Source organism: Bradyrhizobium cajani (assembly GCF_009759665.1).
Lineage (GTDB): Bacteria > Pseudomonadota > Alphaproteobacteria > Rhizobiales > Xanthobacteraceae > Bradyrhizobium > Bradyrhizobium cajani.
In genome coordinates, this window is record NZ_WQNE01000001.1 from 1 (window position 1) to 57,487 (window position 57,487).

Annotated in this window: 49 protein-coding genes and 1 pseudogene; 14 read left to right on the forward strand and 36 right to left on the reverse strand. The window is 62.3% G+C overall.

Annotated elements, in window-relative coordinates; genetic code table 11:
- Positions 1-73: 73 nt before the first annotated feature.
- The 4 genes from GPL20_RS00005 to GPL20_RS00020 all read right to left on the reverse strand — a co-directional run bounded on the left by GPL20_RS00005 (position 74) and on the right by GPL20_RS00020 (position 4,867).
- Complete coding sequence (locus tag GPL20_RS00005; protein WP_283812223.1) at positions 74-1,261, reverse strand: DegT/DnrJ/EryC1/StrS family aminotransferase; 1,188 nt, start codon at positions 1,259-1,261, stop codon at positions 74-76.
- Between the two features lie 9 nt (positions 1,262-1,270).
- Positions 1,271-2,275 (reverse strand): Gfo/Idh/MocA family protein, encoded by a 1,005-nt coding sequence (locus tag GPL20_RS00010; protein ID WP_157326776.1) that lies wholly within the window; start codon positions 2,273-2,275, stop codon positions 1,271-1,273.
- Positions 2,276-2,457: 182 nt separating this feature from the next.
- Positions 2,458-3,870 carry a mannose-1-phosphate guanylyltransferase/mannose-6-phosphate isomerase gene (locus GPL20_RS00015; protein ID WP_167532825.1) on the reverse strand — a complete coding sequence of 471 codons (1,413 nt, stop codon included), beginning with the start codon at positions 3,868-3,870 and terminating at the stop codon, positions 2,458-2,460.
- A 7-nt stretch (positions 3,871-3,877) separates the two neighbouring features.
- Complete coding sequence (locus tag GPL20_RS00020) at positions 3,878-4,867, reverse strand: NAD-dependent epimerase (protein WP_157326778.1); 990 nt, start codon at positions 4,865-4,867, stop codon at positions 3,878-3,880.
- Between the two features lie 201 nt (positions 4,868-5,068).
- Here GPL20_RS00020 and GPL20_RS00025 point away from each other — a divergent pair, with 201 nt between their 5' ends.
- Positions 5,069-6,028, forward strand: a complete 960-nt coding sequence (locus tag GPL20_RS00025; RefSeq protein ID WP_157326779.1) for a lysylphosphatidylglycerol synthase transmembrane domain-containing protein — start codon at positions 5,069-5,071, stop codon at positions 6,026-6,028.
- A gap of 95 nt (positions 6,029-6,123) precedes the next feature.
- Entirely contained in the window at positions 6,124-6,897 is a 774-nt protein-coding gene (locus GPL20_RS00030) for a glycosyltransferase family 2 protein (protein ID WP_157326780.1), read from the forward strand.
- On the opposite strand, the gene GPL20_RS00035 is transcribed toward GPL20_RS00030, so the two are convergent.
- The 4 genes from GPL20_RS00035 to rfaD form a co-directional block, all read right to left on the reverse strand.
- Positions 6,875-8,797, reverse strand: coding sequence for an SDR family NAD(P)-dependent oxidoreductase (locus GPL20_RS00035; RefSeq protein WP_157326781.1), 1,923 nt, complete (start codon positions 8,795-8,797; stop codon positions 6,875-6,877). The genes GPL20_RS00030 and GPL20_RS00035 overlap by 23 nt on opposite strands.
- A 127-nt stretch (positions 8,798-8,924) precedes the next feature.
- Positions 8,925-10,205, reverse strand: coding sequence for an O-antigen ligase family protein (locus GPL20_RS00040; protein WP_254125618.1), 1,281 nt, complete (start codon positions 10,203-10,205; stop codon positions 8,925-8,927).
- Positions 10,202-11,686 carry a D-glycero-beta-D-manno-heptose-7-phosphate kinase gene (gene rfaE1, locus GPL20_RS00045; protein WP_157326782.1) on the reverse strand — a complete coding sequence of 495 codons (1,485 nt, stop codon included), beginning with the start codon at positions 11,684-11,686 and terminating at the stop codon, positions 10,202-10,204. Before rfaE1 ends, GPL20_RS00040 begins: the two co-directional genes overlap by 4 nt.
- A 12-nt stretch (positions 11,687-11,698) precedes the next feature.
- Entirely contained in the window at positions 11,699-12,679 is a 981-nt protein-coding gene (rfaD, locus tag GPL20_RS00050; protein WP_157326783.1) for an ADP-glyceromanno-heptose 6-epimerase, read from the reverse strand.
- A gap of 160 nt (positions 12,680-12,839) precedes the next feature.
- On the opposite strand from rfaD, the gene waaF reads away from it, so the two are divergent.
- Entirely contained in the window at positions 12,840-13,910 is a 1,071-nt protein-coding gene (waaF, locus tag GPL20_RS00055) for a lipopolysaccharide heptosyltransferase II (RefSeq protein WP_157326784.1), read from the forward strand.
- A 21-nt stretch (positions 13,911-13,931) separates the two neighbouring features.
- Here waaF and GPL20_RS00060 read toward each other — a convergent pair whose 3' ends face one another.
- The 3 genes and pseudogenes from GPL20_RS00060 to GPL20_RS00070 all read right to left on the reverse strand — a co-directional run bounded on the left by GPL20_RS00060 (position 13,932) and on the right by GPL20_RS00070 (position 15,927).
- Positions 13,932-14,315 (reverse strand): helix-turn-helix domain-containing protein, encoded by a 384-nt coding sequence (locus GPL20_RS00060; protein WP_157326785.1) that lies wholly within the window; start codon positions 14,313-14,315, stop codon positions 13,932-13,934.
- A pseudogene (locus GPL20_RS00065) lies at positions 14,315-14,612 on the reverse strand (type II toxin-antitoxin system HigB family toxin). The gene GPL20_RS00060 and the pseudogene GPL20_RS00065 overlap by 1 nt, the downstream one beginning before the upstream one ends.
- A 277-nt stretch (positions 14,613-14,889) precedes the next feature.
- Positions 14,890-15,927 (reverse strand): glycosyltransferase family 4 protein, encoded by a 1,038-nt coding sequence (locus tag GPL20_RS00070; RefSeq protein WP_254125620.1) that lies wholly within the window; start codon positions 15,925-15,927, stop codon positions 14,890-14,892.
- A 126-nt stretch (positions 15,928-16,053) separates the two neighbouring features.
- On the opposite strand from GPL20_RS00070, the gene galE reads away from it, so the two are divergent.
- The 3 genes from galE to GPL20_RS00085 all read left to right on the forward strand — a co-directional run bounded on the left by galE (position 16,054) and on the right by GPL20_RS00085 (position 19,723).
- Positions 16,054-17,067, forward strand: coding sequence for a UDP-glucose 4-epimerase GalE (gene galE, locus GPL20_RS00075; protein WP_157326786.1), 1,014 nt, complete (start codon positions 16,054-16,056; stop codon positions 17,065-17,067).
- A gap of 118 nt (positions 17,068-17,185) precedes the next feature.
- On the forward strand, positions 17,186-18,988 hold the full coding sequence (locus tag GPL20_RS00080; RefSeq protein WP_157326787.1) for an ABC transporter ATP-binding protein: 1,803 nt from the start codon (positions 17,186-17,188) through the stop codon (positions 18,986-18,988).
- Positions 18,989-19,021: 33 nt separating this feature from the next.
- On the forward strand, positions 19,022-19,723 hold the full coding sequence (locus tag GPL20_RS00085; protein ID WP_028137558.1) for a fumarylacetoacetate hydrolase family protein: 702 nt from the start codon (positions 19,022-19,024) through the stop codon (positions 19,721-19,723).
- Positions 19,724-19,778: 55 nt separating this feature from the next.
- On the opposite strand, the gene GPL20_RS00090 is transcribed toward GPL20_RS00085, so the two are convergent.
- Positions 19,779-20,237, reverse strand: coding sequence for a YybH family protein (locus tag GPL20_RS00090; protein WP_157326788.1), 459 nt, complete (start codon positions 20,235-20,237; stop codon positions 19,779-19,781).
- A 127-nt stretch (positions 20,238-20,364) separates the two neighbouring features.
- Here GPL20_RS00090 and GPL20_RS00095 point away from each other — a divergent pair, with 127 nt between their 5' ends.
- Positions 20,365-20,907, forward strand: a complete 543-nt coding sequence (locus tag GPL20_RS00095; protein ID WP_157326789.1) for a Spy/CpxP family protein refolding chaperone — start codon at positions 20,365-20,367, stop codon at positions 20,905-20,907.
- A gap of 103 nt (positions 20,908-21,010) precedes the next feature.
- Here the strand turns inward: GPL20_RS00095 and GPL20_RS00100 are convergent, their stop codons facing one another.
- From GPL20_RS00100 to GPL20_RS00140, 9 genes are all read right to left on the reverse strand, one after another.
- A complete protein-coding gene (locus GPL20_RS00100; RefSeq protein WP_157326790.1) occupies positions 21,011-21,940 on the reverse strand; it encodes an aspartyl/asparaginyl beta-hydroxylase domain-containing protein in 930 nt (309 codons plus the stop codon).
- A gap of 142 nt (positions 21,941-22,082) precedes the next feature.
- Entirely contained in the window at positions 22,083-22,238 is a 156-nt protein-coding gene (locus GPL20_RS38605; RefSeq protein WP_007612486.1) for a hypothetical protein, read from the reverse strand.
- 250 nt (positions 22,239-22,488) lie between these two features.
- The gene (locus tag GPL20_RS00110; protein WP_246249971.1) at positions 22,489-23,118 is read right to left on the reverse strand and encodes a phasin family protein; all 630 of its coding nucleotides are present in this window, start codon (positions 23,116-23,118) and stop codon (positions 22,489-22,491) included.
- Positions 23,087-23,749, reverse strand: a complete 663-nt coding sequence (locus GPL20_RS00115) for a ParA family protein (protein WP_157326792.1) — start codon at positions 23,747-23,749, stop codon at positions 23,087-23,089. The genes GPL20_RS00110 and GPL20_RS00115 overlap by 32 nt, the downstream gene beginning before the upstream one ends.
- 142 nt (positions 23,750-23,891) lie before the next feature.
- On the reverse strand, positions 23,892-25,358 hold the full coding sequence (locus GPL20_RS00120; RefSeq protein ID WP_157326793.1) for a flavin-containing monooxygenase: 1,467 nt from the start codon (positions 25,356-25,358) through the stop codon (positions 23,892-23,894).
- A 50-nt stretch (positions 25,359-25,408) separates the two neighbouring features.
- On the reverse strand, positions 25,409-25,828 hold the full coding sequence (locus tag GPL20_RS00125) for a nuclear transport factor 2 family protein (RefSeq protein ID WP_157326794.1): 420 nt from the start codon (positions 25,826-25,828) through the stop codon (positions 25,409-25,411).
- A gap of 174 nt (positions 25,829-26,002) precedes the next feature.
- Entirely contained in the window at positions 26,003-27,424 is a 1,422-nt protein-coding gene (gene ahcY, locus GPL20_RS00130; RefSeq protein ID WP_157326795.1) for an adenosylhomocysteinase, read from the reverse strand.
- A 125-nt stretch (positions 27,425-27,549) separates the two neighbouring features.
- Positions 27,550-28,746: a methionine adenosyltransferase gene (gene metK / locus GPL20_RS00135; RefSeq protein WP_157326796.1), complete on the reverse strand. Its 1,197-nt coding sequence runs from the start codon at positions 28,744-28,746 to the stop codon at positions 27,550-27,552.
- A gap of 61 nt (positions 28,747-28,807) precedes the next feature.
- Positions 28,808-30,163 carry a hypothetical protein gene (locus GPL20_RS00140; protein ID WP_157326797.1) on the reverse strand — a complete coding sequence of 452 codons (1,356 nt, stop codon included), beginning with the start codon at positions 30,161-30,163 and terminating at the stop codon, positions 28,808-28,810.
- Between the two features lie 168 nt (positions 30,164-30,331).
- Between GPL20_RS00140 and GPL20_RS00145 the strand changes: the two genes are divergently transcribed.
- A complete protein-coding gene (locus tag GPL20_RS00145) occupies positions 30,332-32,050 on the forward strand; it encodes a caspase family protein (protein WP_157326798.1) in 1,719 nt (572 codons plus the stop codon).
- Positions 32,051-32,164: 114 nt separating this feature from the next.
- On the opposite strand, the gene GPL20_RS00150 is transcribed toward GPL20_RS00145, so the two are convergent.
- The 6 genes from GPL20_RS00150 to GPL20_RS00175 all read right to left on the reverse strand — a co-directional run bounded on the left by GPL20_RS00150 (position 32,165) and on the right by GPL20_RS00175 (position 38,057).
- Entirely contained in the window at positions 32,165-33,283 is a 1,119-nt protein-coding gene (locus tag GPL20_RS00150; protein ID WP_157326799.1) for a cobalamin-independent methionine synthase II family protein, read from the reverse strand.
- Between the two features lie 72 nt (positions 33,284-33,355).
- On the reverse strand, positions 33,356-34,072 hold the full coding sequence (locus tag GPL20_RS00155; RefSeq protein ID WP_157326800.1) for an ABC transporter ATP-binding protein: 717 nt from the start codon (positions 34,070-34,072) through the stop codon (positions 33,356-33,358).
- Positions 34,065-34,820 (reverse strand): ABC transporter ATP-binding protein, encoded by a 756-nt coding sequence (locus tag GPL20_RS00160; RefSeq protein WP_157326801.1) that lies wholly within the window; start codon positions 34,818-34,820, stop codon positions 34,065-34,067. Before GPL20_RS00160 ends, GPL20_RS00155 begins: the two co-directional genes overlap by 8 nt.
- Positions 34,817-35,845 carry a branched-chain amino acid ABC transporter permease gene (locus GPL20_RS00165; protein WP_157326802.1) on the reverse strand — a complete coding sequence of 343 codons (1,029 nt, stop codon included), beginning with the start codon at positions 35,843-35,845 and terminating at the stop codon, positions 34,817-34,819. Before GPL20_RS00165 ends, GPL20_RS00160 begins: the two co-directional genes overlap by 4 nt.
- Positions 35,846-35,853: 8 nt before the next feature.
- Complete coding sequence (locus GPL20_RS00170; RefSeq protein WP_084810118.1) at positions 35,854-36,723, reverse strand: branched-chain amino acid ABC transporter permease; 870 nt, start codon at positions 36,721-36,723, stop codon at positions 35,854-35,856.
- 134 nt (positions 36,724-36,857) lie between these two features.
- Complete coding sequence (locus tag GPL20_RS00175) at positions 36,858-38,057, reverse strand: ABC transporter substrate-binding protein (protein WP_157326803.1); 1,200 nt, start codon at positions 38,055-38,057, stop codon at positions 36,858-36,860.
- Between the two features lie 517 nt (positions 38,058-38,574).
- Here GPL20_RS00175 and GPL20_RS00180 point away from each other — a divergent pair.
- Entirely contained in the window at positions 38,575-38,859 is a 285-nt protein-coding gene (locus GPL20_RS00180; protein WP_157326804.1) for a hypothetical protein, read from the forward strand.
- Positions 38,860-39,334: 475 nt separating this feature from the next.
- Here the strand turns inward: GPL20_RS00180 and GPL20_RS39890 are convergent, their stop codons facing one another.
- Positions 39,335-39,466, reverse strand: a complete 132-nt coding sequence (locus tag GPL20_RS39890) for a hypothetical protein (protein ID WP_256557430.1) — start codon at positions 39,464-39,466, stop codon at positions 39,335-39,337.
- Between the two features lie 224 nt (positions 39,467-39,690).
- Here GPL20_RS39890 and GPL20_RS00185 point away from each other — a divergent pair, with 224 nt between their 5' ends.
- On the forward strand, positions 39,691-40,569 hold the full coding sequence (locus GPL20_RS00185) for an SDR family oxidoreductase (protein WP_157326805.1): 879 nt from the start codon (positions 39,691-39,693) through the stop codon (positions 40,567-40,569).
- 24 nt (positions 40,570-40,593) lie between these two features.
- Here GPL20_RS00185 and GPL20_RS00190 read toward each other — a convergent pair whose 3' ends face one another.
- The 3 genes from GPL20_RS00190 to GPL20_RS00200 all read right to left on the reverse strand — a co-directional run bounded on the left by GPL20_RS00190 (position 40,594) and on the right by GPL20_RS00200 (position 43,716).
- Complete coding sequence (locus tag GPL20_RS00190; RefSeq protein ID WP_157326806.1) at positions 40,594-41,163, reverse strand: sugar transferase; 570 nt, start codon at positions 41,161-41,163, stop codon at positions 40,594-40,596.
- Positions 41,164-41,170: 7 nt separating this feature from the next.
- Entirely contained in the window at positions 41,171-42,100 is a 930-nt protein-coding gene (locus GPL20_RS00195) for an NAD-dependent epimerase/dehydratase family protein (protein WP_157326807.1), read from the reverse strand.
- Positions 42,101-42,549: 449 nt separating this feature from the next.
- Positions 42,550-43,716: a glycosyltransferase gene (locus GPL20_RS00200; protein ID WP_157326808.1), complete on the reverse strand. Its 1,167-nt coding sequence runs from the start codon at positions 43,714-43,716 to the stop codon at positions 42,550-42,552.
- 303 nt (positions 43,717-44,019) lie between these two features.
- Between GPL20_RS00200 and GPL20_RS00205 the strand changes: the two genes are divergently transcribed.
- From GPL20_RS00205 to GPL20_RS00215, 3 genes are all read left to right on the forward strand, one after another.
- Positions 44,020-44,961 carry a glycosyltransferase gene (locus tag GPL20_RS00205; RefSeq protein ID WP_157326809.1) on the forward strand — a complete coding sequence of 314 codons (942 nt, stop codon included), beginning with the start codon at positions 44,020-44,022 and terminating at the stop codon, positions 44,959-44,961.
- 98 nt (positions 44,962-45,059) lie between these two features.
- Positions 45,060-46,352, forward strand: a complete 1,293-nt coding sequence (locus tag GPL20_RS00210) for a hypothetical protein (protein ID WP_157326810.1) — start codon at positions 45,060-45,062, stop codon at positions 46,350-46,352.
- A gap of 141 nt (positions 46,353-46,493) precedes the next feature.
- Entirely contained in the window at positions 46,494-47,813 is a 1,320-nt protein-coding gene (locus GPL20_RS00215; RefSeq protein WP_157326811.1) for a lipopolysaccharide biosynthesis protein, read from the forward strand.
- A 506-nt stretch (positions 47,814-48,319) separates the two neighbouring features.
- On the opposite strand, the gene GPL20_RS00220 is transcribed toward GPL20_RS00215, so the two are convergent.
- The 4 genes from GPL20_RS00220 to GPL20_RS00235 all read right to left on the reverse strand — a co-directional run bounded on the left by GPL20_RS00220 (position 48,320) and on the right by GPL20_RS00235 (position 54,176).
- The gene (locus GPL20_RS00220) at positions 48,320-49,561 is read right to left on the reverse strand and encodes a glycosyltransferase family 4 protein (RefSeq protein ID WP_157326812.1); all 1,242 of its coding nucleotides are present in this window, start codon (positions 49,559-49,561) and stop codon (positions 48,320-48,322) included.
- A 60-nt stretch (positions 49,562-49,621) separates the two neighbouring features.
- Positions 49,622-50,761: a non-hydrolyzing UDP-N-acetylglucosamine 2-epimerase gene (gene wecB, locus GPL20_RS00225; protein ID WP_157326813.1), complete on the reverse strand. Its 1,140-nt coding sequence runs from the start codon at positions 50,759-50,761 to the stop codon at positions 49,622-49,624.
- Between the two features lie 103 nt (positions 50,762-50,864).
- The gene (locus GPL20_RS00230; RefSeq protein WP_157326814.1) at positions 50,865-51,899 is read right to left on the reverse strand and encodes a polysaccharide biosynthesis protein; all 1,035 of its coding nucleotides are present in this window, start codon (positions 51,897-51,899) and stop codon (positions 50,865-50,867) included.
- A 234-nt stretch (positions 51,900-52,133) separates the two neighbouring features.
- Positions 52,134-54,176: a hypothetical protein gene (locus GPL20_RS00235; protein ID WP_157326815.1), complete on the reverse strand. Its 2,043-nt coding sequence runs from the start codon at positions 54,174-54,176 to the stop codon at positions 52,134-52,136.
- A 902-nt stretch (positions 54,177-55,078) separates the two neighbouring features.
- On the opposite strand from GPL20_RS00235, the gene GPL20_RS00240 reads away from it, so the two are divergent.
- The gene (locus tag GPL20_RS00240) at positions 55,079-56,392 is read left to right on the forward strand and encodes a hypothetical protein (protein WP_157326816.1); all 1,314 of its coding nucleotides are present in this window, start codon (positions 55,079-55,081) and stop codon (positions 56,390-56,392) included.
- A gap of 145 nt (positions 56,393-56,537) precedes the next feature.
- On the opposite strand, the gene purU is transcribed toward GPL20_RS00240, so the two are convergent.
- The gene (purU, locus tag GPL20_RS00245; RefSeq protein ID WP_157326817.1) at positions 56,538-57,401 is read right to left on the reverse strand and encodes a formyltetrahydrofolate deformylase; all 864 of its coding nucleotides are present in this window, start codon (positions 57,399-57,401) and stop codon (positions 56,538-56,540) included.
- Between the last annotated feature and the right edge of the window lie 86 nt (positions 57,402-57,487).

Genomic DNA, 57,487 nt, shown 5'->3' on the forward strand with positions numbered 1-57,487 from the left:
GGAGAAAGCCCTCACCCGCGCCTTCGGCGCGACCTCTCCCGCACGCGGGAGAGGTGAAGAAGCGGCAGCAAGCTCAGCCCGCAATCGCGCCGCGCACGGCCGCGATCACCCGCTCCTGGTCGGCTTCGGTCAGGTAAGCGTGCATCGGCAGGCTGATGACGTCCTGCGACAGGCTCTCGCAGCCCGGCAGGCCGCCGTCGGCGACCGGATACTGCTTGTAGGCGGTCTGCTGATGCATCGACTTGCCGTAATAGATCGCGGTCGGCACGCCCTGGGCCTTGAGCGCGGCGGCAAAGCCGTCGCGGTCGGTGCCATCAGGCAGGCGGATGGTGTACTGCGCCCAGACCGAGGTATTGCCGGGGCTAAGCCGCGGCACGGTGACGACATTGGAGAGGCCGCGCGCGTAGCGCTCGGCGACCCTGTTGCGGGCGGCGATCTCGTCGTCAAAAATCTTCAGCTTCTCGATCAGGATCGCGGCCTGCATGGTGTCGAGCCGGCCGGTCAGGCCGAGGCGGACGTTGTCGTATTTGTCGACGCCCTGCCCGTGCACGCGGATGCTGCGCAGCGTGGCCGCGAGCTCGTCGTCGTCGGTGAAGATCGCGCCGCCATCGCCGAAGCAGCCGAGCGGTTTCGCCGGGAAGAAGCTGGTCGCAGTAGCGAGCCCGAAGGTGCCGAGCTTGCGGCCCTTGTAGCTCGCGCCAAATCCCTGCGCTGCGTCATCGAGCACGAACAGGCCTTCGGCCTTGGCAATCTCTGCAATGGAGTCGTGATCGGCGGGCTGGCCGAACAGGTCGACCGGAATCACCGCGACAGGCTTGAGGCCGGCCTTGCGCGCGGTCGCGATGCCGCGCTTCAGCGACTCCGGGCTCATGTTGAAGGTCGCCTCGTCCACATCGACGTAGACCGGCGTCGCGCCGGTCCGCGCCACCGGCGAGGCGGTCGCGATGAAGGTGAAGGACGGACACAGCACGGCATCGCCGGGCCCGACATTCTTCGCCATCATCACCATCAGGATCGCATCGGTGCCGCTGGCGCAGCCGATCACGTGCTTGGCGCCGGAGTAGGCCGCAAGCTGCTTCTCGAGCTCGAAGACCTCGGGACCGTTGACGAACTGGCAATGGTCGAGCACGCGCTTCACCGCCGCATCGAGCGAGGCGCCGAGCCGGCGGCGCTGCGCGCCGACGTCGATGAAGGGAATGGGTTCGGAACGCAGATGCTGGTTCATGGTCTGGTTCTTGGCGCCTTCTTGAGTGGTCGACATCGAGAGGGTTCAGCCGGCGACGCGGCGCGGAGCCTTGCGGGCGGGCGAGGTGGCCGCGGGACGCGAGGGCGCCTCCAGGCACTGCGTCGCGATCTCGAGGCTGGCGACGCCTTCGTCGCCCGTCACCGCCGGTGTCTCGCCGTGACGCACAGCCTTGAAGAATGCGATCAGCTCGGCGCGGAGCGGCTCGTCATGGCCGACCGGCAGATGCCGCATCGAGTAGCTGCCGTCCGGCTTGAAGCCGAAGCACTCGGTGACCTGGCGCGTCAACAGATCGCCCATCACGTATTTGCCGCGGGTCGCGACCGTGACGCTGCGCGCCTTGAACGGCGTCAGCCAGTTGGTGTTGATGTGAGCGAGCACGCCATTGGCGGTGCGGAACTGCAACAGCGCGATGTCCTCGCGCTCGGCCACCGCGCTCGACAATTGCGGCTGCACCTCGACGATGTCGGATTCGGTGAACCAGCGGATCAGGTCGATGTCGTGCACGGCGAGATCGATGACGACGCCGACATTGGACATGCGCGGGGGGAACGGGCCGACGCGCGTGATCGCGATGGAGAGAATGTCCTCGCCTGCGATCGCCTGCTTGACGGCGGCGACCGCCGGATTGAAGCGCTCGACGTGGCCGACCATCAGCGTCACGCCGGCCTTCTGCGCGGCGGCGACGATCTCACGGCCTTCTTCGACCGTGGAGGCGATCGGCTTCTCCACGAGCACGTGGATGTTCCTCGCGATGCAGGCGAGCGCGACCTCGTGATGCAGATGCGTCGGCGCAGCGATGGTGACGGCATCGACGCCAGCGGCGAGGAGCTGGTCGAGGGTCTCGAAGCCCTGGCAGCCCGCAAGTTCGGTGGTGCGCGTCAGATGCGCCGGCGAAGGATCCACGACACCGACGAGGCTCACGCCCGGAAGACCGCTAAGCACGCGCGCGTGGTTGCTGCCCATCACGCCCGCGCCAATGACGCCGACGCGCAAGCCGGCCTTTGCCGGTGCAGAGCTCTTGGAACTCATCTGAGTAAACCCCGATTCAACGCAAATCCCCGGGCCGCTTCTAGCACGGGCGCCATATTTGTGGCGAATGCCGCGTCAGTAGACCGGACACGATTTGATTCAAAAAGTTACACGTTCCCCGGGCCTTAAGCCGAAAAGATACCGCTGTTCCGGCCCGGGTCGCGTGATTCGGAGTTTGCTGGTTACGACCTTTGGTAGTCGTCTTCAATCCGGATGATGTCGTCTTCCCCGAGATAAGAGCCGGTCTGGACCTCGATCAGTTCCAGCATGATTTTGCCGGGGTTCTCCATCCGGTGCACCGCGCCCATCGGGATGTAGATCGACTCGTTCTCATGCACCGTCTTGACGGTCTCGTTGACGGTGACCCGGGCGGCGCCGCGGACCACGATCCAGTGCTCGGCACGATGGTGGTGCTTCTGCAGCGACAGCCGCCCGCCCGGCTTGACCACGATGCGCTTGACCTGGTGGCGCTCGCCATTGTCGACGGACTGGTAGCTGCCCCAGGGCCGATGCACCTTGAGGTGCTCCTCGGTGACCTTCGGTGCGACCGCCTTCAGCTTGGTCACGAGCCGCTTCAGGCCGTTGGCATCCTTCTGGCGCGAGACTAGAACCGCGTCCGCAGTGGCGACCACGACGAGATCGTCGACGCCCTCGAGCGCGACCAGCGCCTGGTCGGTGGTGACGTTGCAATTGCGCGAGTCCTCGAACACGGCGGTGCCGTGCGCCGCGTTGCCTTGTCCATCCTTCTCGGACAGTTCCCACACCGCGTGCCAGGAGCCGACGTCGGACCAGCCGCAGGACACCGGCACCACTGCGGCGCGCGAGGTCTTCTCCATCACGGCATAATCGATCGAGATCGCCTTCGCCGCACCGAACGCCTCGGGCTCCAGCGTCACGAAGCCGAGATCGCGGCCGGCATTGGCGACCGCATTGGAGATCGCCTCCACGCTCGCCGCATCGACCCTGCGGTATTCGTCGAGCAGGACGCTGGCCGGGAACATGAAGTTGCCGCTGTTCCAGAGATAGCCCGAATTGACGTAATCGGCTGCCTTCACCGCATCCGGTTTCTCGACGAAACGCGCGACCGCATGCACCTCGCCGGAGATCACCTCGCCCGGGCTGATATAGCCGTATTCAGTCGCCGGCCGCTCCGGCTTGACGCCGAACGTGACGATGCGTCCGGTGCTCGCAGCCGCAAGCCCTTCGCGGCAGGCGGCGACGAAGGCGGCATTGTCCTGCACCACGTGATCGGCGGCGAGCGCGAGCACGATAGCTTCACTCGCGCGGTTCTGCGCGAACACCGCGCCCGCGGCGATCGCGGGACCGGAGTCGCGCCGCATCGGCTCGAGGATCACGTCGGCCTCGATGCCGATCTCGGCGAGCTGCTCCAGCACCATGAAGCGGTAGGACGCGTTGGTGATGACGATCGGGCGATCGAACAGCGCACCATCGGACACGCGCAGCAGCGTGTCCTGGAAGGTCGAGCGCGTGCCGAACAGGGGGAGGAATTGCTTGGGGCGCACCTCGCGCGAAGCCGGCCACAGCCGCGTTCCGGCACCGCCGCACATGATCAGGGGGATAATGCGTTTGTCCATCGTCATCTCAAACCTTGAAGTAGTCCCGATACCAGGTGACAAAATTACGGACCCCGTGTGCGATCGGCGTTGACGGCGCAAAGCCGGTGTCGCGCATCAGGTCCTCGACATCCGCGAACGTTTCCAAAACGTCTCCCGGCTGCATCGGCAGCAATTCTTTGATCGCCGTCCGACCCAGCTCCTGCTCCAGAAGCCCGACGACATGCATCAGCTCCTCCGGATGGTGATTGCCGACATTGTAGACCTTACACGGCGCATTTGCGGCAGACGGGTCATCGGCGGGCACCCGATCGATCAGCTTGGATACGACGCGGGTGACATCGTCAATATAGGTGAAGTCGCGACGCATCCGGCCATGGTTGAAGAGCCGGATCGGCCTGCCAGCCATGATGGCGTTCACGAACAGAAACATGGCCATGTCGGGCCGTCCCCACGGGCCGTAGATGGTGAAGAAGCGCAGGCCCGTGACCGGCAGCCGGTAGAGATGGCTGTAGGACTGCGCCATCAGCTCGTTCGCCTTCTTGGTCGCGGCATAGAAGCTCACGGGATGATCGGTCCGGTCCTGCACGGCAAATGGCAGTTTAGTGTTGGCGCCATAAACGGAGGATGACGAGGCGTAGACGAGATGACGACAGTCATTGTGCCGGCAGCCCTCCAGCACGTTGAGAAAGCCCTTCAGATTGGAATCGGCATAAGCGTGCGGATGGTCGATCGAGTAGCGTACGCCTGCCTGCGCGGCCAGATGCACGACCTTGGCAAATCGATGGCGCGCGAACAGCGCCGCGATCGCCTCACGATCGGCCAGATCGGTCTCGACGAAGGAGAAGCAGGCATCGTTCCGCAACAGCTGAAGGCGCGCTCTTTTCAGCTCCGGATCGTAATAGCTGTTGATATTGTCGAGCCCGACGACGGGCCGGCCTTCGCCCAGGAGCTGCCGGGCGACGTGAAAGCCGATGAAGCCGGCGGCCCCCGTGACCAAAATCGCCTGATCCGTCATTCTGTTCCCAAAGGACCCTTCGCCCGCGGCGCCTCTTTAGCCGTCGTATCGAGGGGGCCGCAATAGCCCCCTGCTCTTCATGACGGCCCCACGCAGAACGGCTATTGCAAGATCGGCGCCAAAACCATACCAAAGCGGCCGAATTCGGCGCCTCGCGTCGGGTTGCCTCAAATCTTCGCAAACCCTGTTCATGCGGGCGAGATGCGCCGAATCCTGCTGTCGACGGTCAAGATCCTGATTTCCGCCGCGCTGCTCTATCTGGCGCTGCGCAAGGTCGATCTGACCGAACTGTTCTCGCGCTTCACCGCGACCAGCCTGTTCTGGATCGCCATGGCGATCGCGGTCACGTTCCTGCAAATCTTCGTCGGCGTCTTGCGCTGGCGCGAGATCAGCGCCGCATGCGGCGCGCCGCTCGAGCTCGGCCGCGCCATGCGCTACAACGTGATCGGCGCCTTCTTCAACCAGACCCTGCCCTCCGCGATCGGTGGCGATGCGGTGCGGCTGTGGCTGGTCGCGCGCGCCGGCGCCGGATGGCGTGCGGCCACCTATTCCATCTTCGTCGATCGCGCGATCGGCCTCATCGCGCTTGCCATCGTCATCGTCGCGAGCCTGCCCTGGAGCTACGAGCTCATCACCGATCCGCACGGCCGCTCCGCGCTGCTGCTCGTCGACTTCGCCGCGCTCGCAGGCGGCGTCGGGTTCCTCGTCTTCGGCGCGCTGAAATGGTCGTGGCTGAAGACCTGGTGGGCCACCCACCACATCCATGCCTGCGCCGTGATCGCCAACCGCGTCATCTTCAGCGCTACGCGCGGACCGATCGTCGCGATCCTGTCGCTGCTCGTTCACGTGCTCGCCGTCGTCATCGCCTGGTGCGTGGTGCAGTCGATCGCGGCGCCAGTCAGCTTCGGCCAGATACTCCTGCTCGTTCCGCCGGTCATGCTGATCACCATGATGCCGATCTCGATCGCCGGCTGGGGCGTGCGCGAGGCGACGATGGGTCTCGCCTTCGGCTTCGCCGGGCTTGCCGCCAACGAAGGCGTCAACGTCTCGCTGCTGTACGGCGCCGTCTCGTTCATCGTCGGCGCGATCGGCGGCCTCGTCTGGATCCTCAGCGCAGAGAAAGCTACACAGGGCTCGGTGCCGATCGGGGTGCGTGAATAAGCATTGACACGACGGCGCGAAGCACCGCCACACAATGGTCTATTAACCTTCGGGCCTCTCGCCTATAATCTCCGGCGTAGTATAACGGATCCGGAATGAAGATCAGCGTAATCACAGCCAGCTATAACTCTGAGGCGACGATCGGCGCCACCATCGAATCCTTCCTCGGACAGACGCATCCCGACAAAGAGATGCTGGTTGTCGACGGTGCATCGAAGGATACGACGCTGAAGGTCGTGGAGTCGTTCGGCGCCAGCGAGATCCGCGTAATCTCCGAGCCTGACAAGGGTGTCTACGACGCCATGAACAAGGGGCTGCACTTGTTCGAAGGCGACGCGATCGGCTTCCTCAATTCGGACGACACGTTCCACAATGACAGCGCGCTGGCAGCGATCGCGGCGGGTTTGGAAACAGCTGATGTCGTTTATGGCGACCTGGACATGGTCGCCGACCATCAATCCAAGGCCCTCGTGCGCTCGTGGCGTGGCGGACGCTTCAGTCGCTACTCATTTCAGCTTGGCTGGGTCCCGCCGCATCCGACGTTCTACATGCGGCGGGAGGTCGCCGAGAAGGTCGGCGACTACGATCTGAGCTACGTCACGACCGCGGACTACGATTACATGCTTCGCGCACTGGCACTGAACGACTACAAGGTCGCCTACCTTCCGCGCGTCATCGCCGATTTCCAGATGGGCGGTATCAGCACCAGCGGCTGGCGCGTGACATTGCGCGGCAATCTGGAGTGCCTGCGATCGCGCCGGCAGCATCTGAACGCGCCGGTGATCGATGCCGCGTTCTTCCTACGCTTTGCCCGGCGGCTCTTTCAGCTCCGCAGGGCGGCGTCTCTCAGGACGCCGCGCTCGCGTTAACGCCGAATTCCGGAACCGCATCCTTCAGGATGGTCCTGATCGTGGCGCGATCGTCGCGCGCGATCGCCTGTTCCAGCGCGGCGATCCATTTGCGCAGCGTCTGCATCGGCGGCTCGTTCGGCTGCGCCGCCATGATGCCGGCAACACCGATCTCGCGGGTCGGCTCCTCGGAGGCGAACAGGATCTCGTGCAGGCGCTCGCCCGGCCGCATGCCGGTGAACACGATCTCGATGTCGTAGCCGGGCTGCAGGCCCGAGAGCCGGATCATGCGCTCGGCGAGGTCGACGATCTTCACCGGCTGGCCCATGTTGAGCACATAGACCGACACGTCCGGACGCTGCGTTCCGAGCGCATGCGTTGCCGCCGTGATGACGAGGTCGCAGGCCTCACGAATGGTCATGAAATAACGGACCATGTCGGGATGCGTGACGGTCACCGGACCGCCGGCCTCGATCTGGGCCTTGAACTTCGGCACCACCGAGCCGTTCGACGCCAGCACGTTGCCGAACCGGACCGAGATCAGCCGCATCGGCGGCTTGGTACTGCCGGCCTGCACTGCAAGATCGTGATCGAGCGCCTGGCAATACATTTCGGCGAAACGCTTGGTCAGGCCGAGCATCGACACCGGCTCGATCGCCTTGTCGGTGGAGATCATCACCATGGCCTCGGCGCCGGCGGCAAGCGCTGCGTCCGCCACGTTGATCGAGCCGAAGATGTTGGTCTTGACGCCCTCGCTCCAGTCGCGTTCGAGGATCGGCACGTGCTTGAGCGCCGCGGCGTGAAATACGATGTCCGGCTTGAACTCGGCCATCAGGCGCATGATGCGCTCGCGGTCGCGGATGTCGGCGATCCGACCTTCGATCGTAGCTGCCGCGCCCTGCGCAGCGAGCGCTTCGGTGACCGCATAGAGCGCCGGCTCGGAATGTTCCACGATCAGGAGGCGCGCGGCGCCAAAGGCGACGATCCGCTCGCATATCTCGGAACCGATCGAACCGCCGCCGCCGGTGACGATCACCGCCTTGTCCCTGATCAGGGCTTCCAGGCGCACGTAGTCGATCTTCTCGCTCGGCCGCAGCAGGAGGTCCTCGACCGCCACGGCCGTAAGCCGCGGCGCATCGCCGCTATCGAGCGAAGGCATGCGGTTCACGATCACGCCGAGCCTGCGCGCCCGCATCAGGATCGACTCCGGATGGGCCTCCGGCTCGAACGCCGACGGCGTCATCACGATGCGCGCGATCGCCTTGTTGCGCTTGGCGAAGTCCGCGATGACGTCCTCGACGTCGTCGATCGCGCCGAGCACCGGCACGTTGCGGATGAGCTGGCCGCGATCCGAGCTCGACGGCGACAGGACGCCGACCGGCCAGATCCGCTTGATCGCCCCGCTCTCGATACCCCGCAGCAGCACCTCGGCATCCGCGGCGCGGCCAATCAGCAGCGTCGGCGCGGCATCTTCGGTGCGGGCATGACGCCGCACCCGCGTATAGCGGAAGTAGCGATAGGCCATGCGCAGTGCGCTGAGAAACGCGATCTCGAGGAACCAGTAGAGGATGATCGTCACCTTGCCGAGGAAGAAGGCACCACGGACATTCGGGGCGACGAAGATGTAGTCGAGCACGAGCAGGGCGACGGTCAGCACGGTCGCGACGCGGATGATGTTCAGCGCATCCGGCAGCGAGATGAAGCGCCACTTCGTCGTGGTCAGGTTGAAGATGAAGAAGACGACCACGCTGAAAGCGAGGAAATAGGGCAGGATCTGGAGCAGCAGCGGCAAGCGGTCGAAGAAGCCGTCGCCGCCCTCGAATCGCAGATAGAAGGCAGCAAACAGCGCCGCCGTGGTCGCCAGGAGGTCGTGGAGCGCGATCAGGAAATTGCGCAAGGTGAGATGCGAAAGACGCGTCATCCGCCGACCGATGAAAACCCTGTTGGTGCAACCTGACCGCGCTGATAACCCATCTCGGCAAGACTTGCCAGCACAAGACTTGCCAGCACAAGACTTGCCAGCACAAGACTTGCCCGCCGCGGAGCCGTCAGGAACCGGCCTCCCCCGCTTTCGCCTGCGCCCGTTGTGCCCGGATCACCATGCCGCCGGCGACACCGACACCGATGACGTACATCCAGCCCTCATGGAAGTCGAACAGATGGGAGTTGAACAGCGAGGTGAAGATGTTCTGGACCACCACCAGGAGGCCGATCCAGTTGGCAAGCCCCTCGCCGCGAAACAACAGCAGATGCACGATCCAGATCGCGTAGAGGACGCCGATTCCGATGATGCCCCATTGCACGGCGACATTGAGCGTCTGGTTATGCGGGTTGCCGATCACCTCGGCAGAGGCCTGGTAGCCGCTTCCCGTCTTCGCTTGCTCGAACAAGCCGCGCGTCGAGCCCGTACCGTGCCCCTTGATCGGAGCCTCCGCGAAGAAGCCGAGCGATTTCTGCCAGAATTCGAGCCGCAGGCCGAGTGAGGTTGGCTCGCCCTTCTCCTTGTAACGCGTGTAGTCGCTGGCAAAGGTGTCCGCGGTCTTGCGCAGATGGGGCGAGGCCTGCCAGGCAAGAACGGCCCCGGCAAGAAGAGCCGCGGTGATGATCGCAATGCTGCGTGCCTTGAGGTGAAGCAACGCGAACACACCGAGCATTATCGGCACCGTGACCAGCGCCGTGCGCGACACCACCACGAAGGCCATGTTGACGAAGAAATTCAGCGCGACCGCCGTCAACAGCGCGGCAAGCCAATACCGTTTCTCCCGCAACAACATCACGACCGGATAGGCAAGCGCAACCGCGCACAGCGTGAATTCCTGACTCTGGGCGATGTAGTTCTTGACGAAGATGCCGCGTTCGGGCGGATCGGTCTTGAGCGCGAGGTGGGGATAGAAGGCGACCAGCCACGACATCACCGACAGCAGCGCGCAGGACACCAGGAAGGCGACAAGCACCCAATGCCCGCGCTGCGAGCGCTCGAAATGGTAGAGCAGGACGGGCAGCACGAGCAGCTTGACGGTCGGATTGACCGCATACAAGCGTGCGCCCCAGGACGCATCCGACCATAGCGTCCCCGCCAGCGCGAGAACGACCAGTGCGATCGGCGCAATGCAGATCGGACGCTTCAGCGATTGCAGGAACGCTCGGACGTCGAGAAACGGCACCATGCAGAGGAGCATCAAGGCGTTGAAGATCCCCGCGAGCGACGTGGACCATGGCAGCGACGCCGCGGTCAGGACGGCCAAGATGTCGACCGTCTCGCGCCAGGCCGCCGGGCTGCGCAGACGCCGAAGCATCGGGCCGGTCGTCTCGCGAGCGATCACCGTCACTTGCCGCCTCCCCGCGCCCGATGGACCAGCGCCGTCGTGCTGAAGCCCTGGAGGATGTCGACCAGCACGACCGTTCCACCCGCGGCCTCGACGACCTCGTGGCCGACCACCTGCTCGCGGGTATAGTCGCCACCCTTGACCAGCACGCTCGGCGTGATCCGGGTGATCAGGTCGATCGGCGTGTCCTCCTCGAAGATGACGACGAGATCGACGGCTTCGAGAGCCGCCAGCACCTCGGCGCGCGCGCGCTCGTCCTGGACCGGGCGGTCTGCGCCCTTCAGCCGCCGCACCGAGGCGTCGCTGTTGAGGCCCACGATCAGGCGGTCGCAGGCGGCGCGCGCTGCGGTGAGCACCTTGACGTGGCCGGGATGCAGGATGTCGAAGCAGCCATTGGTGAAGCCGACGCGCTGTCCCTGCCTCTTCCATTCGGCGAGTTGCGCGTCGAGCGCGCCCGGCTCGAGCACGATCTTCTCTTCTGCTGCGAGGTAGGCGTGCGGCAGGATCTTTCGCCGCAGCTCGGCCGCGCTCACGCTTGCGGTGCCCTGCTTGCCGACGGCGACGGCGGCGGCGGCATTGGCCATGCGCAGCGCGGTGTCCCAACCCGCGCCCGCCGCGAGAGACACCGCAAGCGCGGCGGCGACGGTGTCGCCGGCGCCGGAGACGTCGCGCACCTTCACGGGGAAAGCCGGAACATGGACGGGCTCGCCATTGCGCGGCACCAGCGTCATGCCGTGCTCGCCCTGCGTGACCAGGATCGCCTCGCAATCTGCGAGCCGCATCACGTCCTCGCTGGCATCGACGATGCTCTGCGGCGTGTCGGCACGGCTTCGCGTGGCTTCCGAAAACTCCTTGCGATTGGGCGTGAGCAGCGTCGCGCCGCGATAGATCGCCCAGTTCAGGCTCTTGGGATCGACGATCACGGGCTTGCCGAGTTTGCGCGCGGCGTCGATGGTGTGGCGGATCACGCGCGCGGTCAGCACGCCCTTGGCGTAGTCCGAGATCAGCACGAGGTCGGCGCGCGCGATCTGCGGCAGGATCGCGTCGATCAGCCTGGTCTCGATGGCGTCGGAAGCGGGCGCAGCCTGCTCCCAGTCCGCGCGCAGCATGTGCGTGGAGAAATGCTCGGAGACGAAGCGGACTTTTCGCGTAGTCGGCCGCGACGGATCGCACACCAGCACGCTTTCGATGTCGTCCTGCTCGCCAAGCGCGGCCTTGAGCCGTGCACCGGCATCGTCCTCGCCGACGAGGCCGATGAAGATGCAGCGCGCACCGAGCGAGGCGACATTGCGCGCGACGTTGCCGGCGCCGCCGACATGGATCTCGCTGCGCTGGGCGGCGATGACGGGCGCCGGCGCTTCCGGCGAGATCCGCGACACCTCGCCATAGACGAACTCGTCCAGCATGATGTCGCCGATGCACAGCACCGTGCGGCCGCTGATGGCTTGCGCGAGAGCATCGAAATCGAGAATGGGCGTCGGCATGGCGATCGGGCCTCAGCGGAAGCGGTCGGGCCGGTCGAGATAATCCCCGACATAGGCCTTCACCGCATCCTCGAGCGTCGTGAAGCCGCCGTTATAGCCGGCGCGGTGGAGACGATCGACCTCGCTCTGGGTGAAGTATTGATAGCTGCCGCGGATCTGCTCCGGCATGTCGACATATTCGATGTTGGGCCTGGCACCGAGCGCGGCATAGGCAGCCAGCATCAGGTCCCTGAAGCTGCGTGCCTTGCCGGTTCCGACGTTGAAGAGACCGGACACCGAAGGCGTCGCGAGCAGCCACATGATCACGCGCACGACGTCGTCGACATAGATGAAATCGCGGCGCTGATCGCCGTCGGCAATGCCCTCGCGGTGCGACTTGAAGAGCTGCACGACACGGCCCGCCTTGACGTCGTCGAAGCGGCGCGCCAGCACGCTCATCATCGCGCCCTTGTGGTACTCGTTGGGGCCGAACACGTTGAAGAATTTCAGGCCCGCCCATTGCGGCGGCAACTTGTCGCCGCGTGCGACGCGCTCGGCAACGGCGAGATCGAACAGATGCTTGCTCCAGCCGTAGAGATTCATCGGCCGCAATTTCTTCAGCGCCGGAAGCGAGGCGTCGTCGCCAAAGCCCGCCTCGCCGTCGCCGTAGGTCGCAGCCGAGGAGGCGTAGATGAACGGCACGGCGCCCGCCGTGCACCAGTCCAGGAGACGCATCGACATGCGGAAATTGGTCTCGAACACCAGGTCGCCGTCGGTCGCGGTGGTCGCGGAAATCGCCCCGAGATGGATCAGCGCATCGAGCTTGCGGCCCTTCAGCCAGTCGAGCAGCTCGGACGGCGGGACGATATCCACAAGCTGACGCTTGGCGAGATTGCGCCATTTGCCGTCGTTGCCGAGCAGGTCGCAGACGACGACGTCGCTGCGGCCGGCCTCGTTCAGCGCGGCGACGACATTCGATCCGATAAAACCGGCCCCGCCGGTCACCAGCAACATTCCGAAATCCCTGCCCAATTTATTGCGGCCCGGTCCTGCCCTAGCGCATGATCCGCCAAAGTGTAAGCGGTTTTGGGATCGGCGCTCTCGCCGCTTTACGTCCCCGCCGGGAGCGGCTAACCGAACCGCCACATCAGATCGCCCTCGGTCCTTTTAATAAATGAACATTGATTCGCAACTTAGTGGAGACGCAGACCGGAGCGACACAAGCCCGATTCTGATCGTTCCCTACATGTGGATCGGCGATTTCGTCCGGAATCACACCGTGGTCCGGGTCCTGAAGGAGCGCTGGCCCAACCGGCCGGTCGATCTCCTGACCACGTCGCTGTGCGCCCCGCTGGTCGATTACATGCCCGGCGTGCGCGCTGGCATCGTCTGGGACCTGCCGCGCAGCCGGCTCGCCGTGAGCCGCCAATTCGGCCTGGCGAAGCTCCTGCGCGAGCGGAACTACGGCACTGCCCTGGTGCTGCCCCGGACCTGGAAGGCGGCCATCGCGCCCGCGCTGGCCGGCATTCCCGAGCGGGTCGGCTTCGTCGGCGAGTTCCGCTTCGGCCTCATCAACCGTTGGCGCCGGGGCGAGAAGAAGCTGCCCCGCTTCATCGACAAGAACGCCGCCCTGGCCCAGCCCGACGGTACCCCGCTGCCGGCCGAATGGCCGGTGCCGCAACTCCGGGTCCCCGCCGAGGAGATCGTCCGCTGGCGGCAGGCCAACGGCCTTAGCGCCGGCGCCGCGGTGGCGCTGGCCCCCGGCTCGGTCGGCGTCTCTAAGCGCTGGACCTATTATCCGGAGGCCGCCCGCCTGCTGGTCGAGCGCGGGCTGGAGGTCTGGGTGGTCGGGGGCCCCGCGGAAAAGGGCCTCGCCCAAGAGATCGTCGCAGCCGGCGGCCCGGGGGTCCGCGATCTCACCGGCACCGATTTGCGCAACGGCGTGCTCGCGATGGCGGCGGCCGGCGTCGCCATCTCCAACGATTCCGGCCTGATGCACATCGCAGCCGCCCTGAGCACGCCCACCATGGGCATCTTCGGCCCGACCAGCCCCTACCTCTGGGCCCCCCTCAACGGCCTCGCCGCGACCGTGGTCCAGGACAAGAGCGTGCTCTCCTGCCAGCCCTGCCAGAGCACGATCTGCAAGATGAACGATCACCGCTGCATGCGGGATATCGCAGCGAGCGAGGTGGTCGCGATTGCGCAGCGGGTGCTGGGTGAGGCTGGGGTAAGAGCGACGACGTGAGGCTGGGCGGCGTCGATAAGATCAAGCATGTGCACGTGCCAGCTCATATTGAGCTGCCAGAGCACCAATTGGGATATTCCATTCCTTGCTGATGGTCCGGATCATTTCCAGCGTCAGCGGACGAACGCGGTTCAAAATTTCGGATGCCCGATTGCGCCCAATCAGAGCCGCCAATTCTGCCTGCGACCGGCCCATGGATTCGATGGCGAAATGGAGAACATCGACTGGATCACCGTGAGTGGTCGCGAAGTGATTGTCTTCGTACTCCTTGATGAGTGAAGACAAGACTTCGAAGCGATCACCGTCAGGCGTGCCAGGAGCAGGCTCAGCCTCGAAATAGCGGGATACTTCGCGGATGGCCCAATCGTAATCCTGTTCATTGTGCAGAGGCCTTACATCCATCATCACACAGTCTCCGCGTCTATTCCGTCATACTCTTGGTGCGTGCCGACAAACTTGATGAGGGCTGTTTTGAACTTGTAGGAGAAATGAACCACTAGGCGATATTTGTTGCCGCCTATGTCGAAGATGGCTCTGTTGTCTCCAACAAAGTCCACGTTGCTCCCAAACGCCCTCTTCAGATCTGCCGGGCCATTCCAGTCCCCCTTGGAAACGATTTCATACCAAGCTCCCAACGGGGTCTTCGCTTGGGGGGTACCGCTCCCAGAAGGCTTTGAGCGCCTTTCTTGCTATTACGTTCATTGCCATAGCATGTTCCCACCATGGGATCAATTCAGGACATCCGGGCGGGAATCGACTTTTCGACCTGTTAAGGGCCACTACTGGAAAGCGAGGGGTGCGGGCTGAGCACCTTTGCGACGATGAATGTCTAGAGGTGTTTTGCCCGACAAGTCAAACTCAATTTCGTAAAATCAGCAATTTATCGCGCTGACCGTCAAGCCATTGATTCAGCTGCCGGCGCCTACTGTGCATGGGGTTGTTTTCGCGATTCTTGTTTATGGCCGGCCAATGCGGCAGCTCAGAGCAGCGGCCGATACACCTCCCCGATCCGCGCCGCCTCGGCATCGAGGCTGAACTTTGCGAGCACCCGCGCCCGCCCCCGCGCGCCCATGGCGAGCGCGGCATCCACATCACGCATCAGCGGCTCCAGCGCCGCTGCCAGCGCATCGGCATCACCGGTGGGGATCAGGACGCCGGTCACGCCATCCTCAACCACGAGCCCGGCCGCACCGGCGCGTGCGGCGACGAGGGCGCTGCCGGCTGCCATCGCCTCGATCAGCGTCAGGCCAAAGCCTTCGTTGCGTGAGGTGAAGGCGTAGATCGTCAGGCGCTGATACCAGCGCTGCACCTGCTCGATTGGCAATTCGCCGGTGATGACGATGCGCGATTGCAGTCCGGCGGACTCGATACGTTTCTTCAGGTCGTTCGCAAACACAGTCTGCTCGGGCGTGACCTGGCCGACGATGACTGCGGTGAAATCGGGATAGCGCGGCAGCAGGCGGCACATCGCATCGACGAACACATCCGTGCCCTTCTGTGCGCGCACGCGGCCGAAGCAGCCGATGGCGTAGCGGCCCGGCAGGCTGCTTTCCGCGAACGCCGCGGCGCGATCGGTCGGCGGTGCATAGACGTCGGTGTCGACGCCATGCGGGATCACGGTTGCCTGCACTTTCAGGAACGAGGCCGAGATGTCTGATGTCGCGATGATCGCGTCCATCTGCCGGATCAGCCAGCGCGTGATCCAACTGTGATGGCGCTGCGCCGCCGAGGTGAAGACGAGCTTGAGTGGCCAGCCGAGCGCGCGCAGGAGCACGCCGGCGATCATCTCGTTGTTGCGCCGCGCGTGCCAGATCAGCGGCGCCTTGCGGCGCCACAACTTCAGGAAATCCGCAAAGCCGAGGCGCGCAATCCCCTGCGGCGCGTCCGAGCCGAACCATGCCGCGCGATACAGTCTTGCCAGACGCGGCGCCACCATCCGGTTCGTCGCGGTGACCCCGGAATAGCGCCTGTGCAGATTTGGCACGATCACTTCGAGATCGCCGGGGGAATTCGCCACGTCATGCTCCGTTTTGCAAACCCCCTATACGCAACATTAAGCATAGTGACCAGTTCAGCTGCGCCGATACCCCCTCTTCACCACGCAAACGCTAGCTTTGCGCGTTGATCGAAGACGGGTGAGATCATGACTGTGCTAGTCACCGGCGGCGCCGGCTACATCGGAAGTCACACGGTCCTGGCGCTGGCAGAAGCCGGCGAGGACGTCGTCGTGATCGACGATCTCTCCACCGGATTCTCCGCCTATCTTCCCGAAGGCGTACCGCTGTTCATTGGCGATGCCGGCGACGAGAACCTGCTCGAGGGCGTGATCGCCCAGCACAATATCGAGAGCATCATCCATTTCGCGGGCTCGGTCGTCGTGCCGGACTCGATGCGCGATCCGCTCGGCTACTACCGCAACAACTTCATGACCGCGCGCAATCTGCTCAACGTGGCGGTCAAGCGCGGCATCAATCGCTTCATCTTCTCCTCGACCGCCGCCGTCTACGGCAATCCGGACCAGGCGCCGGTGCCCGAACACGCGCCGACGCGGCCGCTGTCGCCCTACGGCTCGTCGAAGCTGATGACCGAGATCATGCTGCACGATGTCGCCGCCGCCTATGGCATGCAGTACGTCGTGCTGCGCTACTTCAACGTCGCCGGCGCCGATCCGCAGGCCCGCATTGGCCTCGCCACCGTCGGCGCCACGCATCTGCTCAAGATCGCGGTCGAGGCCGCGACCGGCCAGCGCGCCAAGATCGACGTGTTCGGCACCGACTATCCGACCCCGGACGGAAGCTGCATTCGCGACTTCATCCACGTCACCGACCTCTCGCAGGCGCATCGCTCGGCGCTGGCCTATTTGCGCAATGGCGGCGCCTCGACGACGCTCAATTGCGGCTATGGCCGGGGCTATTCGGTGCTGGAGACCATCGACGCCGTGCGGCGGGTTTCGGGGCGCAGCTTCGCCGTGCAATACGCCCCGCGCCGGCCCGGCGACATCATGACCATGGTCGCCGACACCAGCCGCATCCGCGGCCTGCTCGACTGGAGGCCGCAATACGACGACCTCGAGACCATCGCCGCGCACGCGCTCGCCTGGGAGGACAAGCTGTTCCGCGAGCGCCATGGCGACCTCCACCACGCCGTCTCGGCCTAAAATCCGTCCAAGCGCAAGTCCTTAATGGGGCTTGAAAAGCCCCGCTTTAGCGGGCACAGAGGCCCATCGATCCCTGACGGGCGGGCAGGCTTTTCCCTGCCCCGTCAATGGACTACGGATGGCCCAGTTTCCAAAGAAAATCACCGACGATCCCTATGCGGCAGCGGTCCTGATTCGCCGCCTGATCACGGAACAGGGCGTCGTCTACTGGCGGCGCTACCTCGTCGCCTTTGCGCTGATGGCGGTCGCCGCGGGCGCGACCGCAGGCGCGACCTACGTGCTCGGCCAGGTCATCAACCAGGCCTATGTCGACAGGAACATCCCGGGCATCGCGATGTTCTCGGGCATCACGGTCATCCTGCTGTTCATCAAGGGCGTGGCGACCTACGGCCACATGGTGATCCTGACCAAGATCAGTAACGCCATCCTCGCCACCAATCAGCGCCAGCTCTTCGCCAAGCTGATGAGCGAGAGCGTCGGCTTCTTCTCCGAGCGGCATTCCTCGGAATTCCTGGCGCGGCTGACCGCCGGCGCCAAGTCGATCACCGACGTCCTCAACATGCTGGTCAACGCCATCGGGCGGGACCTGTTGATGCTGCTCGCCATGATCGGCGTGATGGTGTGGCAGGATCCGCTGATGTCGTTCATAGGCCTCGTCGCGGTACCGCCGGCGATGCTGGTGCTGCGCAGGCTGGTCAAGCGCATCAAGGGCCTCGCCTACAACCAGTTCACCGGCACCGCCGACATCCTGGAGACGATGCAGGAGTCGCTGCAGGGCATCCGCACGGTCAAGGCGTTCACACTCGAAGACACCATGCAGAGCCGCATCGACGAGAACATCGCGATCGTCGAGCGCAACGCCAACAAGATGGCCCGCGTCGCCAACCGTTCCAACCCGCTGATGGAGATGCTCGGCGGCTTCGCGGTCGCCGGCTGTCTGCTCTATGGCGGCTACAGCGTGGTCGCGCTCAACGCCACGCCCGGCGCGTTCTTCTCGTTCATGACCGCGTTCCTGATGGCGACCGAACCGGCCAAGCGGCTGGCCCGGCTCAACATCGACCTCAACAGCCAGCTCGTCGGCGCGCGCATGCTGCTCGAAGTCGTCGACAGCCCGGCGAGCGAACAGTCCGACGACGACAAGCCGGCGCTGAAGCTCTCCAATGCCCGCATCGAGCTGCGCGACGTCAGCTTCTCCTATCGCACCGGCGAGACCGTGCTCAACCGGATGAGCTTCGTCGCCGAGCCCGGCAAGGTCACCGCGCTGGTGGGCCCCTCCGGCGGCGGCAAGTCGACCGTGCTGGCGCTGCTGTTGCGCTTCTACGAGGTGACGCAAGGCGACGTCGTGATCGACGGCCAGTCGATCACCGCGATCTCGCGCAAATCGCTGCGGGCGCAGGCCGCCTATGTCGGCCAGGACGTCTATCTGTTCCGCGACACCATCCGCAACAACATCGCCTTCGGCCGGCCGGGCGCGAGCGAAAGCGAAATCACCGAGGCAGCGAAGGCCGCCTGCGCGCATGATTTCATCATGAGCTTCCCGCTCGGCTACGACACTCCGGTCGGCGAGCACGGCACGCAGCTCTCGGGCGGCCAGCGCCAGCGCATCGCGGTGGCGCGCGCGCTGATCAAGGACGCGCCGATCATCTTGCTGGATGAGGCCACCGCCGCGCTCGATTCGGAGTCCGAGCGGCAGGTGCAGGAGGCGATCGAGCATCTCTGCCAGAACCGCACCACCATCGTGATCGCGCATCGCCTGCACACGATCATGCACGCCGACGCGATCCTGGTGGTCGAGGGCGGCGAGATCGTCGAGCAGGGCCGGCATGACGAGCTGCTGCGCCGCTCCGGCCGCTACGCCTCGTTCTTCCGCCTGCAGCATCACGACGCCGGCGCTCTGGCGCCGATCAGCGCAACCGCATAGAGTTGGTTCCACCTCAAGAGCAGCGAGAGCTTCATGAACGCCGCCTCCTACGTCATTCCCCTTCCGCCCCAGGCTTCGCTTCCCGTCGTCGGCGAAAGCGGCCGCTATCCGGTGCGCCGCATCTGGTGCGTCGGCCGCAACTATCTCGAGCACATCCGCGAGATGGGCAATGACGAGCGTGCCCCACCGTTCTTCTTCGCCAAGCACGCCGACATGCTGGTCCCCGATGGCGCCACCATCCCCTATCCGCCGCTGACCAAGGATCTGCATCACGAGGTCGAGCTGATCGTCGCGATGAAGAGCGGCGGGCTGAACATCCCGGCCGACAAGGCGCTCGATCACGTCTACGGTTATGCCGTCGGCATCGACCTCACCCGCCGCGACCTCCAGATCGCCTCGCGCAAGAAGGAGCGGCCGTGGGAGATCGGCAAGTCATTCGATGGCTCCGCCCCGTGCTCCGCGATTCAGCCGGCCTCGAAGATCGGCCATCCCGCCAAGGGCAAGATCTGGCTCACGGTCAACGGCAAGGAAGCCCAGAAGGGCGACCTCACCGAATTGATCTGGAATGTGCCGGAGATCATCTGGCAGCTCTCGCAGCAGGTGAAGCTCGCCGCCGGCGACATCATCATGACGGGCACGCCGGCCGGCGTGTCGCAGCTCCAGCCGGGCGACAAACTCGAATGCGGCGTCGACGGCGTCGGCACGCTGAAGGTGAGCATCGGCCAGCCCGAGTAAGCGGCACGCCCCCTGAAAATCGAAAGGCCCCGAATGCTTCGGGGCCTTTTTGTTTCTACCGGGCCTTCACCGGCCGGTTGGCGTGGCTCGCCTGCGGCACACCGCGGTTGAGCGACATGTGCGAGTGGACGCACAGCCAGCCATTTCCGCTCTTTGAAAACACCATGGTGGCGCGGCCGGGGCGCGCAAATGTGCTGCCGTCGAGATGATAGCCCGTGCTCGTCCACGGCGCGATCACGGTCACCATCGCGCCGTCGGGCGAAGCCAGGATCGAGGCCTGCTCGATCACGAAGCGGAAGTCGCTCGTCTTCGGCCAGACGTTGTCCCACTGCGTCGAGACCCATTGATCGATGCCGGGGATGACATCGTTGTGCGTGCCGAAGGCAAGCACATCCGGATGGAACAGTGGCTTGGCCGAGGCATAGTCGACCTCGCGGACATAGCCCGCGAAGGTCTCCAGCCACTCGCGGAAGAATTGCGCTGTCTCGGTGTTCGCGGTCGGCAAGGACGCCATTGCCTGCTCCATAGGCTACTACTCGATCACGGCAAACTTTGTTGCCACGGGGGAGACCGTCCAGCAAGGTATGTGATTTGAGAGCGCCGGTGCTCGAAAGCCGGGCCAATTTCAGGGAGCCAGACTCATGAGACGCTTGCTTCTTCTTGCAGCCGCCCTCCTCGCGACGTTCAGCGCCGCCAGCGCGCAGTCCAGCCAGCCCTATGGCGGCCTCGAACAGCGCCCGATCAAGGCGCTGTCGCATCAGCAGGTCGACGATCTCCGCGGCGGACGCGGCATGGGCCTGGCGCTTGCCGCCGAACTCAATGGCTATCCCGGTCCGAGCCACGTTCTCGAGCTCGGTGACCGCCTCGACCTCACTGCAGATCAACGCGTCCAGGTTCAGCGCCTGTTCGATCAGATGAAGCAGGAGGCGATCCCGCTGGGTCACAAGCTCGTCGCGCAAGAAAGAGAGTTGGACAATCTGTTCGCGACCCGCGCTGTGACATCGGAGTCACTCAAGACGACGATCGCCGCCATCGCGGAGACGCAGGGACAGCTCCGCGAGAGCCATCTCAAGTATCATTTGTCGACGGCCGCCCTGCTCAACCAGGGCCAGATGCAGCGATACGCGGAGCTGCGTGGCTATCAGCGCGCGGATGACACCGGCGGGCACAAGCACCGCCACTAGGCAGGTGCCGTAGGGCGGATTAGCGCAGCGCAATCCGTCAATCTCGTCACGCCGCAAAGGTGGATTACGCTTTCGCTAATCCACCCTACGCAGCAAGCGCCGATCACCGCAACGCCGACAGCACGATGAGGCCGAGGATCAGCGCCATCAGCGAATACTTCAACATATAGTAGACGTTGCGGTTCCACTCCTTGACCTTGCGGCTGGCGAGATGGATCTCGTAGAGCTTGCCGAACACCTTGTTGAGCACGCCGACATTCTCGCCGTCGACGTTCTGGGTCGCCGACGCCTTGACGATGTGGTGGCTGACCCAGCGGTTGATCGCGGTCATGAAGCCGAACTTCATCGGACGCTCGACGTCGCAGAACAGGATGATGCGGTTGACGTCGGTCGCGTTCTCCGCGCTGTGGATGAAGGTCTCGTCGAACATGAAGGCTTCGCCGTCGCGCCAGACGCATTCGACGCCGTCGACGAGAATCCGGCACTTGTTCGAGTTCGGCGTCACGAGGCCGAGGTGATAGCGCAGCGAACCCGCGAAGGGATCGCGATGGGCACCGAGCTTGCCGCCCGGCGGCAGCATCGCGAACATCGCGCCATGGACGCTCGGGATCGAGTTGAGCAGCTCCACGGTCTTCGGGCACAGCGTGCGCGCCGAGGGCAGGAAGTCGTCGTACCATTTCAGGTAAAACCGCTTCCAGCCGCTCTTGAAGAAGGAGTAGAAGCCCCAGTCGTTGTTCTTCGCCGCCGCGCGGATGAAGCCTTCGTCGAACAGGCGCACGGCCTCGTCGCGGATGGTCTCCCAGTTCTCGCTGAGCGGCTTGAGCTCGGGAAACTGCTCGACCGAGATCACCGGCTTGTTGGGCACGGCCGAGCCGGCATACATCAGCACATTGTAGGGCGCGAGATAGGTCGAGTGATCGCCGAGCTGGCGCGCGAAGCGCAGCCGCTGCTTGCCGCGGAAGTGAACATAAATCGTCGAGGCCGCAAGCACATAGAGAACGATGAGCTGCGGAGCAAAAAGCTGTTTCAGCATTTCCCCAATCCCAGGTGACCCAGCCGGGACGTCGTGTAGCCCCACCCGGCCCGAGCGGCAAGAAAATCACCGCTAGGTTGTGGTCACGCTGGCGAGAGCGCGGGGACGAAACCTGGGCCGAACCGGACCGGAACGAGCCGAATCACGCCCGGGACAGCGCCTGGAGACCCTTGAAGGTCAAGCGCTTGGGGTCGGTGACGCCGGCGAGATAGAGCCGGCGGATGAAGGCGATGACGGCGTCACGGTCGCAATCGGTCAGCGCGACGACGGCGTCGACTGCGATTCTCTGGGCTTCCATTGGGCTTACCTCGGCCTTGCGAGCAACCCCGGCCGAGACAGGCTAGGACTCATCCGTAAATCCGGCGTTAACCGTTCGGCAGCATCACCGATTCAGTCCGGCGGCCGTATACGCAAAACTACGCATTGCCGGGCGCGCTAGCAGCTCAGCGCCCGCCGATGCTCTTCTTCAGCAGCGAAAAATGCTTCTTCAGCCGGGGCACGGCAAAGTCGGTGAAGGCACGCACCTTCGGCACGGCAGGCGATCCGCGCTACCTGGCACCGGGCTTTGTCATGTTTTGAGCAAACGATCTCAGCAGCTCGGTTTGCTTCAGGACCAACTCACATTGCGTTCGCGCGTGCGTACTCGACAGCTCAACCAATTCCGCCAGCGTTCTCGCACGGCCCAATTCCCGCGCATAATCCAAGGTCGCGCCCGCATTCACTTTCATCAGTTCGAGCACGATGGTGCGACACTCGGCTGCCGTTCCGATCGCCTCGATGAGGTGGCTTTCCGCGGCGGCGACTCCTCCGGCCTCCGATGTCCCACCGGCCTTTGTCTTGGCGAGGTCCCTGGCATAGTCCAGCGCGGCGTGAACACCAGCCTTCATGCCGTCCAAAGCACGGACCTGACAATCCCTGGCGATGTCCACGATGAGATCAGTCGTGGTGCTGGCCGGAGGTTCGGGTCTTGCAGCGACGGTGGCCGCTTCTTGTGTCGGAACAGTCATCGGGGCAGGCGCCGCGTGCGCGATCGGTGGCGCATCTTGAGGGAAGGCCGAGCCCGGAGGCATCGTCAAGCCCTCGTCGACGGCACGGCTCACTTCCGCCGCGAGCTCCACCAGCGAGCGACGCCTGGCGCGCGCAACATCAGCAGGCTGTCTTGAGCGCGGCTTGCCCATGATCATTCGACTCCACGATAAGGCGCTCCGAGATCCAACCCCACAGGGCCACAACCTCCTCCGAGGCTTTTCCCTCCGGCGCGAACTCCGTCACGCCCAGCCCTGCCCCGAGCGCATCCTGGTGGTCGTTACGCTGGCCAATGAACGGGAGTGCAAGCACGCCGAGCGAGTTGAGCGATGTGGCAGCTTCGCTCAGCCGGCACCCCCGTGTGGGCGTCTGATTGAGGATGAAGGCAAACCGGCGATTGAACCTGCGAATGGCGACCAGCGTAGGTACTGCGGCTTCAATATCGGCCGGGCTCGGACGCGCCGGGATGAGACAAAGATCGGCACTGGCAATGGCGCGCGTCGCCAAGGCATTGTTCGTGGCGGCTGTATCGATGATTGCGAGCCAGACCCCTTCGGCCCGGAGGTGGGATATCATCGGCTCGACTTCCGCGATATCGGCAACGCGATCGACGCGAGGGTAGACGCCACCTCGCCGCTCTTTCCATTTCGAGATCGTGCCTTGAGCGTCCGCCTCAACGAGAGCGACACGTTCTCCACGCTGCATCGCTGCCACTGCCAATCCAACGGACAGCGTGCTCTTACCGCTTCCGCCTTTCTGCGTGACCAGAGCAAGGACGTACATGTCCCACGTTCTCCTCAAGACGGTATCGACGCGGAACTCAGACGGAGTTGGAAATAAATTTTTTGCGACGCAAAAATACTACTTCAGGTCGCGATTCGTCTCAAGCGACCGCGAGCCTCCTCCGGCACTCTACGTAGCATGATCAGGAATATTGCATCACGCCGTCGTCGATCCGGCCGAAGCGGAGGGAGACGATGTCGAGCGCATAGTTCTGGTGAAGCCGCCACGGCCGCTTGGAACCCTGCTTCGGCATCTTCGCGACCGAGCGCTGCACGTAGCCCGAGGTGAAATCGAGCGACGGCTGCGCGGTGATCGTCAGATCGTCATTGTGTGGCACGCACTGGCGGAAATTGTGCCGGTCCATGTAGTTGATGAGACGGCTGACATATTCGCAGGTGAGATCGCATTTCAGCGTCCACGACGCGTTGGTGTAGCCGAAGGCCGAAGCCATGTTCGGCACGTCGGCATACATCATGCCCTTGTAGGTCAGCGTCGTGGCGAAATCGACGGCACGGCCGTCGACGCTGACGTCGAGGCCGCCGACGACCTGGAGCACGAGCCCCGTCGCGGTCACGATGATGTCGGCCGCGAGTTCGCTGCCGTCCTTCAGGCGGATGCCGTCGCGCGTGAACGTGTCGATCTCGTTGGTGACGACGGAGGCGCGCTGCTCGCGGATCGCCTTGAACAAATCGCCATCTGGCACGAGGCAGAGCCGCTGGTCCCAGGGATTGTAGCGCGGCGTGAAATGGGTCGCGACGTCGTAGTCGGGGCCGAGCGCCATCTGCACGCCCTTGAGGATGAGGTCCTTCACCTTCGCGGGTCGGCGCCGGCTGAGCTGGAAGAAGAACATCCCCCACATCACGTTGCGCCAGCGGATCAAATGATACGCCAGCCGTGCCGGCAGATTGCGGCGCAGCTTGTTGGCGACGGGATCCTGCGCGGGACGTGACACCACGTAGGTCGGCGAGCGCTGGAGCATGGTGACCTGCGCAGCCTTCTTGGCAAGCTCCGGCACCAGCGTCACCGCGGTCGCGCCCGAGCCGATCACGACGACGCGCTTGCCCGCATAGTCGATGTCTTCGGTCCATTTCTGCGGATGCACGATGCGGCCGGCGAAATCTCCGACGCCCTTGAACTCCGGGGTGTAGCCCGCCTCGTATTTGTAGTAGCCCGAGCACATGAACAGGAAATTGCAGGTGAAGCGCACGAGCTCGGTCGCGCCCTCGCCTGTCGTGCGCTCGGCTTCGATCGTCCAGCGCGCCTCAGGCGTCGACCACGCCGCACGCCTGACGCGATGGCGAAAGCGGATGTGCTTCGCGATGCCGTTCTCGGCCGCGGTCTCGCGCACATAGTTCAGGATCTGCGGCCCGTCAGCGATCGCCTTCGGATCGGTCCACGGCTTGAACGAATAGCCGAGCGTGAACATGTCGCTGTCGGAGCGGATGCCGGGATAGCGGAACAGGTCCCAGGTGCCGCCGATGCAGTCGCGGCCCTCCAGGATGACGTAGCTCTTGGTCGGGCACTTGGTCTGCAAGTGATATCCCGCGCCGATGCCGGACAGGCCGGCACCGACGATCAGCACGTCGAAATGTTCTTTGGCTTCGATCATGGCGTTCTCCCTCCGCGCAGGATGGGCGGCGCCGCGCCGAATTGCAACGGTCAGGGGATGGTGGCGCCATAGACACAGGCGGTGTCGAAATACTCGTGGAATTCGACCGCTTTCCCGTCCTTGAAGCGCCAGAAATCGACCTTCGGCGTTTTCGCGAGCTTCTTGGTCTTCTTGTTGATCCATGCGCATTCGCCGCGCGCGACGACGGCGTCACCTTGCGCGACGTATTCGTTCATCGTGTAATACTGCATGCTCCAATCGGAGAGCAGGCCGTCGAAATAGCCACGCAGCTCGTTGCGATCGTCATAACGTTTGGCAAAAGGCACCGCTTCGGCTCCTCGCGGAATCGAGTCGAACTTGATCTGCGGACCAATGACGTTGTCGAACCAATAGTCGACGCTCGCACCCTTGCTGTCGTTCCACTGGCGATAGGCTTCCTTCAGCAGCTCAACGTTGGCTTCGCTGGACATCGCATTCCCTCCCTATGCATTCTGACAATAAATGTAGAAAAAGCGGCCGCCCGCTTCGGAAGTGGCAGGCTTGTTTCGGCTCTACCTGCGAGCGTATCATAGGGAGCGACAATAAAAACAGTAAAAAAGCCCCGGATCGCTCCGGGGCTTTGATCTCGCGACTTGAGGGCAATCTCAGTAGCGGTAGTGGTCCGACTTGTACGGGCCTTCCTGCTTGACGCCGATGTAGTCGGCCTGGTCCTTGCGCAGCTCGGTGAGCTTGACGCCGATCTTGGCGAGGTGCAGGCGCGCGACCTTCTCGTCGAGCGTCTTCGGCAGCACGTAGACTTCCTTCTTGTACTTGCCGTCCTTGTTGTTGGCGAACAGCTCGATCTGCGCCAGCGTCTGGTTGGTGAAGGACGCTGACATCACGAAGCTCGGGTGGCCCATGGCGTTGCCGAGGTTCACGAGGCGGCCTTCCGACAGCATGATGATGCGGTGCTTGTCGGGAAACTCGATCTCGTCGACCTGCGGCTTGATGTTGGTCCACTTCAGATTGCGCAGAGACGCGATCTGGATCTCGTTGTCGAAGTGGCCGATGTTGCAGACGATGGCACGATCCTTCATCGCGCGCATGTGCTCGATGGTGATGATGTCCTTGTTGCCGGTCGCGGTGACGAAGATGTCGGCGCGGGGCGCCGCGTCTTCCATGGTCACGACCTCGTAGCCTTCCATCGCCGCCTGCAGCGCGCAGATCGGATCGACTTCCGACACCATGACGCGGCAGCCGGCCTGGCGCAGCGAGGCGGCCGAGCCCTTGCCGACGTCGCCGAAGCCGGCGACCATCGCGACCTTGCCCGACAGCATCACGTCGGTGCCGCGGCGGATGCCGTCGACCAGCGATTCACGGCAGCCATAGAGGTTGTCGAATTTCGACTTGGTGACGCTGTCGTTGACGTTGATCGCCGGCCACAGCAGCGTGCCGGCCTTCTGCATGTCATAGAGACGGTGCACGCCCGTGGTGGTCTCTTCGGAAACGCCCTTGATGCTCTTGGCGATCTCGGCGAAGTAGCCCTTCGGCTTTTCCTTGAGCTGCTTCTTCAGAAGCGCGAAGAAGACTTCCTCTTCCTCGGAGCCGGGCTTGTCGAGGAAGGCGGTGTCGCCGTTCTCGGCGCGCAGACCGAGATGGACGTACATCGTGGCGTCGCCGCCGTCATCGAGGATCATGTTCGGGTGACCGCCGCCGTGCCAGTCGAACAGTTTTGCGGTGTAGTCCCAGTACTCGGTCAGCGTCTCGCCCTTGACGGCGAAGACGGGAATGCCGGCGGCTGCGATCGCCGCCGCGGCGTGGTCCTGCGTCGAATAGATGTTGCAGGAGACCCAGCGAATGTCGGCGCCGAGCGCGGCCAGCGTCTCGATCAGCACGCCGGTCTGGATCGTCATGTGCAGGGAGCCTGCGATGCGCGCGCCCTTCAACGGCTGCTTCGGGCCGAACTCCTCGCGGGTGGCCATCAGGCCGGGCATCTCGGTCTCAGCGAGCGAGAGCTCCTTGCGGCCGAAATCGGCGAGCGAAATGTCCTTGACGATGTAATCGGTGAAGCCGGGCTTCGCGTTCATTGGGGGTTCCTGTTTGTTTGACTCGTCATTCCGGAGGCGCTCGTGAAACGAGCGAACCCGGAATCCTGAGGTTCGAGATTCCGGGTTCGCCGCTATCGCGGCGCCCCGGAATGACGCAAGAAAACTTAAAGCGCGCGCTTGAGCGGCTCGACGAGATCGGTCTTCTCCCAGGAGAAGCCGCCCTCGTTGTCGGGCGTGCGGCCGAAATGGCCGTAGGCCGAGGTGCGCGCGTAGATCGGGCGGTTGAGGTCGAGATGGCTGCGGATGCCGCGCGGGGTCAGATCCATCGCCTGCGCTGCTGCCTTCTCGAGCTGGTCCTCCGGCACCTTACCGGTGCCGTGGGTGTCGATGTAGATCGACAGCGGCCGCGCCACGCCGATGGCGTAGGCGAGCTGGAGCGTGCAGCGGTCGGCGAGACCGGCCGCGACGATGTTCTTGGCGACGTAGCGCGCCGCGTAAGCCGCCGACCGGTCGACCTTGGTCGGATCCTTGCCGGAGAACGCGCCGCCGCCGTGCGGGGCCGCGCCGCCGTAGGTGTCGACGATGATCTTGCGGCCGGTCAGGCCGGAATCGCCGTCGGGACCGCCGATGTAGAACTTGCCGGTCGGGTTGATGTGCCAGATCGTCTTCGGCGTGATCCACTCCTTCGGCAGCGCCTCGCGCACATAAGGCTCGACGATGTCGCGCACCTGCTTGGAGGTGAGGTCCTCGACGAGGTGCTGGTGCGACACCACGATCTCACGCACGCCGACCGGCTTGCCGTTCTCGTACTGCACGGTGACCTGGCTCTTGGAGTCGGGACCCAGCACCTTCTCGCGGCCGGAGTGGCGCGCTTCGGAGATCAGGCGCAGGATCTTGTGGGCGTAGAAGATCGGCGCCGGCATCAGGTCGGGCGTCTCGTTGGTGGCATAGCCGAACATGATGCCCTGGTCGCCGGCACCTTCTTCCTTGACCTCGCCCGGCTGCAGCGCATCGACGCCCTGCGCGATGTCGGCCGACTGCGGATGCAGGAGGATCTCGATGTCGCAGGTCTTCCAGTGGAAGCCTTCCTGCTCGTAGCCGATGTCCTTGATGGCGCCGCGCACGACGCTCTCGATCTGCTCGTTGGTGACCGACTTCGGACCGCGGGTCTCGCCGGCGATCACGACCTTGTTGGTGGTCGCAAGCGTCTCGCAGGCGGCGCGGATGGCCCACGGATCGATGCCGGCCTTCGGCCCTTCGCGATAGAACAGGTCGACGATCTCATCGGAGATCCGGTCGCAGACCTTATCCGGATGGCCCTCGGACACGGATTCGCTGGTGAAGAGATAGGACGCGCGCATCAGTAACCCCTTGTTCCGCCGCTAACCGGCGGTTCGTTGCGATGTTTACCTTTGGATTATGTCAATCACGCCGTCGCGAGATGACGTAGGACTCGTCGTAAAACCAGAGCCCGTTGTGCTTTCGCAGCACGTCCCGGGCAGCATCCAGAGCGCGGCCGTTTTGAGTCATATCTGTCAACCGGTCGTCCTCGATCTGAGCGACATACACCGCCGCATTCCACGCTGCAAAGGCCGTCGAGGTTCCGATGGCACCGGTTACCTCGTTGGGCAGCGCTTCCATATCATACCTGAAGATCGAACGGTTGTCCGCATAAGCATTAAAATTTAGGTCGCGGCCCACCGATCCGAGTTCATACTTCACGGCGCGCAGTAGCTCATGACGGCTCACCGAGAAAGGGTTTTCTCCGGGCCAGATCGCCTGGATCATTTCCATGCCCGGATCCTGGCCATGGGAGTGAATACCGATGAGGCGGCCACCCGACCGCAAAGCCCGCGCCAGCGGCGCGATGATCCGTTTTGCCCGAAAATTGACCGAGGACAGGGCGCGGTATGGCTGGGATGCAATAACGAGGTCGAAATTGGCTTCGGTCTGGCCCGGCCGCGGAATGGTCGAATCCAGCAGGAACCTGTGGTCCTCGCGGTAGAGCACCAGCACGACGGGACGCTCATACAGCGGCATGGCCGTCCGCGGACTGATCGCCGCGCGCCAGTTCTGCTCCAGAAACGGCTTCAGCTCGGTGATCTGCGCCTCGAAGTCGCCCGACGAGGCGCCGCGCAGCGGCACTTCGTGCCAGACGGTGGCGGCGGCCGCCGCGGGCGAGGCCGGCGTGAGCCAGGGCGCCTCCGCGTAGAACATGTTGGTGAACACGAACACCGAGGCCGGATGCTCAAACAGCCGGTCCGGCACCTTGTCCAGCGTCAGGCGCACGTCCTCGAGACTGAGCTCCTTGCCGGCGACGTAGAACGGCATGTGCGGATAGCGCTGGTGCATCGACCGCAGCACCCGCGCCAGCACGGTGCCGTCGCCAACCCCGGCGTCGAACACGCGCAGCGCCGGCGGCCGCGGATGGATGCTGGCAAGCTCCAGCGCGACCCTGTCCGCGATCACCCGCTTCTCGCTGCAGGTATGGACGAACAACAGGTATTTCTGCCGGTTCTCGAAGAAACGGAAATTGCCGCGCGGGTCGCGCTTTTCCGGCGGCACCTGAAGCCCCCGCGGCGGCGGCAGGCCGCCGGTCATCGATGCCGCCATATAGGCCTGGATCCGCTCCAGCGTGTCGATGGTGATGCGCTTTCCCTCGCGCAGGCGATGCACCAGCTTCCCATCGTTCACCGCGCGCCGGCCGAAGGTCGATTCCGCCATGTCCGCCTTGCGGCAGAACTCGGTGATCTGGCTCAGGATTTCGTCGTTCTTCATCGGGTGGGACGCGGTGGGCAGCCGGATTGGGTCCCGCCTCCTAGCAAAATCTGCCCACTGGGGGAATACCCTCCCCCTGCTTTACCCGCGTCCAATGACGAGAGCGTGAACCCGGGCGCACTGCCGGGCAACAAACAGGCGCGCTCCTCCTGTTGCGGGACCACCATCATGCGCCGCCTGCTCGTCGCGCTCTGCCTGCTCACCGCCTCCCTGTCGTCCGCGCCCTGCTCCGCGCAGGCGCGCAGCCAGCTCGGGCCGCTCTGCACCACCGACACCACACCGGCGGAGCAGATGATCGAGGCCTGCAGCAAGATCATCGCGCTGAAGGTGTTCAAGGGCGCGCAGCTCGCGACGGTCTATTTCTGGCGCGCCGTCGGGTGGAACAAGAAAGGGGACTACGCCAGGGTGATCGCCGATACCACCGAAGCGATGCGGCTCCAGCCGAGCCAGGCGGTCTACAATCTCAGGGGATCGGCCTATTACGACAGGGGCGACTACGACATCGCGATCGCGGACTTCGACGACGCGCTGAAGCTCGGCCCGCCGAGCGGCATCATCTTCCACAACCGCGGCAACGCCTGGCGCGGCAAGCACGACTATGCCAAGGCCATTGCCGATTACGACATGTCGATCAAGTCCGATCCGCGATCGGCGTTCTCGTTCCAGAATCGCGGCATCTCGAAGCAGGCACTCGGCGATCTCGACGGCGCACTCGCCGACATCAACCAGGCGATCCGGCTCGATCCGACGCTGCCGCAGCCCCTCATCAACCGCACCGCGATCTGGCGCGCCAAGGGCGATCTCGATCGCGCCATCGCCGATGGCAGCGAGGCGATCCGGCTCGCGAAGGAGAAACCGCCGGTCAACATCATGACGCCGCCCAACAGCGTGCTGATCTCGGGCTACACCCATCGCGCGCTCGCCTATGAGGCGAAGGGCGACTATGCGCACGCCAGGGACGACTACAAGTCGACGCTGGCGATCGTGGCCTCGGATGCCGGCAGCAAGGCCAACCAGGCCACCGCGAAGGTACGGCTGTCGCTGGTAACGGATGCGATCGCACCAATCCCGCGCGAACAGCCGTTACCTACGACGCAACCGGCGGCGTCACCCGCTCCGCAGCAGACGGGCACGGCGCCGGCCCCCTCGCCGGTGCCCGCCGTCCGCGGCACGCGCATGGCGCTGATCATCGGCAACGGCGCCTATCAGCACGTCAAGGCGCTGCCCAATCCACCCAACGACGCGCGCGCCGTTGCCAGGAGCCTGCGCGATATCGGGTTCACGGTCTCCGAGGGCGTTGACCTCGACCGCGCCGCGATGCAGAAGGTGACGCGCGACTTCCTGCGCGAGGCGGCACGGGCGCAGGTCGCGGTGGTCTACTATGCCGGCCACGGCGTGCAGGTGGACGGCCGTAACTATCTCATTCCGGTCGACGTCGAGCTCAAGCCGGGTGCGAACATGACGGACGCGATGATCGACATGGACACGATCATGGCCGGCCTCGACGACCAGGTTCGCACCAACATCCTGATCTTCGATGCCTGCCGCAACAATCCGATGGCGCAGCAGGTGGCGTCCGCCGGCACCAATCGCGGCATGGAGGGCGCCTCGGGCCTCGCAGCGCCAACGAGCCTTGGCACTGGCGCAACGCTCGGCGCCGGCACGCTGATCGCGTTTGCGACCGCGCCGGGGCAGGTCGCCCTCGACGGCGAAGGCGCCAACTCGCCGTTCTCGATCGCGCTGTCGCGCCACATCGGCACGCCGGGCCTCGAGGTGCAGCAGATGCTGACGCGGGTGCGGGCGGAGGTGGTCTCGACCACGAAGAACAAGCAGGTGCCGTGGTCGAACTCGTCGCTGCTGGGCGAGGTTTATCTGGCGGAGAAGTGACGGCGCTAACGCGCCGTCATCCCGGGGGGCGCGCAGCGCGAACCCGGGATCTCGCGCCGCGATCTCCAGATTCCGGTTTCGATGCTTCGCATCGCCCCGGAATGACGATGCGCGTCAGTTGCCCCACACTTCCTTCGCGATCTCCACCGCGAGGCTGAGCTTGGCCCACTGCTCCTCTTCCGAGAGGATGTTGCCCTCTTCGGTCGAGGCAAAGCCGCATTGCGGGGACAGCGCGAGCTGCTCCAGCGGGGCGAACTTCGCGGCTTCCTCCAGACGGCGCTTGATGTCGTCCTTCTGCTCGAGCTCGCCGAACTTGGAGGTGATGACGCCGACCACGACGACCTTGTTGCCCTTGGGCAGGAAGCGCAGCGGCTCGAAGCCGCCGGCGCGGTCGCTGTCGTATTCGAGGAAATAGCCGTCGTAATTGGTGCCAGCGAGCATGGTCTCGGCCACGGGCTCGTAGCCGCCCGAAGAAATCCAGGTCGAGCGGAAATTGCCGCGGCAGACGTGCGTCGTCACCACCATGTCGGCGGGCTTCTCGGCCAGCGCGTAGTTGATGATGCGGGCATAGATCTGCTGGAGGCCGTCCGGATTGTCGCCGCGCTCGCGCGCCTTCTGCAACTCGTCCTGCGAGCAGAGATAGGCCCACACGGTGTCGTCGAACTGGAGATAGCGGCAGCCCGCGTCGTAGAACGCCTTCACGGCCTTGCGATAGGTCTTGCCGAGGTCCTCGTAGAAGGCGTCGAGGTCGGGATAGACGTCCTTGGAGATCGACTTGCGGCCGCCGCGGAAGTGCAGCACCGCCGGCGAGGGGATCGTCATCTTGGCGGTGACGTGGGCCTGATCGGCGACCTTCTTCAGGAAGCGGAAGTGGTCCAGCATCGGGTGGTTGTCGGGGAAGTCGAGCTTGCCGATCACGCGCACCGCATCGTGACGGGTCTGCACGCCCGTGAACTGGATGCCTGTGTCGGGGTGGAACAGCTCGCAGCCGGTGAGCTTGGCCAGGAAGTCGAAATGCCACCAGGAGCGGCGGAATTCACCGTCGGTCGCGAGCTTGAGCCCGATCGAGGCCTGCTTGTGCACGACCTTCTCGATCTCCATGTCCTCGATCTTGCGCAGATCGTCGGCCGAGATCTCGCCCTTCTCGAGACGGCTGCGGGCTTCCTTGATCTTGGCCGGACGCAGGAGGCTGCCGACCTCGTCGGCGCGGAAGGGGGCTTTGGTTCGCTGCATTTCTTGTCTCTCCCGTAATTTCAGTCGGCGCTCGTTGTACTCCCTCTCCCCGCCCGCGGGGAGAGGCGACGATCAGTGGGCGGCCGCCCCTGCGACGCCGAGGTGACGCTCCAGGACCGACGGGTCGGCCTGCAGCGCGGCGCTCGGGGCGTCGTGGACGATCGTTCCGCGCTCCAATATCACAACGCGGTCGGCGAGCCCCAGAATCTTTTGGGCATTCTGCTCGACGATGATCGAGCAGATGCCGCCCGCCCGGGTGATGGTGCCGATCGCCTTGAGCAGCTCCTCGACGATGATGGGGGCGAGGCCCTCGGTGGGCTCGTCCAGCAGCAGGACCTTTGGGTTGAGGGTCAGCGCGCGGCCGATCGCCAGCATCTGCTGCTCGCCGCCGGAGAGCTGGTTGCCGAAATTGCTCCGCCGCTCCTTCAGCCGCGGGAACATCTCGTAGACCCTCTCGACCGTCCAGGGGCCGGGCTGCGCCACTGCGGTCATGTTCTCTTCCACCGTGAGCGAGCGGAAGATGTTGCGCTCCTGCGGCACCCAGCCGATGCCGGCACGCGCCCGCTGGTCGGGCCGCAGGGTCGTGACGTCGGTCCCGGCGAGCGCGACGGTGCCGGAAAAACGGCGGGTGACGCCGACGATGGAATTGATCAGCGTGGTCTTGCCGGTGCCGTTACGACCCAGCAGCGCCAGCACCTGCCCCTCGGCAAGGCGCAGGCTCATCTTCGGCAACACCACCGCCTCGCCATAGCCGGCGCGAAGTGCGTCGATCGCGAGCAGGTCAGACATTGACCGCCTCCTCGCCGAGATAGACCGCCTTGACCTGTGGATCGCGCGCGACCTGCTCGGGCGGGCCTTCGGTGAGCAACGCGCCCGAGACCAGCACCGAGATGCGGTCGGCAAAGGAGAAGACGAGGTCCATGTCGTGCTCGATCAAGAGCACGGTGACGTCGCGCGGCAGCGCGGCGACCACCGCCAGAATATCGTGGCGCTCGCTCTCGGGCACGCCGGCGGCGGGCTCGTCGAGCAGCAACACGCGCGGCTTGGCCGCGATCGCGACCGCGATCTCGAGCAGGCGCTGCTTGCCGTAAGGCAGCGTCACGGTCTGCTCGTTCATGACGTCGAGCAGGTGGAAGCGCGTCAGGAGATCGGCGATCTCGCCGTTGACGTCGTTGCGCGTACCCATCCGCCGCCACCAGTCGCCGCCATGGCCGAGGCGCTCGGAGACGGCAAGGCCGATGGTCTCGAGCGGGGTCAGGTCGGGATAGAGCTGGTTGATCTGGAAGGTGCGTGACAGGCCGCGCAGCACCCGCTTGTGCACGGGCAGATCGGTGATGTCGTGGCCTTCGAGCAGGATGCGGCCGGAGTTCGGCTTCAATACGCCGGTGAGCTGGTTGATGACAGTGGTCTTGCCCGCGCCGTTGGGCCCGATCAGCGCGTGGCGGGCGCCCTGCTCGATCTTGAGCGACAGGTCGCGGGTGACACGCAGGCCGCCGAACTGCTTTTCGAGATTTTGGGTTTCGAGCACGATGGTCATGCGTCGCTCTCCGGCACGGCGACGACGGCCTTGCGCCCGGCAATCTGCTTGATGACCAGGTTGGGTACATAGAGCACCCAGCGGTGCAGGCGCTGGCGGCCGATCAGCACGATCAGGACCAGCACGAGGCCGATCCAGAACTGCCAGTATTGCGGGGTGATGGTGGAGAAAAATTCCTGGAGCATGCGGAACACCACCGCGCCGATCAGCCCGCCATAGAGATAGCCGGTGCCGCCGATGACGAGCACCAGCATCAGATCGGCCGAGCGCTCGAACGCGAACACGTCGAGGGAGGCGATCGCGGTGGTCTGGGTGAACAGTGCGCCTGCAATGCCGGCATAGAACGCCGCAAGCGTGTAGATCGCGATCAGGCGGCGGTTGACCGGGATGCCGATGGCAGCGGCCCGCAGCGGATTGTTCTTGATCGCGCGCAGCGACAGGCCGAACGGCGAATGCACGACGCGGCGAGCGAACAGGAACAGGAGAAACAGGACGGCCAGCGAATAGAAAAAGCCGGCCTTGCCGAACATGTCGAAGGGAATCTGGCCGAAGATCGGCTGCATCTCGATGCCTTGCAGGCCATCGGTGCCGCCGGTGATGTTGGAGAAGCGCTCGGCCAGCGCCTCCAGTAGCAGCGCGATGCCGAGGGTCACCATCAGCCGGGTGAGATCAACGCCGCGGATCACCAGGAAGCTGGTGGCAAAGCCGAGCACCATCGCGGCGAGGCCGGCGGCGATCAGCGCCAGCACGGGCTCGTTGATGATGCCGTGAAGCGCGAGAAGTCCTGCGGCATAGGCCCCGACGCCGAAAAAGGCGGCATGGCCGAGCGAGACGATGCCGGCATAGCCGAGGATGAGGTCGAGCGACATCGTAAACAGCGCCAGCCGCAGGATGTCGGTCATGATCAGATAGCGCGTGGGGAATGCGAAGCCGCAGGCCAGCACGATCAGCCAGAAGGCGATTTCGCCATAGTGCCAGCGTGCCTGGCGCTGGGCGTGGTGTCCGACATCGGAAGCAGCGTTCATCGGCGAGCTCAACGCGCGGCCGTGCGGCCGAACAGGCCGTTCGGGCGCCAGATCAGGATCACGATCATCATGGTGTAGATCACGAAGGGTCCCATCTTCGGCACGTAATATTTGCCGGCGACGTCGCCGATGCCGAGCAGGAGCGAAGCCAGGAAGGGGCCGGTGATCGAGGACGAGCCGCCGACGGTGACCACGATCAGGAAATAGATCATGAACTTCAGCGGAAAGTACGGGTCGAGGCCGAGGATCTCGGCGCTCAGCGCGCCGCCGAGGCCGGCGAGCCCGCAACCGAATGCAAACGTGAAGGCGAACACCTGCGGCACGTTGATGCCGAGGCCGCTGGCAGCACGGGGATCATCGACCGCGGCGCGCAGGCGGCTGCCGAAGCGGGTCTTGGCCAGCACCATCTGGAGGCCGATGGTGAGCAGGCCGCAGATCACGATGATCATCAGCCGATAGCGGCCGATGCCGACGCCGAACACGTCGAACTGGCCCTGGAGCGCTGCCGGCAAATTGATGAAGACGCGCGAGGAGCCCTGGATGTAGTCCACGGCCGCGACCGACATGAAGGTCAGGCCGATCGTGAACAGCACCTGGTCGAGATGGCTGCGCGTATAGAGGTGGCGGTAGAGAGTGCGTTCGAGCGCGATGCCGATCGCGGCTGCGGAGACGAAGGCAAGTGGCAACGCGGCGAAGAACGGCCAGCCCATCCGGTTGACCAGCACCATGCAGACATAGCCGCCCGCCATGGCGAAGGCGCCGTGGGCAAGATTGACGAAATTCATCAGGCCGAGCGTGACCGCGAGCCCGCAGGCGAGCACGAACAGCAGCATGCCGTAGGCAACGCCATCGAACAGATTGGTGAGAATTGCGGTCATCGATAGCGGGTGAACCTTGGTAATCGCTCGTCATTCCGGGGCAGCGCGCAGCGCTGAACCCGGAATCCATTTCAATCATTTCGAGATCCCGGGTTCGCGCTAAGCGCGCCCCGGGATGACCCCGCTTTCGCGGGTCACTTCTTGGTCTTGCCGAGATCCTTGACGGCTTCGAAGGTTGCGAACTCGACGTTGTAGAGCTCGCCGTCGACCTTCTCGACCTTGCGGATGTAGATGTTCTGGACGATGTCGCGGGTCTCGGGGTCGATCGAGATCGGGCCGCGCGGGCTCTCCCATTTCTGGCCTTTCATGGCTTCGATCAGCTTGTCGCCGTTGGTGTCGCCACCCGTCTTCTTCAGCGCTTCGTAGATCAGGTGGATGCCGTCATAGCCGCTCACGGCCATGAAGCCCGGACGGTTGCCGAACGCCTTCTTGTAGGCGGCGACGAAATCCTTGTTCATCTGCGAGGGATGCGCCGCGGAGTAGAGATGCGCGGTGACGGTGCCGAGCACGGCGTCGCCCATGTTGTTGAGCAGATCGTCATCGGTGACGTCGCCCGGTCCGATCACCTTGATGCCGGCCTTGTCGAGGCCACGCTCGGCATACTGCTTCATGAAGTTGCCGCCCTGGCCGGCCGGCACGAACACGAAGATCGCGTCGGGCTTGGCGTCCTTCATGCGCTGGAGGAACGGCGCGAAATCGGGATTGGCCAGCGGCGTCTTCACCTCTTCGACCACCTCGCCGCCGCCGGCGGTGAAATTCTGCTTGAAGAAGTTCAGCGCGTCATTGCCCGGCGCGTAGTCCGAGGTCAGCGTCGCCACCTTCTTGATGCCGTTCTTGACCGCCCAGTCGCCGATGATGGTCGAGGACTGCGCCAGCGTGAAGCTGGTGCGCACGATGTAGGGCGAGCGCTCGGTGATGATGGAGGTGCCGGCCGCCATCACGACTTCCGGGATCTTGGCCTGCGTCGCCAGCGGCGCGGCTGCGAGCGCGGCGGGCGTGACGCCGAAGCCGGCGATGAAATTGACCTTGTCGTTGACGATCAGCTCCTGCGCGGCCGTCTTGGTCTTGTCCGGCACCGCGCCGTCGTCCTTGAGGATGATCTCGACCTTCTTGCCGGCGACGGTGTCGCCCTTCTGCTGCATGTAGAGCTTGATCGCGTTCTCGATCTGCTTGCCGGTCGAGGCTTGGCCGCCGGTCATCGGCAGGATCAAACCGACCTTGACGCTGTCCTCGGCCTTTGCCGGCACGACGGCCGCAAGGCCTGCGACTGCGGCGACCGCGATCCAAGAGACTTTACAAGAGACCTTGTAAGAAAACGTCCTGCGTTCGAACATCAGATGTCCCTCCCCTTCATTCCTGACCTCTTGTGTGCCGGACCGAGTGCCCGGTCCTTGCCTCAAGCCTAGCTCGCGCGCGAGCGATGTCGCGCGCCACATGGCGTCTTTCGCGCCCTCATTGTCAATCGGACGTTTGGCGACCATTCGGCGCAAGCCGAGCGTTTCAATTGCCAACGCCGGGGAGCCATGCCGCAGTCAAGCGGGGCAACCAAAGCCCCCAATCGCGACCATCCCCATTTGTACGATTGTACAAATAAAATGGACCTGTCAACGAAAAAGCCCGTCTGCCCACGAAGCGAATTTGTCGCGAGCCTATTGCCGCAGTCTAGAAACCCGGTCGGCCGCGTGGATGGAGGATTTCGTCTTTCTTTTGCAGGATTTATACATCCGGCAGCCATTTTCCGGCCGCCGCTCGGAACGAAATACCCATCTCGAATAAGTCTATTTTACCTAGTTGAAGGCTATTCTCCTCCCGCCAGCCTGACTGGCGTGCAATGACCGAACGCGCCACACAATGCCCAAGCCTTTCCGTACCCTTCTGGTCCTCATTGCGCTCGCAACGGGGCTGTCCGGATGCGGCACGGTCAACGAGAAACTCTCCGCCGGAATGGGCGACTACGTCCCGCAATGGGCCGGCGGCCTGCCGGCGGACGCCCCGCCGCGTCCGGGCACGCGGGAGTACGATGCCTGGATGAAGGAGCGCCAACGCCTGCGCCAAATTCCAGCCGCCGAGCGGCCAAAGGAAGAGCAAGCCAGGCAGCCGGCCGGTGCAAACCCCGCCCGGGAAGCGGTTCGCTAGAGCGGATTTCAATCAGGCGCGATCATGACCGGCTGCGATGATGAAGCCTGGCCACTCCCAGGCGCTGAAGACGCCCTCCGGATTGTCGTTCGCCCCCTCATAACCGTTCGCAGACCTTCGCGACTTCTCAGAAGCTAGAGAGCGTTCTGAACGCCACATACTGAAAGATCGCGCGACAGCCGGAGACGCCCGCAAAGGAAAAGCGATCATCGTCAACTATTCGGTGAGCCGTGGCCTCGATCGTGAACGGCCTGCGCCAGGATCGAGGTCGATAGTCCCTTGTTGGTGCCGGCCTCCAGAATATCTCCGGGGGCTCGGAACGCCAGATCATAAAGCTTCAGCGCATCGCCCCGCCGCAAATAGCCGGTGATACCAAGCTCGACCGGGAATTCAACGCCCTGATGACCGAGCGGCGCGTCAGCAAGGAAATGATGTCACCGCTATAGTCGGCAAGGCTGAGACGATCCAGCGGCCACTACTGGTCTGCATAGGCCGCTCCTGACGAAGCAAGGCGCTCCTTGTACTTGTGGCTCTTCGCGATCCAGGTGTCATGGTTCGGAGGGAACAGCTTGATCTTGACGACATCCAGCATATTCGACAAAGCCACAGTCATACCCCTAGCTTGTTGCGATCAGATCTCACTGCGCTCGGAATAATAGAAAAACGCCCTAGGTCTACAATATTGCCGCGATCAGTGTCGCAGTCCTGACGAATCGGAGCTTGAGCAGTTGCAAAACGAACAAGGGGAACACTCGATCAAACCTGCAAATGGTTCACTGGACGCTGCTTTCTGGACGTGCAACTCTGGATCATTCAACAATGATTTCTAGAATGAGTTCGGCGGACGCAAAAAGATGCCTGGTTATTGGCGCCACGGGGCTGGTCGGCGGCCATATTCTCCAGCTGCTGCTGCGGAGCGGGCAACGGCCGCTCGCCCTCTCAAGGTCACGAATGAGCGCTGCAAACATCGACTGGTTTTGCGGTGATTTGGCAAAGCCTGAGACCTTGAACTTCCCGGCATTCACGACCCTCTACTGCACCGCCGATGCAATCCTGCTAGCCGACGCGCTTCCCGCTATCGTCAATCCTTCGCTGAAGCGAATCGTCGTCTTCAGTTCCACCAGTGTCATGACCAAGCGAGACAGCGAGATCGCTGGAGAGAGAGAGCTGTTGGGAAGGCTCGCCGAGGCTGAAGACAAGATCGTCCGGGCTTGCACACGGAGCGATATCGAATGGACGATCTTGCGCCCGACACTGATCTACGAACCTGGCCGCGACACCAATATTACGCCGCTTTCGCGCCTGATCCGAAGGTATGGCTTCATGCCATTGGTCGGCGGTGGGTCGGGCCTCCGACAGCCGGTTCATGCAGAGGACCTGGCCATCGGAGCGATTGCAGCAGCATCAAGCTCTTCTGCTGCGAATAAATTCTATTCCCTTCCCGGCGGCGAGACGCTGACCTATCGCGAAATGATAGGCCGGATTTTTGAAGGAATGGGGTTACCCCGACGGACCATCCCGATTCCTGTTGTCATCTGGAGAGCTGGCTTCGTTTTCGCGAAACCACTTTTTCCAGGTGCGAACGTGGCGATGGGCACTCGCATGACGAGGGACATGATCTTCGATTCGACGCCTGCCTCACGGGATTTCGGCTGGAATCCTCGGAGCTTTCGACCCTCCTTTGATCAGTCAGTCAAAACACCGAGTTGATCGTCATTTAAACATACGGTGCTGCTAGCTGGTCTTGTCCCGAACAACACGATCGACTCCCACGCCATGCCCGCGAAGGGTCGACCAGATCAGCTTCATATCTCCTGCAAAGCTTTGGCTGCGGATATATTCGGCGTCCACTTCCGCCAGACGCTTGGGGTCCGACATATCGATACCCCAGCTTTGCGCTAGGCCCGTAATACCAGGCAGGACCGTCAGGACTCCCAATCGCTTGCGCGCCTCGACCAGGTCAGCCTGGGACGGCAAGCACGGCCGAGGTCCAACAAGGCTCATATCGCCAACTAGTACGTTGTAGAGTTGCGGGATTTCGTCGACCTTGAAACGCCGAAGATATTCACCGAGCACGGTCACCGACGACGCCTCGACCTGATGAGTAGGAACATTCGCAGTTCCCGCACGCATCGTCCGAAACTTGTAACAGGTAAATGGATGCCCACCTTTTCCCACGCGAACCTGTGCAAAGATCGCCGCACCCGGGCTTTGAAGCCGAATGGCGATCATGATGACGAGGAGAACCGGCCAGGAAATCAAAAGAAACAGCGCGGATGCTGCGAAATCGAACGCCCGTTTCATCGATCAATTACTCCGATGATCTCGAGGGCGGCTCGACTATGGCACGCAGTCCCGCCTTGGTCTCAACTCGAGGAGACCATCCAGCCTTCTGCAAGCTAGCCGAGCTTGCAACGAGTTCCCGTCCAATCCGATCCCATAGCGACCGGCGCCCTGTTGCAATCACCATGGCTTTGAGTGCCGCCGGCGGTATCGAAATAAGTCCAGGTGAACGTCCCATTCCTTCTCGCAGCGTGGCAAATATCTCGGCGATGGTGATGGGCTCTGGATCGGAGACGATGAAGGTCTGGTTCAGCGTCGCGTCTCCACTGAGACAGAACAACACTGCTTCTGACAGATTCCCGATTGACAAAAGCGAGCGTCGATTGCGGAACGCCCCAAAGGGCAGTGGAATGGGCAACCCTGCAATACGGACGATCAAAGCGATATTGGCCTTAGCTCCCGGCCCGTAAACGATCACGGGCCTGAGAATCGTAAATGGCACGCCAGACCGTTTGATTTCCTTTTCCGCCTCAAGTTTTGCTCGATCGTAAGCCGTGACCGGGCACGCCTTGTCATTTTCCGTAACAACGCTATCTGCCGCCGAGCCCGCCTGGGCACCGATGGACGACATGAAAATCAAACGTTTGACCGCATGATGCCGACAGGCCTCTGCCAGGCCTTTTGTCGCAAGACGATTGGCTCGCGTGTAGTTGCCGCTATCGACGCGGTTCCGGTGAGCGATTGCGGCCAAATGCACGACTATGTCTATGCCCTCGAGAAGCGGATGCCAGTCCACCTGGGTTTCGAGATCGGGCAATTTCACCCATTCCAGATTGTTGCCCACGCTGCCCGGCTTGCGCGAAGCCGCCCGGACATGATGCCCGGCCGACGACAAAGCCGAACAAACCGCCTCGCCAATGAAGCCCGACGAGCCGGTGACCAATATCCGAAACGACATCCTTATTATCCTGACTCGCTCACAAGCTTCTGCCGAATGTCTTAAAGCGGATATGCAACTCACGGTAAAGATCCGATACCGCCGAGTTCCAAACCATCCTGATGAGGAGTTGGCTGGATTGATCGCCACCCCGGCGCCGCTAACGGGCCCACCTGCAATCTTGCCCCGAATCAGCTGACGCATCGTCCATTTTGACCGAGAACGGCCGTCCACGCGCAAAACGGCTGAAACATGTTCCATCATCGTCGTGCGGCCTAATCCCCAAGATGGTCGCCAACGATCTGCACGTCGTCCTCACCTCCGCTTGAGCGGTGGTCCATCGGACGAAAAGTTCCCCGCCCCCCGCGATCATCCCAGCCAGCTGACTTCCGCATAATCCACAGGAGAGAGCGCCCCTGCGGCGCGCCGCGCTGCGCTGGAGTCGGCGAGAAATCGGGCATGGAACTGACTCACTGGACGCCGATCCTTGCGGCGGCAAAAAGCAACTGACGATTCTGCTCGATGCTTTGCGAATCCTGCAGGATGAGCGCTGCATATCGTATGCACGCAGCTCTCGTCGCGGACTGTTCGGCCAACGTCCAATGCGCCGCCTCATCGATGCAAGCCGCGACGGACCTGGGATGAGGCGCGATCGCCCATCCCGCGCCCGCTTCGCGTAGATCGTTCCACGGGGTCTGGTCGCTAGTGAGCACAGGGAGCCCGACGCTCATTGCCTCGAAAATGACGTGGCCGTAGTTCTCGCCTAGAGTCGGGAACAAGAACAGGTCATAGCAGGCAAAGACCGATGCAATGTCCTGATGCGCAACTTCACCACGATAGGTGACGCTGACATGCGGTGGCAGCTCGTCGATGAGCTTCTGGCATTCCGCCCAATAGGCCTCGTCCTCCTTTGGCCCGTAGATATCGAAGATCACGCTCGCTTTCACGAGGCCGACCGCCCGTAACGCGCCGGTCAGATTTTTCTTCGGCGATATGCGGGACAAGAAACAAAGGCGAAATGGACGACCACTCTCACGTGGCTTCCACGCAGAAGCTGCATTTGCAGGCGGCGCAGTGGCCAGATCGGATCCGACTGCGATCAAAGACGAGTCGATCAACATCGATCGGGAAATATCGTCGGCTTCGATCACGGTGGAAGCATGCCACATGACGCCGCGGGTCAATCCGCACATTGAGACGCCCTTGATGTACGCCAATTTCCTCAGGCTCTTTAGTGTCAGGGCTCCAAGCGAGAACTCTCCACGCGGAGCAAGAAGCAATGGTATGCGTGGAGTAAGACCAATTCGCCGAGCGACCAGGACGCGCAAGCTAAAAATCGGATCGAAGAAGCTGTTGAGGTAGATGCAGTCAGGTCGAAGCTCTTCAATCAGGGCGCGGATGGCCCGGATGGAAACGTTTCCGGGTGCAAAATATCGAACCTCGGCCTTGCCGGTCTTGATCCAGGCATTCGTATCGATCTGCGGATACGGTTCGGTATCCCCCAAGTCGCGATCAAGTGTCCCGATGAAAAATCCGATCTCGTCGCCGAGCGCTTCCGCCATGTTTGCCAGCGACCTGATCGGTCCGCCCGCCTTGAAGCCCGGCAGGTAGTGCCTGTTAAATGCCAAGACTTTCATGATGATCTGGTTTCGCGCTGGAAGTGAACGATACTGTCGCGGCAGTATCGACATTTGGCAACGTCAGGCTCGGGGTATTCCCTTCCAAACCCAACGCGATCGCGCATCCAGGCGAGTGTGTCAGTCGTACGACGAAGATCATCGGCGGGCCAATGACCGCAGCCACGACAGCCGCGAAAGCGAACGGGTCGTCCCCAGGCCGAAGATCGACGATTTACCGGGAATTGCGCCAGATAGCAAGCCTGTAGTAGTTACGGATCAGCGGCCAACTCTCGGCAGTGGCAGCGATAAAGTTGGAGATATATGTTGACCGAACTGCCGCTGATAAGCTTGGTGACGCCTACCTATAACCGCGCCAAATATCTGCCGGAGACGGTGGACTCGGTACTCAATCAAAGCTACCGCAATATCGAATTCATCATCGTCGACGACGGTTCGACCGACGCGACCGGGGAGTATCTCGCGACGCTTTCTCCGAGCGTCAAGGTCTTGCGGCAATCGAACGCCGGGCAAGTCGCAGCGTTGACGGCAGGCTGGGGCGCATCGACCGGAACATATCTCGGTTACCTGAGCGACGACGACATCCTGCTACCGGACGCGATTGCTACCCTGGTCAAGCATCTGGAAGCAGAACCTGAAGCGGTAGCGACATTCCCAAACACAAATCTGATCGATCAGAACGGCAGGGTCGTCAGGGAGCGCGGGGGCCGGCCGTTTTCTTTGGCAGAGCTCGTGATTGAACAAGAGTGTTACATTGGTCCGGGCGCCATATTTCGTCGGAGCGTATACGACGCGGTCGGCGGATGGGACTCTCGCTACAAGCTCGCACCGGATCGCGAATTCTGGATGCGGGTGGGATGTCTTGGCCGCATTGATTTCAATCCGGAAGTGCTGGCGCTTTATAGAGTCCACTCCGGATCTCTTTCAGTCAGCGGAATCGTGTCGGACAAGCTGGTCGATGAGTTCATCAACGTTGCGGAACAGTTCTTCGATGGCCCGTTCTGTCCTGACTCGCTGCGCGCCAGCAAGAACCTCGCGGTTGCCAATGCAAACCTTGTTGCGGCTCGCGGACATCTCCGCAACGGTCATCTAACGCGGTTTGCCCGGTCGATCATGACCGCCCACAGATACGATCCCGCCAGCCTCAATCTGAAGGCAATGTCGAGACTGGTTCGCGCGGTGATCCCCCCTCAGTTGAAGCAACCGATCGCGCGCTTGGTTGGACGCTTTCGACGCAGCAGCTGATGCCGTCATGATTCTCATCGCCACAGGGCTCTGCGCACATGGTTCTTAAGACTCCCGGGCGTCCCGGCTCCCTTGTGCTGACCGGCGCGCCAATAGCCATGACGATCTATCTTGCATTGACCGTGCTGGCCTTTCGTTTCGGCCCGTGGCCCTGGCCAGTGCAACAGCCGGAATACTTCTACCTCTATCTCACGACGGCCATCGCCTTGTTCTTCGTTGGGGCGATCGGCGGTGCCTTCGTATCTCCGCCATGGCGATCGCCTGTCGCAAATCATCGCGAAACCGCGACGATCAAGGTTGCGATTCTGCTCATGGTTCTCAGTGTGCTGATCTTGTCCGTGGCACGAACCGACTCGCTGCTTCCACCGGTTTCTCTTCAATTGTCGCGCGCGAACTATAATTACGATATCTTCGTTGCGAGGAATCTCACGCGGGGATGGTGGACCTATTTCGAGTACGCGGCCGCCTTGCTCAGCCCGTTCTTCTTTCTCGCGCTGACTGGAGCAGTTCAGCAATGGCCTCGGCTGGGATGGCCCTATCGGATTGCGTACATCTTCGCCTGTCTCATTTTTCTGCTGGTCTACACTCACATCGGCGTTAATCGCGGTCTATTCCAATTGACGGTGCTGCTGCCGCTGACTCTTGGACTATACTACGTCTTTTCAGGACGAACCTCACGCCGCAGGATCTGGATCTTGATCTCCTCCGCGATGGTTGGAATCGCATTGTTCTTGTGGATCTTCGTTTACTTCATCTCGTACCGCGATCCGGCCTCTAACGTAGGCCACTTCACGCCATTGAATCTTGACGCGCAGAGATCCGGAGCGATTTATGAAATCCTTCCGCCGGCGCTGTATCCGGGCTACGAGACGGTCACGCGATACCTCGGCGTCGGTTACTATGGACTTTCCCTCGCGCTGGCAGAAACCGACTATGGACTGGGTTGGGGGCTCACCAGCTCCATGGTCATCCTGAGGAAGGCCAATGCCCTCCTCGGCGACAGCTGGTACTTCCATACACTTCTGCCGATTATCGAAAAGAAATACGATTGGAGTCTCTGGACAACCTGGCATTCCGCGTTCGCGTGGTTCATCTCGGATTTCGGCGTATCCGGCTCATTGATCCTCGTTCTGATCATTGGCGCCCTTTACGGTCTGGTATGGCGCAATCTTTTGATGACGGGATCCGTCATCGCGCTGGCAATGTTCTACCTGCTGAACATGATGGTCTTCTATTTTCCGGCGAACAATCAGGTGTTCCAGTCGGCCGACACGCTTTTTGGCTTCCTGGTTCTGTTCCTGATTTTCATTGCCGGCTTCTTCCAGCCCAATCTCGTGAGAACATCGCCATCAGCGTCTGCCTCCCTCGACCTTTCCAAGGATCAGTTTTAGTCAGCTTTCGTGCCAAGTCAGGGCAAGACGTCGACAGCATGGGCAATCGATCATAGAGATGCGGCGGTGACCTTCCTACGCAAACGCCCGGCGGACGGACCTTCGAGCGGCGGAAATGCAGGCCGATCCGGCGGTACGGCCTTGGCTGGCAAGGTCCTGCAACTCGTGACTGGCGTCGGAATTGGCCTGCTGCTTCCGCTAGCTCTGAGCTTGCACGACGTCGGCGTGTTCTTTTTCGTCCAGGCCATCGTCAGTGTGAGCGTCGTCCTCGCTCAATTGGGGCTGCCCGTGACGATGCCCGGGATCGCCTCACACGCGATGGCGGTGGGAGACACGGGGCGAGCTCGGATCGTCGCCATCGAAACGATCAAGATGTCCGTCATCTCCGGCCTCGCTGTCGGATGCCTGGTTGGAGTCTGTGCATTCGCTTTCGGCACGGCAGGGAACACATTGAGCCCGCAGATCTGGAGTCTCGTTCCGCTCATTGTTCCAATGATTGCTGCCGGCGCTCTGCTTGGCTTGCTGGCAGAAATCCATCGCGCACTCTACGGCATGGTGTCCGCTTCGTTTTTGCCCGCCCTTCAGGGGCTGATCGTCTGCGGTTATCTCGTATTTGCACTCGCCTTCAAGTTCTCCCTATCCATCTCGCACCTTCTGACCGCCAACGTACTCGCGGCCTTAGCCGGGGTCGTGCTCGGGCTGGTGCAATTGGCACGAACGATGCGCTCTTGGCAGCGAGCGCCGATCACGCCAGCGCCGCCGTCAGCCATTTTAGCGGAAAGCTGGCCAAATCTCATAACGGCCATGAGCTTCGTTGCCGCGTCCCAGCTCGACATCTGGGTCGTGGGGCTCGGCGGACACCCTGCAGACGTCGCGTGCTACGGATTGGCACTGAGAATAGGAAGCCTGTTTGCGGTCCCGCTAACAATCGTATCGCTCACAATCCTTCCCCACATCGTGACGAACTGGGCGCGACACCGCCGCTTGTACTTGCAATGGCTGCTAACCCTCTCGGCCACCGGCGCGACTTTCGCAGCCCTTGTTGGATTTGTCCTGTTCGCCGGCATTGGACGAAATCTGATACTGATGATCTGGGGAGAGGCGTATTCGCGGGCCTTCGGCGCCGCGCTCATCCTGGGTCTCGGCCAAGTCATGTTTTCGGCCGGCGGCGTTGCCGGTTATGCACTCATTCTCCTGGGTAGACAGAGGGCCGCAATGGTCAGCACGCTCATCATCGCAAGCGTGACAGTGCTGCTGGCTTCCTGGGCCATGTTCAATTTCGGGATTTTTGGCGTGGCGACCGTGTATGCCGCAAGTTCGGCCGTGCAAGCGCTCGTGAATGTCCTGCTCGTCAAGAAGTTTCTCGGACTCACTGCGAATGCAAGACTTATAAACCCCCTCCGTGTCGGACGGCTGTTGTCTCACACGCCGAAGGGCTTGCGAAGCACGTTGCCGGAATGACAGTGAGATTCAGAGCATCGACGAAAGCCGCGGTGATCCTGTCGTCCGCCTTGGTGACTACCGGCCTACACCCCGCGACCGGATCCGCCAATAATCCGGACCTTCATGCTCGCGCCATTCGCGAAGATTGATGGCGATGGACATGCGTATCAGGCATCAACGGAATACATCGCATCGCTTGACGCATTGCGCTGACTCCCCCGATGATGAGGCCGGGTCACCGATCGTGATCTACGAAAACGAAAAGCCGCTCGGGCCCGCGCACAGCTCGCACGAGGATATCAAAAAGATCGGAGGCGGACGATTTTCGCATTGGCGAGGAGTGGGAACCATTTTCTCGGCAAGCGACGTCAGCCGACCCGAACACGAACGGCAGGCGATATGCCATCGTTCGGCCGAAGTGAGATCGCAGAGGTCGCCGGGCTGGTAAGCATTCCGGACGCATCGTTGGTCCGAGCCGCGACGTCCGGATCGGAGATCAGCGTCGATGGCCGACGCTGCTCCAATCAACGCGACTCCCGCTTCCCGTCGCCCGAATGGCGCAATTCGGACAACCAGCTCACGATCTTGTCGATCTGCTTCTTGCGATCGAATTCAGCAGTCGCAAAATCGCGTCCGCGCGCTCCCATCGCGCGCCTCTCATCCGGCGTCAAACTCGCGAGCTGCACGACAGCGTTGGCGAGTCCTTTCGCATCACCGGCGGGGCACACGAGACCGGCTCCTGCCTGCTGGACCAGCGCCGCGCCCTCACCGTTCATCATCGCGAGAACTGGAACACCGGCGGCGAGGTAGGTCTGCAGTTTGGCGGGAATCGTCGAAGACAACACTGGGTCCGGCTTCAATGAGACGAGCAATGCGTCAGCGTGGCTGAAAAATGACGGCATTCGCTCAACTGCAAACCGTCCAAGCATCAAAACCGCGTCACCAAGACCACGACGGCTGATTTCTGAAGCGACCCAATCCGACATGCGGCCGTCGCCAAGGAGAATCCAGCGGAAATCCTGGCGTCCGCGCAAATGCTCGGCGGCGTCGAGAATTGCTGGAAAGTCTTGCGCGTCACCGATGTTGCCAGCGAACATCACCGTGAATTTGCCATGCGCCGGCGGCACCTCGGGCGCCGCGGCTTGATCGCGCGCGCCATAGATCAGCTCAGCCCAGTTGGGAAAATAAACGATGCGCTCCGGATGATCGCAATTGGCGGCAATCCGCGGAACAAAGCTGTGCGACTGCGCCAGAATCAGATCGCAGCGATTGTAGATGAACCGGACCAGACGGCCGATGAGCCCGAGCAACCGGGGCGATGTCACGACACCGACGGCAGACAACGTTTCAGGCCACAGGTCCTGCACCCAGAAGGCCATGGGTACCCTTCGCAGCCGACGCAGCCATATCGCCGGAATGCCGACCGTGACCGGCGACGGCTCGAACACGAAGATGCAGTCGAACAGCGTCGATCGCAGCTTGATCGGACCGAGAACAGTCGCCGTCACGACGAAGCTCAGATAGTTTATCAAGATCCCAAGCCCGGCAGATCGAGCCAGCAAAGGAACGCGCAATATCCGCGCGCCCTTGTATCGTTCGAACCGTTCGGGAGCAGCATAGAAATTAGCAAATCCGCTGCGATTGGGATAGCTCGGCGTCCCGGTCAGGATCGTGACCTCGTGACCTCTCGCTACGAGATCTTCCACGAGATCGTTGATCTTGAAATTTTCCGGCCAGAAGTACTGGCTGACGACGAGCAACTTCAAGGAACACCAATCCAAGCTAGCGTACGGTGCGGACGACCAGCGACGTCCAGCGCGACCTTCTTAACGGTATGTCCGCCAGACGACCCTCTTAACGTAATCCGTATAGCTATGAATAATGCGGACGACCTTGTCTGACACATTAGGTGTCGCATAATCGGATACGAGCCGGAGGCTGCGATCCACGCCGCGCGCCCGCGCATCAAGAATCGCAATTCCCTGCATGACACGATCCACATCAAGGCCGACCATCATCGCAGCCCCCTCCTCCATGCCCTCGGGGCGCTCGTGCGCTTCCCGAATGTTCAGTGCAGGAAGGTCGAGGATCGACGCTTCTTCAGTTATGGTTCCGCTGTCTGAAAGGACTGCCCGCGCTCCAATTTGCAGATTGACATAGTCGCTGAATCCTTGCGGCTTCAGCAGTTGGACTTCCGGCCGAAACGACATGCTCTTCGTGTCGATCCGCTTCTGGGTGCGCGGATGGGTCGAGACGATAACCGGAAGGTTGAACTGCGCGGCGACCGCATTGAGCACCTCCCGAAGCTTGGCGAAATTCGTCTCGGAGTCGACGTTTTCCTCCCGGTGCGCGCTGACGACGAAATAGCGCCCGGCTTCCAGCCCGAGTCGCGCCCGCACGTCGGACGCCCCGATCCGAGGACGATAATGCTCCAGCACCTCGAACATCGGACTCCCGGTCTTGATGACGCGGTCGGGCGCCAATCCCTCTCGGAGCAGGTAGTCTCGGGCGATGGTCGAATAGGTGAGATTGATATCCGCGGTGTGATCGACAATCCGTCGATTGATCTCCTCTGGAACGCGGTCGTCGAAGCTGCGGTTACCCGCCTCCATGTGAAAGATCGGGATCCTGCGGCGCTTGGCTGCGATCACCGCGAGGCTGCTGTTCGTATCGCCGAGGATAAGCAGCGCTTCCGGAGCTTGCTCTGCCAGAACCCGGTCCGTCGCGATGATGACGTTGCCGATCGTCTCGGCCGCTGTCGCACCTGCCGCCCCGAGAAAAATGTTCGGCTTCCGGATGCCGAGGTCATCAAAGAAGATTTGATTCAGTTCGTAGTCGTAATTCTGTCCAGTATGGACCAGCGTGTGATCGCAAAATTGGTCCAGCTTGGCGATGACGCGCGACAGCCGGATGATCTCGGGTCGGGTCCCGATTACGGTGACGACCTTCAGCTTGCCACCAGTCATGAATCCGACATCCCACATCTCTTCTGTCGCAATTTGACGACCAACCACCCGTTACGGACAGGACCTGCGCGCCCGGCCCCATCGTGTCTACCATGCCGCCCTGTCATCCCTCGTTGACGGGTGTGCGACCTGCAACGACTGTGCGGATGTAATCGAGGCTCTTGAGCAACTTGACCATACCGACGACATCGAGCCGCTCGGTATTGTGAGAATTGTAATCCTCACTGATCGAGATCTGCGTTTCGCCCTCCTCGAAGAATTTAGTGTAATTCAGGTCGCGCAAATCCGGCGGAACACGGAAGTAGAGATCGAGATCCTGGGCGCTGGCGCGCTCCTCCCTGCTGAGCAGCGTCTCGTACAGCTTCTCGCCGTGACGGGTGCCGATGATCTGGATCGGGTGATCCGGACGGCCAAGAACTTCCACCATCGCCTTGGCCAGAACCTCGATCGTCGCAGCCGGGGCCTTCTGAACGAAGATGTCGCCGTTGTCGCCGTGCTCGAACGCATAGAGCACGAGATCCACTGCATCACCGAGCGACATCATGAAGCGCGTCATGTTCGGATCGGTGATGGTGATTGGCTTGCCGGCGAGAAGCTGATCAACGAACAACGGAATGACCGAGCCGCGCGAGGCCATGACGTTGCCGTACCGGGTGCCGCAAATCACGGTCGATCGTGGATCGAGATTGCGCGACTTGGCAACCATGACCTTTTCCATCAACGCCTTGGAAATTCCCATTGCATTGATCGGATACACGGCCTTGTCTGTCGAGAGGCAGACGATGCGCTTGACGTGGGATGCTATCGCCGCCTCGAGCACATTTTCCGTTCCCACGACGTTGGTCTTGACCGCCTCCATGGGGTGAAACTCGCAGGATGGCACCTGCTTCAGCGCGGCGGCATGGAACACGAAATCAGCGCCGCGCATCGGGCCAAGCAAGCTCGAATAGTCGCGGACATCGCCCAGATAGAATTTCAGCTTGTCGGAGTGGTACAGTTTGCGCTGATCGTCCTGCTTCTTCTCGTCGCGGCTGAAAATACGAATCTCGCGAATTCCTGACGAGAGAAAGCGACGCAGCACTGCGTTACCAAAAGATCCGGTGCCTCCCGTAATGAGCAAGCATTTGTCTTCGAACATTGACGTCCCCAGATCTTTCAAAGTTGACGCCGCCGCGAGCGTCTTGCAATCGAACCCGAACCGGCCTTTTGGAAACTGCTACAGAACCCCTTGAGGTTCCGCAACCGCCGATTGCCCCAGACAGGGCCGATACGGGACTTAAGCGGAAATTGGACGGCCAAAGGTCCGGTTTGGGCGGATTCCAACCGAAACAACCCGACCGGCGCACGAACCCTCGGCATCGCCAGTGCCCTGTCATTTGGTTCCGAATGTGGAGAATCCCCCAAACGCGCGATGTAGGGGCCGGTTCTGCCATCCAGGGGCGAGCACGGCGTCCAAGAGAATCGGAAGTTTTGTTTGCCCGATCATTCTCTCAGCCTTGACAAGACACGTCGAATATTTGGCCGGAAGCTGGATGTCGGACAGATACTGGGTCGGCCGATAGAACGCCGGCACCAACACGGTGCTGAACGAAGCCCGGTCCTGCGGAAGGTCCACCGAGATGCTGTGATCGAGGCGTTGCCATATCCCTTCGCGCGTGGCGTATCGAAATGAAACCGCCGCCGTGCCCTCCGAGCAGCTCTCTCCGCCAAAAGTCAGGAGGATACGGTCTCCCGCAGCCCGCACATCCCATTGCAGACTCTGTTCGCCAAGCTTGGGGGTCATACTGTCCGGGGCGCTTTCGACAAGCGCGCGATATCTGTCGGGCAGCGGTAAACTGAAGATCGCTGCCTCGCTTGTCGAGGATTTTGAGACGAGGGCAATCGGTTCTCTTGGCTCCGCCAGCAACGCTTCGACTTGATGCCGCAGAACGCGATCCTGATACATGGCCATGCCAGCGTACATCGAAATCAGTCCGACAAACGCGATCGCGGCAACGATCAAGAAGCGAGGCAAAACACCGCGAAGCCGTGACCATTCAAAGGGAACGCTGAAAAACGAGAGAGCAGCCAGGATCCAGATGAACTCGAGATGAAAGACGTGTCGGACCGAAAACTGCACCACCGGATACGTCAAAAGCGCTCCGAACATCAAAAACAGAGCGAACGCTTCACGCGGCCTGACTGCCGCCTCTCGCCAGAAGAACGCGATAAATCCTGCCGCACATACGATCGCAACCCATGAATTCGCCAGGCGATCGTAGAGCCGGTTCAACAAGCGCGCGATCTGCGGGGCCGCACGCACCGGCACCCCTGGATCCAGATTGACACGCCCGGGCGCGACAAGTTCCGGAAACACGACCACCCAGGCGGCGGATTTCAGCGCTTGCGTCGTCACATCGCCGGCAAAGTATGGAAGCCAACTCAGCAAGTAAGAACCGGATCGTGTTATTGCTTGCGAAACCGAGTGGCCAAGCTTGCCTTCGCCCGCATCCCAACCCGGATCGGCAGGACGCAAATCTGCGGCGACGGACGACAGCACGATTTCGTCCGAATAACGCGCTCCAAGCGAATATGGCACAGGCCCCAAATCCAGATAACTCTGGAATGGATCGGACAAGCCCTGCATCAGCAACACACCGGACGCTCCGGCGCTTCCGCCCCCCAACAGCGGCGCGGCAGAAAGCAAGGCTGTCGCGACGAAAACTGCCATTGTTGCGATACCAACCATCCATCTCTTCAGTCCCGATGCGACCATCAATGCGATGATTCCGATTGGCAACAGGATGAAAACGTCGGAACGAAAACCGACTCCCAGGCCGACCGCCACGCCGGAAAGAGCCGCCCACAACAAGGCCATGCGCGGCAACTCGGCGCGGATGGTCAAAATCAGAAACACGATGGCCCAGATGAAAAATGGAGCCTTGGAGAAGTCCCGGAAATATGGAACCATCGACAGCATGACCGGCGACAGAGCCAGGAGAGCTGCGCCTGCTGCAGCAGGCCATCTCGCAAAAAAGAGACGAACCAGAACGAAGCAGCCACACGCATAGGCACCGACCAGCGCCGACACCAGTGGCCAAAGATTCGAGTAGCTGATTGACGTCACGCGCCACAAGGCAGAGACCGCCCAACCCAGATAAAGCTGCGTACGAAAGAAGATGCCGGCCGGCTCTTCCGGCGCGATCCCGATCGTCGCGCAGTCGAACACGGGGCTGCGTCCGAACAGGAAATCGACCATCGGCGGAGGAGTGACCGGGGAACGCACGAAGCCGTGACCGCAAGCCGAATACACCATCTCCGGCATGAACGCCTGATAAAAGTACAGCATCCTCGACTGGTAAAGCACGGCAGCGCCCAACACCGCACCCAACAGGGCGAACCCCACCCCAAGAACCCAGTCGGGGCGGTCAGGCATCGTTACGGATTTTCTCGACATTATTGGGAGACTCACAATCAGGTCGATCTGGGTCCGACCTCCGGAACGGTTCGGCGGCAATACGAGTGCAAATTCGCAAGCTTGAGCGGACCGTTTATACGTCGATTGGGGCATCGACAAGTGAGCGAGTCGCAGCCTCCACCGCAGGCCTGACGGCCCATTCCGGGAGCATCCGCAGGGACGTTGGCGACTTCGCCGCCACGCTGTCCCGGAAAACGGCATCGCCTCCCCTTCTACAGCGAACAGCTTTCAAGTACTGTTCGCTCTTGCATCCCTGCTGGAGTTGTAAATGACGCTTAGGGTCACGGCGCGCGAGTTCTTGCGAGGAACACTCCATCGTCTTGGCCTGACGAGAGTCATCGACTGGCTGCGCCAGGCGCGGGGAAACAGATTCACCATCGACATGAACGAGGGCCACCCCTCTTCGGGAGCCGGGTCAAGCGAGGCACTCGGCACAGAACGTCATCGCGCCCCTTCCGAAAGTCGTATCCGAGCTCGGCATATCGTCGCTACTGGACATCGGTTGCGGAGACTTCAGAAACGTCCACAGATCAGGGAGCAGATATTTTCTGAGGACGACAGAACGAGCGGCCGGGTACAACTCCGACATAGACAGCGGCGACTTCCGTATCCTGAATTTGCGGTTCGGACCACCGATCCTGGAGATTGCGGATGACTCCGTCAGCGTCGGCAGGATTATCGGGGTCTGGCGGCGCGAAGATTTTCCTGTTTGGGCGAAAGCCCATTCGGCTCGTCCTGTGTCCTGATCCACTTCCGAAGTTGCAGGGCGTGATAGCCCGCAAGCGGTCCCGGCTCCGCCCCGTTGCCAGGCGCTCCCCTCGCCCCTATTGAGGTCGTTCGATCCCTAAGGAACCCGGTGAATGACTTTAAAGGATAGATGGCAAGCAATTGCCGGTCTCGCCGAAGCTCCAGGCGGAATCGGTATCCTGATTTGCTTGTACATTGTCACCGTCTGCTTCTCCTTGATAGCCGTCACGACTTTCAGCACCTATTATTTCAGCGCGGCGTCGTTCCATATTTTCTACGACCCGGCTCGTTGGCCGGCGGCAACGGCAGTGGTCGCGGCCTTCGCCCTTGTCGGAATGATCTTTCTGGTAGCTCGTTTCAGTTTCGGGTATCTGGCCGGATTCTATCTCTATTCGATGATCCTCGGCTATCTCTGGCTAAACTGCTTCAGCGACTTCAATTACGATCACAGACTGGCTGCATGGTCTGCCGCATTTTCGGCTGCTGCGTTTCTTGTCCCCGCCACACTGATGGTCTCACCCGTTGGCCGAATATACGAACTGCCCGCGCGCTTGTTGGAGCACTTGCTGACGCTCATCCTCCTGTTGTCCTTGGCGACGATCATCGCGGGTGCAATCTATAATTTCCGAATTGTGGCCATAGAGGATATCTACAGCTACCGCGACAAGCTCAATTTTCCCGCCGCACTCAGGTACGCGATCGGGATGGTCACCACCACCTTGCTGCCCTTCGCTTTTGCCTGTTTCGTTGTGCGAGGAAATATATGGCGCGCGGTTGCGGCGCTCGTTCTCTCCCTGCTGTTTTATCCGGTTACGCTGACCAAGTTCGCTATTTTCACGCCAGTTTGGCTGGTCTTTATTGCCTTTCTCGCCAGGTATTTCGGATCCAGAACGTCCGTCATTCTCTCCCTGTTGCTGCCGATGCTTGCAGGGCTCCTCACCTCCATTTTCGTGGTGTTGCCAACCCTCTTCTACACGATCAATTTTCGAATGATGATCGTCCCGTCGAACGCGTTCGATATCTACAATGATTATTTCTCCAGGCACGAGCTGACTTATTTCTGTCAGATCGGATTCCTGAAGCCGTTCGTTCCCTGCGCCTACAACGAGCCGCTGTCGATCGTGATGAATCGAGTCTATGAGCTCGGATTTCTGAATGCGTCGCTGTTTGCGACCGAAGGCGTCGCCTCCGTCGGCCCTCTGTTTGCACCGATCGCGGCGTTTGCTTGCGGGCTGGTCATCGCTTTGGGCAATCGTCTGTCTGCGGATCTGCCGCCCAACTTCGTTATGATTTCTAGCGCGATCCTACCGCAGGTCTTGCTCAACACCCCTCTATCGACCACGCTTCTGACCCATGGGGCCGGCTTACTGTTTCTGCTCTGGTACGTGACGCCGCGCGAATTGTTCGAACCACCATCTGCGCCATGAAGGCTCCCGCCGCCCACCTGTCGAGATGCGGCTCGCTCCCGATCGCCGCAATACCGTTGTAGCCAAATCGTTCCCGGATTCGACGAGCAGCTTGACGGTCATCGGGGCGGCTGCTGGATTGGCAGATTAGTGCCGCGATACGTGCCTAATCCATAAACACCACGGTCTTGCGGCCGTTGAGGATGACGCGGTCGTCGAGATGGTAGCGGATCGCGCGCGCGAGCACGCGGCGCTCGATATCGCGGCCCTTGCGGACGAGATCTTCTGGCGTATCGCGATGGCTGATGCGTTCGACGTCCTGGTCGATGATCGGACCCTCGTCGAGGTCGCGCGTGACGTAATGCGCGGTGGCGCCGATCAGCTTGACGCCGCGCTCATGGGCCTGGTGATAGGGCTTTGCGCCCTTGAAGCCCGGCAGGAACGAATGGTGGATGTTGATGCAACGCCCCGACAGTTTGGCCGAGAGATCGTCGGACAGGATCTGCATGTAGCGGGCAAGCACCACGAGATCGGTCTTCGTGTTGCCGACGAGGTCCATGATCTGGCCCTCCTGCTCGCGCTTGGTCTCCTTGGTGACCGGAAGATGGTGGAACGGGATGCCGCCGAAATCGAGCCCGGCATAGACCTCGCGCGGATGGTTGGAGACGATGGCGGTCGGGATCATCGGCAATTCGCCGGTGCGCCAGCGGTAGAGGATGTCGACCAGGCAATGGTCGGATTTCGACACCAGCAACATCACCTTGCGATGCGTGGCGCGGTCACGCATCTGCCACTCCATGCCGAAACGCTCGGCGATCGCGGCAAAGCCGGTCTGGAGCGCCGACAGTTCCACGGCGAGATCGGCCGCGGTGAACACCACGCGCATGAAGAAGTTCCGGGTCTCGACGTCGTCGAATTGCTGGGCGTCGAGAATGTTCTGTCCATTGTGCGCGAGGAAGGTCGATACGGCCGAGACGATGCCGGGTCGATCCGGACAGGACAGGGTCAGGACATATTGATGGTCGGGCATGGTTCTTGATGATGGTTTGAGCAGAGGGTGCGGAACGACCCGCGATTTGTACCCTGCTCTAGCACCGACCCCACTCTTGCGCCAAT

Bases quoted from the DNA above. Each gene is read 5' to 3' on its own strand.
- GPL20_RS00005 (WP_283812223.1), bottom strand. From the start codon at position 1,261: ATGTCGACCACTCAAGAAGGCGCCAAGAACCAGACCATGAACCAGCAT.
- GPL20_RS00010 (WP_157326776.1), bottom strand. From the start codon at position 2,275: ATGAGTTCCAAGAGCTCTGCACCGGCAAAGGCCGGCTTGCGCGTCGGC.
- GPL20_RS00015 (WP_167532825.1), bottom strand. From the start codon at position 3,870: ATGGACAAACGCATTATCCCCCTGATCATGTGCGGCGGTGCCGGAACG.
- GPL20_RS00020 (WP_157326778.1), bottom strand. From the start codon at position 4,867: ATGACGGATCAGGCGATTTTGGTCACGGGGGCCGCCGGCTTCATCGGC.
- GPL20_RS00025 (WP_157326779.1), top strand. From the start codon at position 5,069: ATGCGCCGAATCCTGCTGTCGACGGTCAAGATCCTGATTTCCGCCGCG.
- GPL20_RS00030 (WP_157326780.1), top strand. From the start codon at position 6,124: ATGAAGATCAGCGTAATCACAGCCAGCTATAACTCTGAGGCGACGATC.
- GPL20_RS00035 (WP_157326781.1), bottom strand. From the start codon at position 8,797: ATGACGCGTCTTTCGCATCTCACCTTGCGCAATTTCCTGATCGCGCTC.
- rfaE1 (WP_157326782.1), bottom strand. From the start codon at position 11,686: ATGCCGACGCCCATTCTCGATTTCGATGCTCTCGCGCAAGCCATCAGC.
- rfaD (WP_157326783.1), bottom strand. From the start codon at position 12,679: ATGTTGCTGGTGACCGGCGGGGCCGGTTTTATCGGATCGAATGTCGTC.
- waaF (WP_157326784.1), top strand. From the start codon at position 12,840: ATGAACATTGATTCGCAACTTAGTGGAGACGCAGACCGGAGCGACACA.
- GPL20_RS00060 (WP_157326785.1), bottom strand. From the start codon at position 14,315: ATGATGGATGTAAGGCCTCTGCACAATGAACAGGATTACGATTGGGCC.
- galE (WP_157326786.1), top strand. From the start codon at position 16,054: ATGACTGTGCTAGTCACCGGCGGCGCCGGCTACATCGGAAGTCACACG.
- GPL20_RS00080 (WP_157326787.1), top strand. From the start codon at position 17,186: ATGGCCCAGTTTCCAAAGAAAATCACCGACGATCCCTATGCGGCAGCG.
- GPL20_RS00085 (WP_028137558.1), top strand. From the start codon at position 19,022: ATGAACGCCGCCTCCTACGTCATTCCCCTTCCGCCCCAGGCTTCGCTT.
- GPL20_RS00090 (WP_157326788.1), bottom strand. From the start codon at position 20,237: ATGGCGTCCTTGCCGACCGCGAACACCGAGACAGCGCAATTCTTCCGC.
- GPL20_RS00095 (WP_157326789.1), top strand. From the start codon at position 20,365: ATGAGACGCTTGCTTCTTCTTGCAGCCGCCCTCCTCGCGACGTTCAGC.
- GPL20_RS00100 (WP_157326790.1), bottom strand. From the start codon at position 21,940: ATGCTGAAACAGCTTTTTGCTCCGCAGCTCATCGTTCTCTATGTGCTT.
- GPL20_RS38605 (WP_007612486.1), bottom strand. From the start codon at position 22,238: ATGGAAGCCCAGAGAATCGCAGTCGACGCCGTCGTCGCGCTGACCGAT.
- GPL20_RS00110 (WP_246249971.1), bottom strand. From the start codon at position 23,118: ATGGGCAAGCCGCGCTCAAGACAGCCTGCTGATGTTGCGCGCGCCAGG.
- GPL20_RS00115 (WP_157326792.1), bottom strand. From the start codon at position 23,749: ATGTACGTCCTTGCTCTGGTCACGCAGAAAGGCGGAAGCGGTAAGAGC.
- GPL20_RS00120 (WP_157326793.1), bottom strand. From the start codon at position 25,358: ATGATCGAAGCCAAAGAACATTTCGACGTGCTGATCGTCGGTGCCGGC.
- GPL20_RS00125 (WP_157326794.1), bottom strand. From the start codon at position 25,828: ATGTCCAGCGAAGCCAACGTTGAGCTGCTGAAGGAAGCCTATCGCCAG.
- ahcY (WP_157326795.1), bottom strand. From the start codon at position 27,424: ATGAACGCGAAGCCCGGCTTCACCGATTACATCGTCAAGGACATTTCG.
- metK (WP_157326796.1), bottom strand. From the start codon at position 28,746: ATGCGCGCGTCCTATCTCTTCACCAGCGAATCCGTGTCCGAGGGCCAT.
- GPL20_RS00140 (WP_157326797.1), bottom strand. From the start codon at position 30,163: ATGAAGAACGACGAAATCCTGAGCCAGATCACCGAGTTCTGCCGCAAG.
- GPL20_RS00145 (WP_157326798.1), top strand. From the start codon at position 30,332: ATGCGCCGCCTGCTCGTCGCGCTCTGCCTGCTCACCGCCTCCCTGTCG.
- GPL20_RS00150 (WP_157326799.1), bottom strand. From the start codon at position 33,283: ATGCAGCGAACCAAAGCCCCCTTCCGCGCCGACGAGGTCGGCAGCCTC.
- GPL20_RS00155 (WP_157326800.1), bottom strand. From the start codon at position 34,072: ATGTCTGACCTGCTCGCGATCGACGCACTTCGCGCCGGCTATGGCGAG.
- GPL20_RS00160 (WP_157326801.1), bottom strand. From the start codon at position 34,820: ATGACCATCGTGCTCGAAACCCAAAATCTCGAAAAGCAGTTCGGCGGC.
- GPL20_RS00165 (WP_157326802.1), bottom strand. From the start codon at position 35,845: ATGAACGCTGCTTCCGATGTCGGACACCACGCCCAGCGCCAGGCACGC.
- GPL20_RS00170 (WP_084810118.1), bottom strand. From the start codon at position 36,723: ATGACCGCAATTCTCACCAATCTGTTCGATGGCGTTGCCTACGGCATG.
- GPL20_RS00175 (WP_157326803.1), bottom strand. From the start codon at position 38,057: ATGTTCGAACGCAGGACGTTTTCTTACAAGGTCTCTTGTAAAGTCTCT.
- GPL20_RS00180 (WP_157326804.1), top strand. From the start codon at position 38,575: ATGCCCAAGCCTTTCCGTACCCTTCTGGTCCTCATTGCGCTCGCAACG.
- GPL20_RS00185 (WP_157326805.1), top strand. From the start codon at position 39,691: ATGAGTTCGGCGGACGCAAAAAGATGCCTGGTTATTGGCGCCACGGGG.
- GPL20_RS00190 (WP_157326806.1), bottom strand. From the start codon at position 41,163: ATGAAACGGGCGTTCGATTTCGCAGCATCCGCGCTGTTTCTTTTGATT.
- GPL20_RS00195 (WP_157326807.1), bottom strand. From the start codon at position 42,100: ATGTCGTTTCGGATATTGGTCACCGGCTCGTCGGGCTTCATTGGCGAG.
- GPL20_RS00200 (WP_157326808.1), bottom strand. From the start codon at position 43,716: ATGAAAGTCTTGGCATTTAACAGGCACTACCTGCCGGGCTTCAAGGCG.
- GPL20_RS00205 (WP_157326809.1), top strand. From the start codon at position 44,020: ATGTTGACCGAACTGCCGCTGATAAGCTTGGTGACGCCTACCTATAAC.
- GPL20_RS00210 (WP_157326810.1), top strand. From the start codon at position 45,060: ATGACGATCTATCTTGCATTGACCGTGCTGGCCTTTCGTTTCGGCCCG.
- wecB (WP_157326813.1), bottom strand. From the start codon at position 50,761: ATGACTGGTGGCAAGCTGAAGGTCGTCACCGTAATCGGGACCCGACCC.
- GPL20_RS00230 (WP_157326814.1), bottom strand. From the start codon at position 51,899: ATGTTCGAAGACAAATGCTTGCTCATTACGGGAGGCACCGGATCTTTT.
- GPL20_RS00235 (WP_157326815.1), bottom strand. From the start codon at position 54,176: ATGCCTGACCGCCCCGACTGGGTTCTTGGGGTGGGGTTCGCCCTGTTG.
- GPL20_RS00240 (WP_157326816.1), top strand. From the start codon at position 55,079: ATGACTTTAAAGGATAGATGGCAAGCAATTGCCGGTCTCGCCGAAGCT.
- purU (WP_157326817.1), bottom strand. From the start codon at position 57,401: ATGCCCGACCATCAATATGTCCTGACCCTGTCCTGTCCGGATCGACCC.